This window comes from Anaerolineae bacterium, assembly GCA_013178015.1.
GTDB lineage: Bacteria > Chloroflexota > Anaerolineae > DRVO01 > DRVO01 > Ch71.
The window spans coordinates 1-57,671 of sequence record JABLXR010000016.1; the positions used below are offsets into that span (position 1 = coordinate 1).

Genomic DNA, 57,671 nt, shown 5'->3' on the forward strand with positions numbered 1-57,671 from the left:
GTTATCCAGGTTGCCCGCGTAGGTGAGCTTGTCGTAGGCCACAACGTGGCACCGCGGGTGCTTCCGAAGAACGTAGTGGACGAAGTTGGAGCCGATGAAACCGGCCCCCCCGGTGATTAGGATGTTCCGCACGTATATCCCCCTTGACTGATGCCGGGATTATACTCCAATCTGATTGTGGCCAACACCGCAGACTGACCAACGACTCGCCTCAATCAGCGTAGGCGCCATGTTAACCAAGAGACCGCGTCGCTCGCAAACTGCCGGAGCATCCCGCGAGCAGGAGATCAGCCGACGCCGATGGTGCCGTCCTACCCCGATCAGCGCGAACTGCCATCACATCGGCGTCAACTACGTGCCACCCCTTCTGGCTAGAGGGCCTGAGCCGCCAACCTGACCTCTTCCACGTACCGGGGCCGGGCGGCGGTCGCCAGTGCCTCGAGGTACCGCACCAGTTCCAACTCGCTCAGCCCGGCGCAGGCCGAGAGCACCAGCTTGTCGGCAGCCACCCGTCCCGCTGCCCCCTCCAGATCCATGGCGGTCAACACCACCACCGGGACGGAGACAAGGGCCTCATCGCACATGGCCTGGAGAACGGACAGTCCATCTCGCCCGGGCATGGCTAGGTCCAGTAGCACCGCCACCGGGCGGTGGAGCCGTATCAGGTTCAGGGCCTGGTCCCCATCGTGGGCCGCCAGCACCTGCAGGCCAGGACGAGAGCGAGCCAAGGCGCGCCTAATGAGGCGAGTCATGCCCTCATCGTCGTCGGCAAGGATCACAGTTCCGGTGGGGCCGACGAACTCGAGCGCGTCTAGTACCGCGTTCTGAGAAGCGGGCTTGGTGAGCACTGCCCGCACGTTGGGGAACGCGTCCAACGGACGCCGGTCCCGCACCTGGCAACCCACCACAGGCAGCCCCGGCCAGGCCACCGACCTCAGCAGTCCCTCCGCTGCGGAGTCGGCGTCGGCCCCGGTGAACGCCACCACGGCTCTGGGATGTTGCAGGGCAGTCACCTCGGCTGCCTGCTCCACATCGGCCGCGTTGTGCACCCGGAACTGAGGCAGGGCCCTCTCCAGCAGCCGGGTCATGCGCCCCTCGGGATCCACCGTGACGATGGAGTCCTGCAAGGACTGGGCCACGCCCGCTGGTCGCCAGTCGTCCCGAGAGGAGGGCACGCTCGCCCGAGTGGGCAAGGCGAAGCTGAACCGGCTCCCCTCTCCCGGCTGCGACTGCAGCCAGATCCGCCCACCATGCATCTGCACGAAGGTGCGGCAGATGGCCAGGCCCAGGCCGCTGCCTCCCTTGTGCCGGTACAGCGAGGAGCTGGCCTGGTGGAAGGGCTGGAAGACCCGTTCCTGCTCCTCCTCCGGGATGCCCGGGCCGGTGTCGCTCACCGAGATCACGACCTCCCGCCGGGGCTCGTCGTAGTGGGCCTCCACGCGGACCTCGCCCCGCTCGGTGAACCGGGCAGCGTTAGTGAGCAAGTTGATGAGCACCTGCCGGATGCGGGTGCGGTCCACGGTGCAGCGGGGCAGCTCCGAAGGCAGGTCCACCACCAGTTCCACCGGCTTGCCTCGGAAGAGGCCGGCGACGGTGGCAGTCGCCTGCTGAATGAGGGCGAGCAGGTCGGTGTCCTCCGGCACCATCGCCAGCCGGACCTGCTCGATCCGGGAGAGGTCCAGGACGTCATCCACCAGGTCCACCAGGTGGCGGGTATTGCGGTAGACCTCGCGGATGTCGCCCCGCAGCTCCGGGGGGAGGTCGGCGGAGCCGTAGGATTCGGGGGCGGTGTGCATGACCTCGGTGAAGCCCAGAATGAGGTTGAGGGGGGTGCGCAGCTCGTGGCTGATGGTGGCGGCGAACTGGTTCTTGAGCCGGCGGGCCTCTTCCGCCTCGTCGCGAGCGTCGGCCAGCTCGCGGTTGGTGCGTTCGAGGAGGGCGTAGGCGGTGCGGAGGGAATCGTTGAGGCGGCGGAGCTCCTCGCGGCGGCTGAGGAGTTCGCGCTCGAGGCGGAAGGCTCGCTCCTGGCGCGAGGCGGCCTGGCCCAGGGCAGCGCACACGTAGTCCACCGAGAGCCAGACCACGGCGGCGCTAGCCCAGAGGGCGCCGACGGCCGTGAGTCCCATTCCCGGGAAGAGAGAGACGACACCGGCGCAAAGAAGTCCCGCGCACCGGCCAGCCAAGAGCATGGCACTGGAGACCAGCACAGGACCGAGGAGCTCACGAGCCGGGCTGGGGACGTAGTACAGGGCCCACACTGCGCTCCCCAGGAGCGTCAGAGCGGCCGTCCGGGGCCGGTGTCGGAGGAGTCCCGCTCCAATCGCGCCTAGGAGCGAGAGAGACATGGGCAGAGCGCTGCGAAGGTGCATGGCCGAGCCGTAGATGGGCGCGATGGTCCAGGCGATGAAGAGTAGCACGTAGGAGACTGCGCCCAGGGCCAGTGCCAGCATCATGAGACGATGGCCGTACACCGGGGAGACGTGTTCGTCGCCGAGCTGCGACGGAAGCGGGTCGAGCCAGTGGTACGCCCTAGTCAGCAAGTCGCCCTCCCCAGGCAAGCTCAGAGGCGGTCAGGCGTGGCAGTACGATGGCAGTCCCGAGGCAGTGAGCCCATTGAACTGCGCCAGGCCCCATTATACAGTAACGGCAAGGGGAATTCGTCGCCGCGGAATCTGCTTTCTGGGGATCAGATGAGGAGGGAGAAGACATGGAACTTGTCACTCGCCGTCAGGTTCTGAAGGGGCTGCTGTCCGTCGGTGTAGGCGCTGCGGGCGCGAGCGCCCTGGGAGCGTGTGCTGCCACCCCCGGCGGGGCGCCAGCTGCGACAGTGGCCGCGCCGGCGACCGAGGCTCCGGCCGCGGAGCAGCCGGCTGCTGCTGCTGGGGAGGTGCCTGTCATTGAGTGGTGGTCATCGTGGTCTGGCGATGCCTTCCCAATGATCGAGAAGAACTTCAACGAGAGCCACGACGATGTTCAGGTAAGGTGGGTCAACGTTCCCGGCGGGGAGATCCAATCCAAGCTGTTCGCTGCCATCGCGGCCGGCAATCCGCCCGACACCTCATTCAATATCTGGTACTTCGAGTATTCCGCCCGCGGGCTCTGCCTTCCTCTCGATGACTACATCGCTGCAGACCCCGACGCTGGATACGCCGACGGTGATATTCCCGAGCCCCTATGGAAGAAGTTCGAGTGGAAAGGCAAGCAGTACGGTGTTCCAGCTGCCGATACGTCGACACGGTACGGGCTCGGCGTGAACCTCACCCTGATCAGAGAAGCAGGCCTAGATGAGAACAGCCTGCCAGCCACTTGGGATGAGGTGTTCGAGTGGCACAAGGCCCTGACCACCTACGATGAGGCTGGCAACATCAATGTTCTTGGCATGATCCCGACATCAGGCTCCGACTACTCCGCACACACGATTGACCCGTGGCTGTATCCAGAGATGTGGGGCTTCCACTACTTCAACGCGGAGAAGATGCAGTTCGAGATAGACCGTCCGGAGACGGTGGAGTTTCTCAACACTATTAACAAGTTCTGGGCGGATGTGACTCCTGAGAAAGTGAATGCTCTCAACACGTCGCTCGAGGGTCAGGCCTGGGGCGCTTTCGGCGGTGGACGCAGGGCGCTGCAGATCACGTACCCTTCCGGCCCTGGCAGTATGGTGCGGATCAACCCCGACCATGAGTATGAGTGGACCTGGGTGCCAATGCCATCTCAACGGAAGGGAACCAAGATCTGCACCGTCGGAGGCCACGCTGTCGTGATCTTCAAGGGCGGCAAGAACCCCGATGCCACTTACAGGTTCGCGCAATTTATGACACGACCGGGAGCCTGCGATCCCCTCCTGCAGGTGATTGGATGGGTGGGCCCGCGCCGGTCCTACCAGGATACCCTTGATCTCTCCCAGCGGTTCCCGGAGAGGGCTGCGGAAGATATCTGGTGGTACACCCGCACGGCACTTGAGGAGGCAGACGAAGTCTGGGTTGAGGCGGACCCAATTGGCAGTGTGACAGACGCCAAGTGGAAGCTGATGCGGGAAGCCGTCATCTACGGCGACCTCGGCCCCGAGGAAGCTGCACAGCGGATGCAGAAGGAGATGGACGAGGAGTTGGCAGCCTTCTTGGAAGAGACTGCTTAGCCCGAGGGAGCAGTAACACGACCGTGCCGGCAGTGGGCACGGTCGTGTTACTCAGTCCTTGGTCTCCGGTCCTCGGGCTAGCATTGAAGGTCAGGCACCATCGTGTTGCACTGCAGCGGTCTCTGGGCGGTGTCCGCTAGTCACACCATTGGACGAAGGATCCAGAAAGCACTCCAGCCCTTCGTCCGTGCTCGATCCTTTTGGTGGAGCTATGTCTACTGCCAGATCGATTCACTTTACTGGCGCGCTCTTCGGTTCCCGCGGAAGTGTCCGGCGTCGTGAGATCAAGCGTCAGATAACCGGGATCACCTTCATAAGCCCATGGATCGTGGGATTCGTCTGTTTCACGATCTACCCCATTGCTGCCTCTCTTTACTACGGCTTCACTAGGTATGACGTAGTTCGGCCTCCGCGCTTCATTGGGCTGGACAACTATCAAAAGATACTGCTGGACGACCGCATCTTCCGAATCGTGCTTAGCAATACGTTGTACTTCGTGGTATTCGGATTGCCCGCTGCTATCGTCACCGCCTTCCTTGTGGCCAATCTCCTCAACACCGACGTGCGCGGTCGCTCCCTGTATCGGACCATCTTCTTCATTCCTTCAATCGTTCCGGCAGTGTCTAGTGCCATGGTATGGCTTTTCATATACAACACCGAATATGGCCTGATCTCGAGTATGCTAAGCCTCATGGGCTTGCCGGCCATCCCATGGCTCAGCTCCGCTGCACTGGCGAAGCCCTCACTGATCATCATTCAGTGCTGGGCCCAGGGCTCAGCCATTGTGATCTTCCTGGCGGCGCTGCAGGATGTCCCTCGTGAGCTGTATGAAGCCGCGGTCATCGACGGCGCCAGCACTCCACAGCGATTCCGGCACATCACCATACCGATGTGTACGCCCTCCATCTTCTTCATCACGATCACTGGGCTGATAGGCACCTTCCAGTCCTTCACGATGCCGTACCTGCTCACAGGAGGGGGACCAAACAACGCGACCGAGCTCTACGCTGTCTACCTCTACCGCAATGCCTTCCAGTACTTCAAGATGGGGTATGCCTCGGCGCTGGCTTGGATTCTCTTCATCGTGGTGGTTTTCTTTAGCATAATCACTTTCAGGAGCTCAAACCGGTGGGTGTACTACGCAGGGAAGTGACTGGATCGCCCGGCGCTACAGCCACTCTTCGACGCCCGAGCGGCCGGGCACGCCGGCCCGGCCGGGGCCGCGCCAGTCTCGGTAGGGTGGCTCTGTACGCGGTTCTTACTACCCTGGCCGTCACCTACGTTCTGCCTTTCGTGTGGATGGTTTCCACGTCGCTCAAGACCGATCCACAGGTGTACCGCATTCCGTCCCCTTGGATACCTAACCCGGCACGCTGGCGCAACTACATTGAAGCAATGACCATCGTACCTTTTGGCAAGTTCTTCCTGAACACTATCAAGTACGCCATTCTGGTGACGATCGGTACGGTACTGTCGTCAACACTCGTAGCTTACGGCTTTTCGCGCGTGCAGTGGAAAGGGCGCGATGCAGTTTTCTTCCTTTGCTTAGCCACCATGATGATCCCCGGCCAGGTGAGAATGATCCCCCTATACATCGTCTTCAGCAAGATTGGTTGGGTCAACTCCTACAAGCCGCTCATCATCCCGTCGTTCTTCGCGGCTGCCTATGATGTGTTCCTCCTCAGACAGTTCTTCCTCACGATACCGCTAGAGCTATCAGACGCGGCAAGGATAGACGGAGCGTCTGAGCTGACGATTCTTGGCCGTGTAGTGATCCCTCTGGCAAAGCCGGCGATGGCGGTCGTTGCGCTGTTCACAATAATGGGTGCCTGGGACAACTACCTGGGCCCCCTAATCTATCTGACGGACAGAGAGCAGTATCCGATCGCCCTTGGTCTGCAGATGCTGAGAACCACCACACCGAGCTTCTACATGGAGTTGCAGTGGCCGCGCCTCATGGCGGCGAGTGCTGTGACCATCTTCCCGATCATATTGCTGTATTTCTTCACGCAGAGGACTTTCGTCGAGGGCATATCGATCACTGGAATCAAGGGATAGACGTAGCCTGCGTAGGTTGGCGCCGCCGCCCTGGCTGACCTGCTAGAGGCGCGGAGCCATAGTCAAGCTCGAGTCTCGGTCATAGCATGCCGCGCATTCAGCGCCTGGGGGCCACAGCGCATCAGGAGCGATAGGGAGGGGCTGAGTGAACAATATCCGCGAGTACCTGTGCAGGGAGGCTAGGCGCATCACTGATGCCTCCGTGCGCGACTTACCGGCCACCGCCGACGAATGGCACGCTCAGCGGCCCAAGCGCTGGCAGCAGTACATGGAGATGCAGGGGATTCCTGTGGCCCTCGAGAGGGAGGAACGCCCGCCACTGAACGCGAAGACAGTGCGAGTACTGGACCGTGCCGCCAGAGGCTATCGCGTCGAGGTCCTCTACTTCGAATCGTTGCCTAGGCTCTACGTCACCGCCAACCTCTACCTGCCTGCGCAAGCCACGGGTCCAGTCCCTGCGGTGGTTTACTCCAATGGCCACTCTTTCACTCAGAAACTGGCCAGCCAGTACAACTGCCAGCATCTGGCCAGGCTGGGCTTTGTGACCATAGTCCTCGACACCGTTGAGTTCTCGGAGATGTTCGGCACCCACCATGGGCCCTATGCCCACGGCCAGTATCAGTGGTACAGCCGTGGCTACACGCCCGCTGGGGTGGAGATGTGGAACTCCATGCGCGCCGTTGATCTGCTCCAGTCCCGGCCCGAGGTCGACCCAGAGGCCATCGGCGCGATGGGTTGCTCCGGTGGGGGAGCAACCACGTGGTGGCTAGGAGCAGGTGACGATCGGGTGAAGGCCGTCTGCCCCAACTCGGCCACAGGCACGATGGCGGCCCACTTGGCTGACCGTACCGTAGACGGTCACTGCGACTGCATGTTTCACATTAACACCTACCAGTGGGACCTGTCGGATGTAGGAGCTCTCATCGCCCCAAGGGCCTTGCTGATCTCCTCGCCTGACCGCGACGGCATCTACTCTATCGCTTCCATCAGAGAGTGCTATGACCGCACTCGAAAGGTCTACGAGCTGCTGGGAGTGCCGGAGCGCATCGGCCTAATCGAAACGCCTGGCCCCCACGGCTACCACGAACGTTCGCGCAGGGCGATCTTCGCGTGGTTCTTGAAGCATCTCAAGGGGGAGGACGTATCGCCTGCCGAAGTGCCCGATACAGTGCAGGACCCGCAGCTCCTGGAGAAGGACGAGGATCTGCTGGTCTTCCCGGACCGGGTGCTCCCACCTGATGAGCGATCCACCTCCGTGCACGATTTCTTCGTCCCTCTCGCGGCTCCCCCTGAGGTAACCAGCGCGGACGGCCTGCGAGAAGCTCGGGCCATGTTGGTAGCCGATCTTCGCTCCCGCACTTTCGGCCATTTCCCCCAGTCGCCCTGCGACCTGGCGATCAGCAAGGACTTCGAGTGGCAGTCTCACACACACAGTTTCACTCGGGTGGACTTCACCCCCGAAGAGGGCTGGAGGCTGTCGGCGTACTTGTCTGTACCCAGGCAGGAGCACAAGCGAGAGCGATCCCTCCTCGTGCACCTGGTGAACGCCAGAGACGCCGGGTTGCGGGCCGTAAGGCCACTGTATCAGCGGGTCCCAAAGGGCTGGGCCGATCTAGGCCCTGAGTGGGTGCGGTTGGCTGTAGCCGTTAGAGGGGTAGATGACACCGCCTGGGGGGATGATCTCGCCTGGCACGTCCGCAGGGCAAGCGCCATCATCGGTCGCACTGTGGCCTCTATGCGGGTCTATGACGCTGTGCGAGCCCTGGAGGTCGCGCGCTCCCTCGATGTTGTGGACGGCGAACGCATTGTCCTATCGGGGGCCGGAGAGATGGCGGTGGTGGCGCTCTACGCTGCACTCCTTGACGGGAACCTCAGGGCAGTAGTCCTGTCCGATCCGCCAGCCACCCACGATGCGCCCGGGGCAGCTGATGGCACTGGCGACAGCATCGAGATGCTCAACGTCCTCCGCTTCACCGACCTGCCCTACGTTGCCGGCCTCCTCTGGCCGACCAGGCTGGTGTTCCTTGAGCCCCCAGAGGACTGTCGGTCCAGCGCCTGTAGGCCCAGGGAGTACATGTGGGCCGAGAACCTCTATGCTCGGCTCGGAGCACCTGGCGCCGTTAGCCACATCAAGGACTTGGCGGCGCTTCGCCTGTAGGACCGGTCGATCTGCACAGCTGGCGCGCCTCGCGGTCAACCCACGAAGACCCGAGGATGTGTGGTGGGGAGCAGCAGACACACACGGCTACGGCCCGACATTGGAGGTCTAGAATGGTGCAGGTTGAGGTAGGCTTCGACGGGAGCTGTCCCCATGACCCAGCCGGCGTTCAGGAGCTAGCGCCCGGCATCTTCCGCATCCTTCCCTCCTGGCGACCCGAGCCCGGCCTGGGCGAGGAGTGCCTTGGCCGCACCACCAGGCTGGGCTTCCGGGCGGTCAACGACTCGGACGCTCCTACCTTAGCCGCCTTCCTCATTGACTGGCAGTACAACGATGCCCCGTCAGATGCCCCCAACACCTTCGCCAGCCTGCACCACTACATGCAGCTACGAGACTTCTGTGTGGTACGGGGGCCCGGCTCGGATCAGTGGCGCTACCTGCCGCTGAAGGTTGAGGGGTCAGTCGGTCGCCTCGAGCTAGATCTGCTGCCCGGAGTGACCGAGATCCACTGGCATCCGCCATACAGCTACGCACAAGGAGAGGAGTTTGCCTCTGCGCAGCGGGGAAAACCCACCGTGCATGCCGAGGTTGTTGGCCACAGCCAGGAAGGGCGTAACATTTGGCTCCTGCGCATCTCCGACGGCAACGGTGCCAAGGGGCATAGGTACTTCATCCGAGCGCGAGCCCACGGATACGAAAGCGGGGGCAGCTACATGGTAGAAGGTGCCGTGCGCTTTCTCACCGGCGAGTCCCCTTGGGCTGCCATGGCGAGAAGAGACTGCGAGTTCTTCGTCCTCCCCATGGCCAACCCCGACGGTGTGCACAACGGCCTGAGCCAGCTTACGGCGCCGAGGGGAAGCAACCTCTACTTGGTGTCTGACGAGCGCAACGACGGAGCACACGCGGCCAGCCTGGCGGCGGCCAAGAGAGCGCAGCCCCATTGGTTCATAGACTTCCACAACTGGCAGAGCAAGCACTCCGACGGCTTGCTGGGGCTGCCGCCGGAGCAGCAGGAGCGCTTCCTGTACTACATGGACCCCATCGCTCCGGCCGGCAAGACCTGGATCCGCCGCGGGCCCAGGCCCTGGCCAGAGGGGCGCACTCCCGAGAGCTTGTCCCGCTTCTGCCAGCGCGAGTACGGCACCAGGCAGGTGGCTGTGGAGCTCAGCTGGTTCGGCCGGTCGCCGGAGGAAGCTCGGCAGTTTGGGGAGAGGGCCATGTGGGCCTTCCTGATGATGGAGTACGAGAAGCTTCCTCCCACCGAGCGCCAGAGCTGATCCCCGGGCAGCAGAAAGCAGCTCACGCCTGCAGGCAGCCGGAGGAATGCCATGGTACGAATCGAGGTGGGTTTTGACGGCGGTTGCCCCCATGACCTCGCCGGTGTGCAAGATCATGGAGATGGCACTTTCCGCATCCTCCCCTCGTGGCGAGCTGAGCCCGGCCTGGGCGAGGAGTGCCTCGGGCGCACTACCAGGCTAGGCTTCCGGGTGGTCAACGCAGGTGCGGTAGCCACTCTGGCGACCTTCCTCGTGGACTGGCAGTACAATGAGGCGCCTCCCGACGCGCCCAAGAGGTTTGCCAGCCTGGAAGACTACATGCAGCACCGGGACTTCTGCGTGGTTCGGGAGCCCGGGTCCAACCGGTGGCGCTACGTGCCTGCCCTGGTCGAAGGCTCGGTGACCCGGCTGGACCTGGAGCTCGCCCCTGGCACTACAGAGGTCCACTGGCACCCACCCTACAGCTACGGGCAGGGCGAGCAGTTTGTGGCCGATCTGCGCCAGAAACCATGGGCCGAGGTGGAGCGCGTCGGCCACAGCCGTGAGGGCCGCAACATCTGGCTGGCGCGCATCACCGACACCAGTCCCGTGCCTAAGCGTCGCTTCCTCATCCGAGCCCGCTCCCACGCGTACGAGAGCGGCGGCAGCTACATGATGGAAGGAGCCGTGCGCTTCCTCACCGGCGATAGCCCTTGGGCCGCCATGTTTCGCCGCGACTACGAGTTCTACGTCCTCCCCATGGCCAACCCCGACGGCGTGTACAACGGCATGGGACAGCTCACCGCGCCGCGCGGCAGCAACCTCGACTACGCCACCGATGAAACCGGTGACCCCGCCTTGGCGGCCAACCTGGCTGCGCTCGACACATCCCGTCCGCACCTGTACCTGGACCTCCACAACTTCCAACACAAGTACTGGGACGGGATTCTCGGCCTTACGCCGGAACAGCAGGAGCGTTTTCTCTACTACATGAAGCCCATCGCTCCCGCGGGCAAGAGCTGGTTCAGGCGTGGCCCGCGGGCGTGGCCAGAGGACCACATCCCTGAGAGCCTGGCCGGCTTCGCCCGGCGCCAGTATGGCAGCCAATGGATGGCCCTCGAGCTTGGCTGGTTCGGCCGTAGCCCCGAGGAAGCGAGGGCATTTGGAGAGAGCGCCGTTTGGGCCCTGCTGATGATCGACTGGGATAGGCCACCGGCGTCCGACCGCCTGGCCTGAGTGCGAGGCCCTGAGCGATCGCAGGTATCTGGCCACTCTGGAGTGAACGGCATGGCAGCGAGCGCGAGACTGACGAGCGCCTACCAGACTGAGGAGCCTAACATGCCAGACACCATCAACCAGGCCCGAGACATCGCTCTCGCCGTCCTGTCGCCCAGCAAGCGCGACATCGAGCATGGCCTCGAGCTGCACCGTCACTCAGTGGTCGTAGATGCCTACGGATTCGCCCCCCGCGCCGCTGTTGACGGCGACGCCCTCCGAACGGCCGTCAAGGCCGGTGCATCTGAGCCGGAGATTCGCGACATGGTCGAGAACATGACCATGACCCGCGAGGTCTCCGACCCCGCTGAGCGCGACGAGTTCATTCGTGCCTGGACCGAATCGGGAGTCACCTGCATCGTCCAGAACGCCGGGGAGGAGAGCCAAGCTATCAAGACCCTTATCAAGCGCCTGGCCCGCTTCATCTACGTGACTGATGCCATACCCGACTTCGTGGTCAAGGCCACTGGCCCGGCAGACATCATCGCGGCCAAGGAGCAGGGCAAGCAGTGCTTCTACCTCAGCCTGAACGGTGTCCCGCTGGCAGAGGAATGGCGCTCTATGGATGAGGAGCTCCGCTACATCGAGACCTTCTTCCAGTTCGGCTGCCGTATCATGCACCTGACCTATAACCGCCGGAACATGATCGGTGATGGCTGCATGGAGCCAGCAAACGCCGGCCTGAGCGACTTCGGACGAGCTGTGGTGAGAGAGATGAACCGAGTGGGCGTGATCGTGGATGTGGCCCATTCCGGGTGGCGGACCAGCCTGGAGGCCGCCCAGACCTCGCAGGCCCCCATGGTCGCCAGTCACTCCAGCGCCGTGGCCCTGAACGCGCACCCTCGGGGCAAACCTGACGAGGTGATTCGCGCCATCGCCGACACCGGCGGCTACGTGGGCGTGTGCTGCGTGCCCCACTTCCTCGGCCGAACCCGGGACATCGCCGCGCTGCTCGACCACATCGAGTACATGGCCTGCCAGTTCGGCTCCGACCACGTGGCCATCGGCACCGACACCGCCCACACCTCGGCGAACTACGAGGCCCAGATGGCGAAGGTCCCCGAGCGCCGTACCGGCCGCCCCACCTGGGAGCAGTTCTGGCCCGACGGTACCCGCGACGATGCGAGCCCGGAGGAGCGATGGCGCCAGCGGCTCAGCCTGGCGTGGACCAACTGGCCCCTCTTCACCGTCGGCCTCGTCCAGCGCGGCTTCTCCGACGACGACATCCAGAAGATCATCGGCGGCAACGTCCTCCGGGTCGCAGATGCCGTCCTGAAGGCAAGCGAGAACCGCCCCGTGTAGAGCCTGGCGCACACCCAAGGTCGAGGGCCTTGTCCCCAGAGGCCGTCGACCCTTCGCTGCCACTCACCTCCACTGGACATCTCCCCGTACGTGTGGGACGATTGCCGCTCCTACATCGCCTTCGCAAGTGCAGCCAAGACCGGCCCAAGTCCGCCCGGAATGGAGCACGCCATGACCCGACCCCACATCGTCAACTTCCACGAGCACCCCTCCCCCGCCGTCGAGCAGCGCTGCCAGGACCTGGGTATTGACTTCGCCGTCCTCCTCCCCGTCGGCCCCGACGCGGCCCTGCGAGCCCGCCAGATGGTCCACGAGCACCCCACCCGCTACGCCGCCTTCCACTGGGTGGACATGGCCCGCGATCCGGACGAGGAGGCGCGCCGCCTCCGCCGGGCGGTGGCGCGCTGGGGCGTGAAGGGCGTCAAGTTCCAGCCCATGGACCAACACCTTTACGCCAACGATCGCCGCCTCTACCCCATCTACGAGGTCTGCGAGGAGCTCGACCTCGTCGTCACCTGGCACATGGGCGTGGTCTACCTGGGCCCGTACATGTACGAGCTGGGCGTGCCCATGCTCGCCCGGTACTGCGATCCCATTTACCTGGACGAGGTGGCCTTCGACTTCCCCGACCTCAAGCTATGCATCGCCCACCTGGGCGGCAACCATATGTACACCGCGCTCATCTTGTGTGAGAAGCACGCCAACGTGTACCTAGACACGGCCTTCCTCGGCCACTTCGGCCCTCGCTTCTTCCCCCCAACGACGCCCACAGCCCTCATCGAGCACGCCGTCCGCGTGGTCGGAGCAGACAAGGTGCTATACGGGTCCGAAGGGGTCACGCCGGAGGAGGTGCTGGATTCCGCCCTGAGTGACGAAGACAAGGCCAAGGTTCTCGGCCTCAATGCTGTCCGGCTGCTGGGGCTGGATCCGGATCGAACCCCACGCCGCTGATGCATGGCCACCGGCCCTCTGGTCCTGCGGCTCGACCGCGCACCTCCCCTGGAGCGCCGGAGCGCCGGGGTGACTGAGCCCCCCGGCACTCCGGCACAACCATGGAACCACACGACGCCTAGTTCAGGTGACCTGCTCTCCTGAGCCGATAGCCTGCTGCCCGTCGCGAGGCCCGGCTAGCTCTCACCATATTGTCTCTACACCGGGCACCTTGATCCTGCGGTCTCGGCTGATCAGCGGCGCCCCGAGGTGGAGAGCCGTGGCGGCGATGATACGGTCGGGCATGTCCGGCACCTGGGTCCTAGGGACCTGCCGAACTGCGAGCGCGATCTCATACCCGATGGGTATCACTCTGAGAGCTGCCCCCTCCTGAGCGAGGTTCTCCTGCAGCATCGAAAGCGCCAGGGCGGGGATGCGCCCTTTCTCCTCCAGGTAGACCATCTCGACGATGCTGACGCTGGGCACACCTATCGCCCCCGCTATGGTTGCCAGGCCCCGAAGGCTGCCCAAGGCCGTGGCAGACAGGCGCGGAGCACCAAGCAAGTACCAGATCAGAGCGTGCGTGTCCGCCACGACCCGGACCATCAGATGTCCTCACGAGGGAAGTTGCGCCACATCTCCCGTCGGGCCTCAGCGATGTCCTCCTCCGTGACGTCAAACCCCAAGTCCTTCCACAGGCCCTCTGGCGACTTCGCCGGCCGCGGGCGCTCGGGCAGTTCCTCCTCTATCTCCGGCAGCGCCTTCGCAATCACGCGCACCCGATCGCGAGGAGGCAGACGCCGCAGCAGCTCCAGCACTTGCTCGGCGGTCACTTGCTCGGTCACAGACTCCTCCATCTCCACCAGTCTCGCCACCCGATATTATCCCTCAGCCGCCTGCTTCCCTCAAACCAGGTCAGAATCCAGATGGGCCACAGGCTGGCCCTTTCGGAGCACGCCACCCCCGCATATACTGATCTTGCCGAACGCCCGACCACAGACCGAACGCTATACCACTGACACCAGCTAGACCAGTGCTGATCAGATGGAGATGCTATAGAAGGATCAGCGCTGATCTGCGCCACATCAGCGTGATCAGCGTTCCATTCCGGAGGAGACCACATGCCCAGAGAGACGATGACCCCCAAGGAGCGTTGGCTCGCAGTGCTGCAGCGCCAGAAGCCCGACCGCATCCCCATGGACTACTGGGCCACCCAGGAGGCCACCGACAAGCTCATGCGCCACCTGGGCACCTCGAGCATGCGCGAGCTCTACCGGCGCCTCCACATAGACAAGGTCATCACCGTGGGGCCCCTCCTCATCGGCGGCACCGAGGGACCCCGCTACGTGGGCCCCCGCACCGAGGAGGGCACGGACGTGTTCGGTTGCCGGACCCGCCCGGTGGACTACGGCACCGGCGTCTACGACGAGGTCGTGTACCACCCTCTGGCTCAGTACAACTCCGTGGACGAGATCGAGGCCAACTACCACTGGCCCGAGCACGACTGGTGGGACTACTCCGGCATAGCGGACCAGGTCAAGGGCTGGGAGGACTACCCCATCCAGGGCGGTGGCTCCGAACCCTTCCTCATCTACAAGAGCCTGCGCGGCATGGAACAGGCCTACATGGACCTGATCCTCCACCCCGACATCGTCCACTACTGCCTGGACAAGCTCTTCGACCTGGCCTACGTCCGCACCCAACGCGTCTACGAGCAGCTCCCGGGCAAGGTTATGTTGAGCTATGTGGCCGAGGATTTGGGTGGGCAGACGGGGCTACTCTTCTCTCTGGCTCAGATCCGGGAGTTTCTCCTCCCTCGGATGAAGCGCATGATGGACTTAGCTCATCAGGCCGGCGTCTACGTCTTCCACCACACCGACGGCGCCGCCCGCGACGTCATTCCCGACCTGATCGCGATCGGGATAGACGTGCTCAACCCGATTCAGTGGCGTTGCCCGGGCATGGAGCGCGAGGGCCTCAAGCGCGACTTCGGCGACCGGCTCGTGTTCCACGGGGCGGTGGACAACCAGTACACCCTCGCCTTCGGCAGCGTGGACGAGGTGCGGCAGGAGGTGCTGGACAACATCCGCATCCTGGGCGAGGGTGGTGGCTACATCATCGCCCCCTGCCACAACATCCAGGCCGTCAGCCCCGTGGACAACGTGGTGGCCTTGTATGAGACGGGCTACGAGCACGGCTGGACGTGATCTAAACGTGCGTCTGGCGCCATACCGCCATCGTGCCTGTGTCCGCTCGCCTGCAAGGCACCACCGCGTCAGTAGCTTGTGCCCGGACCGCAGTCCTGCTATCCTTCCGACTACTACTCCCGGTCCGATGGCACGATCTGACTGGCTTGCCTCAGTCCCTGCTTGGGGAGGCAGCTCAGGCCGGGCCTTCTGATGACTCGTCTTGGCCCTCACGATTGCGTCAGACGAGAAGCGTCCGCTTTGGTCTCGCGAGGGCGAAGTCCCTGAGACAGAGGAGAGGAGGACAGCTATGAAGCGTCTTACCCGCCGCGATATGCTGAGAGGCCTCGTTGGGGCCACCGGAGTCGGTATTCTCGCGGCCTGTGCGGGCACACCCGCTCCGGCCGCCCCGGCTGCCGGAGAAGGCACGGCGGCCGCGCCGGCCGCCGAGGCTCCCCCTCAGGCTGGCGAGAAGATCCACATGGTCCACAGTGAGTGGGGCGATCCGGAATCCGCCTGGGGCAAGTACTACGCCCACTACATCCAGAAGTTCCAGGAGCTTCATCCCAACGTCTCCATCGAGTACCAGTCGGTGCCGTGGGCCGACTACCACACCAAACTGCTCACCCAGATCGCCGGTGGTACTGCGCCCGACACCTTCGCCCACAGCAACGTCTACTACCCCAAGTTCATCGCCAAGGGCGGCGCCTTGGAAATCCAGCCGTTCATTGATGCCAACCCGGACTTCGGCATCGAGGACTTCCTACCTACCTCCCTTCGCCTGAGCACCTACAAGGGCAAGCTCTACGGCATGCCCCATATCTCCAGCGCCTGGGTGCGCATCTACAACAAGGAGAAGTTCCAGGAGCTCGGCATAACGGACCCGAATGAGCAGGACGCGAAAAGGGAATGGACCTGGGAGACCTTCCTCGACGCCGCTACCAAGGCTACCGTCCGCGACTCGTCCGGCAAGGCGGAGTCTCTGGGCTTCGGTGCCCCTGGGCTGGATTACCTCACCTGCCATCAGTGGATGTGGCAGAACAACGGTAACATGCTTTCTCAGCCCGACATGAGGGAGTTCGCGGGCAACTCCGAGGAATCGGCCGAGGCAGTCCAGTTCCAGGGAGACCTCATCAACAAGTACAGAGTCTCGCCGGCTGCAGGCGAGATCCTTGTGGACACCGTGTCGGACTTCAATAACGGCCGCATTCTTATGTTCGATAGTTGGGCGAATATGGACTACCTTGGCTTCGCCCAGTTCGACCACGGTGACATCGTCTACCCGGCCGCGGGCAAGACCCGCATTACAATTCTCCACACTAACTCCCTCGGTATCTACTCCAGAACGAAGTATCCTGACACCGCGTGGGAGTTCATCGCCCTCATGACCAGCCCTGAAGGCGACTTGGACCAGGTTAACTTCGGCGGTGGCATCGTGCTGCGTCAGTCCAACCTGCCCAAGATGACCGAGATCAACCGCACCAAGTACCACGTTGACCATCCCGAGGTGGTCGAGGAAGTGATCGCTACCGGCCGCACCTACGACATAACCGAGATGTACAGCGAGATAACCACCATCTACAACGCAGCCATGGACCAGGTCACCAACGGTGAGCGGCCGGCAAAGGACGTCTTGGAAGAGATCAAGCCTCAGATAGACGCCGAGCTAGCGAAGATCGAGGCCTAACACTCGTTTCCGTCCTGAGCGAGCCAGAGGCCCGGCTTCTACCGGGCCTCTGGCTCGCTGGAGAGCAGGAGCTCCAAATGACCGCAGCTGCTGTGCATCCCCGTGCCGTAACCAAGCGTCTGGCACGCCATGAGATGGCGGCCGCTTACACCATGTTGGCCCCGTGGATCGGCGGAATCATCCTTTTCGTCGTGGGCCCGGTCATCGCCTCCTTCGTCCTCGCGTTTACTGACTGGGACCTGCTGAACCCGCCTCAGTTTGTCGGTCTGGGCAACTTCCGGGAGATGCTCAAGAGCGACGTCTACATCCCTAAGTCGCTCGGCAACACGGCCTTCTACACCTTTCTGGGTGTGCCGCTGCAGTTGGCCACCGCCCTGGGCATGGCTGTACTTCTGAACCAGAATCTGGCGGGCATCCGATTCTACCGGACGGCCTTCTACGTACCCTCAGTTACCCCAGCCGTGGCCAACGCCATCCTCTGGATCCTCATCTACAATCCTGAGTTCGGCATCGCTAACTATGTCCTGGGCGTTTTCGGCCTAGGGCCAGTGCGCTGGCTGGCCGATTCCACCGTCGCCAAACCGGCCTTCATCATCATGAGCCTGTGGGGAGTAGGCGGCACCATGGTGATCTACCTTGCCGGGCTGCAGGGGATACCCGACTACCTCTACGAGGCAGCAGACATCGATGGAGCTGGCCCTCTCCAGCGATTCCGAAACGTCACCCTCCCTCTGCTGACACCCACCATCTTCTTCACCACTATCATGGGCATTATTGGCTCCTTCCAGGTGTTCTCCGCCGCCTACATCATGACCAACGGTGGTCCGAACAACGCCACTTTGTTCTACGTGCTCTACCTCTACCGCAACGCCTTCCAGTACCTGCGCATGGGCTATGCCTCCTCTATGGCCTGGGTGTTGTTTGTCATCATTGCCCTGTTCACTTACCTGCAGTTCGCCGCCAGCGGACGCTGGGTCTATTACGAGGGCGAGCTTCGCAGCTGATCGAGCAGACCAAGTGAGGAGAGACGACGCGTGATCACGAAGGCCCAATCGGTGGGAGCAGCCCGCATCCAGTCGCGCTCGCTCGCGCTCGGGAGGATCGCCCGGCGGGCCGCTATGTACCTGCTGCTCACCGCCCTGTCCGCGGTACTGCTACTACCGCTCATGTACATGTTCAGTACCTCACTTCAAGTGCCCGGCAAGGAGCTGAGCGTGCCCCCCAAGTGGTTTCCGGCGCCCATCATGTGGCGGAACTACCCGGACACGTTTTCGGTTCGTCCCTTTCACCTCTATCTTCGGAACACCCTGATCGTGGTGGTGGGTGCCGCCTCCGGTACCTTGCTGACGGCGAGCATGGCTGGCTATGCCTTCGCCCGCCTCCGTTTCACCGGACGAAGTGTGCTCTTCGGCATCACACTCATGACCATGATGCTTCCCTATATCGTCACAATGATCCCAACGTTCATCATCTTCCGCAGCCTGGGCTGGATCAACACGCTGTATCCTCTCTTCGTACCCGCCTGGTTCGGCGGAGGCGCGTTCAACATCTTCCTGTTCCGTCAGTTCTTCATGACTCTGCCCTACGAGCTGGACGAAGCTGCCCGCATTGACGGCGCTGGGTTCTTCCGCATATACGCCAGAGTGCTTGCCCCTATCTCCCAACCCGTCTTCGCCACCGTGGCCATCTTCTCCTTCATATCTCACTGGAACGAGTTCATGGGACCCCTCATCTACCTGAACAGCCGTCACTGGTTCACCCTCGCCCTAGGCCTACAGACCTTTCGCAGCGAGTACGAGGTGCGCTGGGCCAATATCATGGTAGCCTCTACGCTGATGACCGTACCGTGCCTGCTGGTCTTCTTCTTCTTCCAGCGCTACTTCTTGCGCGGCGTGGTCATGTCGGGCATCTCCGGCAGGTGAGGCAGGAACGCCGTGAGCACCGAGACCATGACTTCACGAGAGCGTCTGCTGGCTGCCTTCCGATCCCAGGCTGTGGATCGTGCTCCCGTCAAGGTATGGAGCGCCGCCCCTTGGATGCAAGTGTGGCATCCGGGCTTCCAGCCCATCCTTGACGCCGCCCTGGCCAAGACCGACCTGGCCGTCCAGTGGGGCATGGACACCGGTTACTACATGACCGATCGGAGCGCCGTCCCCATCACCGTCGAGGACCGGCCCAGCGCTCACGACGACTACCGAGAGCGCCACATTACCGTTAGCACACCTCGAGGGGACCTGCACACGATCCAGGCCTACTCCCCGCTCCACAAGCCCGGCTACACCAAGAAGTACACCATCCAGACCGTGGAGGATGCTCGTCGCTTCCTCTCCATCCCCTACGTGCCCATGGAACCTGACCTGAGCGAGTACTTCGAGCGCGACCGCGAAGTCGGCGACCGGGGCATCATGATCGCCCAACTGGACTTCGAGCCCATCTACGCCACCCAGATGCTGATGGGCAGCGAGACCCTGGCCATCTGGCTCCTCGAGGAGCGAGAACTCATCCGAGAGATCGTAGAGTGCCTCTCGGAGCGAATCGTGGATCGCGTCGAGTACCTCCTCTCGCGCGGTGTGGGTCCGGTCTTCGGCTACTACGGGCCGGAGCTCTGCATACCGCCCCTGGTCCGCCCCCAGGACTTCCAGGAGTTCGTGGTGGAGGTGGACAAGCGATTCACCCACCTGATCAAGGAGGCGGGCGGTCTCCTCTGGGTGCACTGCCATGGCAAAATGAGGCCAGTGCTGCAGGGGTTCATGGATATGGGCGTGGATTGCCTTAACCCTATCGAGCCTCCCCCCATCGGCGACGTGTCCATGCGTCAGGCGCGCGAGATCGTGGGCGACCGGATGTGCCTGGAGGGCAACCTCGAAGCGGACGACCTCTATCGGGCCCCGGCGAGCCGCATCAGGGAACTAGTGGCCCGCGCCATCGAGGAGGCTCGCGGCGGCGGCCTCATCCTGTGTCCTACCTCCGGGTTCATGGAATGGCCCTACCCGCTGGACCGTCTGGTCGAGAACTACCTCACCTACATAGACGCAGCCCTGGAATTCGGCAAGGACTTCCACTGAGCTACCGGGCCGGGAGGGCATCGCCTAGCCTGCCCTCTGCATGCGGATCGCCTGTCGGTCAGCGGGGTAGCGCGGGGACGACGCCCGGGGTTCGCCGTCGCTACGTCGCATTGCCCGCGCCTTCCACCAACTCGCGCCCTCCTCCACTCGGCCTCATTCAACGTAGCATCAGTGTCATCGGCCTTCCGTCCGCCGTGCCACTTGGACATCTGTTCTACTCCGGCTATAATCACCTGGTACGCCACTGCCGAGAGGTTCCTTCATGTACCAGGCGCCCCGGGGCACTCAGGACATCCTGCCCGAGGATCAACCCTATTGGGAGTTCCTCCGCTCCACCGCCACCGACGTGTGTCGCCGCTACGGCTTCGAGCGCCTCGACACCCCCATCTTCGAAGAGACATCCCTGTTCGTCCGCGGCGTGGGTGAGGGCACCGACATCGTCGAGAAGGAGATGTACTCCTTCCAGGACAAGGGCGGCAGCGACATCACCCTCCGCCCCGAGTTCACTGCCGGCGTCGTCAGAGCGTACCTCGAGCACGGCATGCACACCCGCCCTCAGCCCGTCAAGGTGTTTAGCATAGGGCCCGCCTTCCGCTACGAGCGCCCTCAGGCCGGCCGGTTTCGCCAGTTCCACCAGCTCAACGTCGAGGCCATCGGCGAGCAGGATCCCATGGTTGACGTTGAGATCGTGTCCGTCATGTGGTCCTTCTTCGAGATCCTGGGCTTCAGCGGGCTACACCTGCAGCTCAACAATATCGGCTGCCCCGCCTGCCGCCCGGCGTACTTAGAGGCGCTGCGACGCTACTACCAGGCCCACCTGGCCGAAGTCTGCCCCGATTGCCTCCGCCGGTTGGAGCGCAGCCCCCTCCGGCTGCTCGACTGCAAGGCCGAGCAGTGCCAGCCTCTGATCGCCGAGGCGCCCAAGAGCACGGACTATCTCTGCCCCGAGTGCGCCATGCACTTCGACCGCCTGCGGGGCTACCTGAAGGCACTGGACCGGCCCTATCAGCTTAACCACCGGCTGGTGCGCGGCCTGGACTACTACACCAAAACGGTGTTCGAGGTCTGGGCCGAAGGCATCGGAGCCCAGAACGCCATATGCGGCGGCGGTCGCTACGACGGGCTGGCCGAGGAGCTCGGCGGTCGTCCTACGCCGGGCATCGGCGTGGCTGCCGGCCTGGAGCGCCTGGTGGCCCTCCTAAGACAACAGCGCCTCCCCGTGCCCCTGCCGCCGCGCCCATTCGCCTACCTGATTCACGTCGGTGCGTCGAGTGACGGCCGCGAGCCGGCGCGGGTGGCCGCGGTCCGGCTGAGCGAGCAGCTCCGTGCCCGTGCCATACTGACCGAGATCGCCTTCGGCGAGCGCAGCCTGCGGTCCCAGATGAGGTCGGCCGACCGGTCCGGCGCCCGCTGGGCTGTCATTCTGGGGGAAGAAGAGCTGGGCCAGGGCGTGGCCGCTCTAAGATCCCTGGCCAATTCGGAGCAGGTGCACGTCCCCCTCGATCGTGTGGTGGACTGGCTCTCGGAGCGGGCGCAGCGCCAGTGAATCCTGACCGTACTCACCGGCTCGGCATCCTCCATCACCCCAAGCTGCCTCATTCCCTGGACCTGGCGGAGGACGTCGCCTTATTCCTGCGTGAGCGGGGCCATGCAGCGTGGATTGGCTCGTCCTGGGATCCCGAAGGTGTCACCGAGCGCCTGGCCGGCACGGACGTCATCATCACCCTGGGAGGGGACGGCACCATCCTCCGGGCCGCTCGCGTGTGCGCTGCTGCCTCCGTGCCCATCCTGGGGGTGAACCTGGGGCGTCTGGGCTACCTGGCCGAGCTCGAGCCGGGCAGCTGGCGCCGAGGGCTCGAGGAGATGTTGGCCGGTGGCCACTGGATCGAAGAGCGGATGATGCTCATCTCGGAGCACTGGCGGCGGGAGCAGGTTCTAGGGAGCTTCCCTTCGCTGAACGAAGTGGTGGTCGGCCGGGGCCGGCTGGCCCGCGTGGTCCGGATCGTCGCCAACGTGGATGGCGCCGAGGTGGCCCGCTACGTCGCCGACGGGCTTATCGCCTCCACGCCCACCGGCAGCACCGCCTACGCCTTCGCTGCCGGGGGGCCCATCATGCCTCCCACCATCCGCAACATCCTGCTGGTACCTATCGCCCCCATGTTCGGGCTGGCTCGACCGGTGGTGCTCAGCCAGGGAGCCATCGTCCGACTGACCGTCGAGACCGACCACGAGGCCATACTTACGGTGGACGGCCAGCTGGAGGTTCCCCTGGAAAGCGGCGATGAGGTTACCGTGCGTGCGGCAGATTACGTGGCCCGCTTCGTCCGCTTGCGGCCGCCTTCGTACTTCTACCAGTCCCTCTCCACCCGGCTCCGCTGCTTGTGAGTTCGGGCGCCGAGGGCTAGAAACACCACACAGAGATGCTATCGGAGCTTACAATCCGGAACTTCGCCATCATTGACGAGGTGACTGTACGCCTGGCTCCCCGCCTCAACATCCTCACCGGGGAGACGGGCGCGGGCAAGTCCATCATAGTGGATGCCCTGGCCGCCGTCCTGGGCGAGCGCACCTCGGCGGATGTAGTGCGCGGGGGCGAGAGCGCCGCTCTCATCGAAGCCTTCTTCGAGCTCGACGACAACCTGTCCGCTCGCGTGCGGCCCCTGCTGGAGGAGGAGGGACTCACTGGCGACGACCCCACCTGCCTGGTCCTCTCCCGTGAGATTCGCGCCGAGGGCCGCAGCCTGGCCCGCGTCAACGGCCGGATGACTGCCGCCGCCGTCGTTCGCCAGTTAGGCGAGATGCTGGTAGACATCCACGGCCAGACCGAGCACCTCTCCCTTCTTCGCGTCCCCGAGCACCTCAACTTCCTCGATCGTTACGCCCACCTGACTGGCTTGCGCTCGGAGATGGCGTCCCTTGCTGGCGAGGTCTCCCGTCTGCGCTCCCAGATTGCCGCCATCCGCGAGGACAGCCAGGCCAGGGAGCGGCGATTGGAGCGCCTGCGCTACGAGGTCGACGAGATCGCCGCGGCCCGGCTAGCCCCTCAGGAGGAGGCAGAACTCCGTGCCGAGCGTACCCGGCTGGCCAACGCAGAGCGCCTCAGCGAGCTGATTGGGGCGGCGTACGAGGCGGTGTACGCCGGCAGCGGGGACGCACCGGCCGCCGCTGACCTGCTGGGCCAGGCGCTGGGATGGCTTAGCGACCTGGAGCGCATTGACGCCTCCCTCAAGCCCCAACGGGAACAGCTTGAGCAGCTGGCCGAGGGCCTGGACGACTTGGCCCGCGCCCTGCGTCAGTACCGGGACTCGGTGGAGTACAACCCCGCCCGGCTGGATCAGGTCGAGGAGCGTCTGGCCCTGATCGCCAACCTCAAGCGCAAGTACGGCGCCACCATCCCCGACATCCTCTCCTACGCCCAGAGAGCCGAGGCAGAACTGGCCCAGCTCACCGGCGGCGAGGAGCGACTGGCAGACCTAGAGCGGCGACTGGAGCAGGTGATGGCCGCTGCCGCGCGAATCGCGGCAGAGCTGTCCACGCGTCGGCATGAGGCGGCCACCCAGCTGGCAGCAGCGGTGGAGGAACAACTCGCTGACCTGGCCATGGAGCACGCCCGTTTCCAAGTTGGCTTCACCTGCGAGCCGGACGAGCAGGGACTGGAGGTGAACGGCCAGAAGCTGGCCTTCGACCGTACTGGAGTGGATCGGGTCGAGTTCCTGCTGGCGCCCAACCCGGGCGAGCCCATGCGGCCCCTGGCGCGGATCGCCTCCGGCGGTGAGAACAGCCGACTGATGCTGGCCCTCAAGACGGTCCTATCTCAAGCAGACGACACTGGTACCCTCGTCTTCGACGAGATAGACGCGGGGATCGGCGGCCGTCTGGGCCACGTCTTAGGCGAGAAGCTGGCCGGTCTGGCCGCGAATCACCAGGTCCTGTGCGTGACCCACCTGCCCCAGCTGGCAGCCTTCGCCGACGCACACCTCAGAGTGGGGAAGGAAGTGATCGGCGATCGTACCCGCACTACGGTGGCCACGCTCACCCGCGAGGAGCGGCTGAAGGAGCTGGCAGCCATGCTGGGCGGCGTTACGCCCACCAACCTGCGCAGTGCCGGGGAACTGCTCGAGCGGGTAGAAGCTCCCTAGCCCGGACCTTCTCGGTTCCAGCGCTCCCCCAACGGGCGGGTGCCATCCCGCACCGTGCAGGGCTTGCCACCCAATGCCCTACAGTGCTCGATCACCTGCGCTCTCTCGTGTCCCTGGACCTCGCACCTTACCAGGCGCATGCGGGTGTAGACACGCAGGTGCCATATCACGCGGTTCAGGTAGGGCGGCTGGTGCTCCAAGTACCCCCTCCAGCAGTGGTTCACCCCGTTGTGTTGCGCTTCGGCAATGCGGTCGGCGAGTTCCTCTACGTAGCGGAAGAACCCGGCATCGGACCCGGCGCCCATGTACACGGGGGCCGGACCGTGTTTGACAGGAATGGTCATGTGTGGCACCATCAGCGCCGCCAGGGATCATTGGGCTCATTACGGAGGCACATCACATGCAGAAGCGGGAGTTAGGCAAGACTGGCGAGATGTTATCTGTGGTAGGTTTCGGGGGCATCGTAGTCATGAACGAGACCCCCGATTCGGCCGCGCAGCTAGTGTCGCGGGCCATCGAACGGGGCATCAATTACTTCGATGTCGCCCCCAGCTACGGCAACGCCGAGGAACGGCTGGGCCCTGCCCTGGAGCCCTACCGCGAGTCAGTGTTCCTCGCCTGCAAGACGGGCAAGCGCGACCGTGAAGGCGCCGCCCAGGAGCTGAGGCGCTCCCTCGAGCTACTCCGTACCGACCACTTCGACCTGTACCAGTTCCACGGCGTGACCACACTGGAGGACGTCGAGCGCATCTTCGCCCCCGGAGGAGCTATGGAGCTGTTCCAGGAAGCCCGTGAGATGGGGGTGGCCAGGCTCATCGGCTTCTCCGCCCACTCCGAAGAGGCGGCCGTGGCCATGATGGACCGGTTTGACTTCGACTCTATCCTCTTCCCCATCAACTGGGTCTGCTGGCACCAGGGCGGCTTCGGCCCCACCACTCTGCAGAGGGCGCAGGAGAAGGGAGTGGGCGTGCTGGCTCTGAAGGCCCTGGCCAAGAGGCAGTGGGAGGAGGGCGAGGGGCGCACGTGGCCCAAGTGCTGGTACGCCCCGGCGGACACACCTGAGGAGGCCGCCCTGGGATTGCGATTCACGCTCTCACGGCCCGTCACCGCCGCCGTCAGCCCTAGCCACGCCGAGCTCCTCTGGTGGGCCTGCGACGCCGCCGAGAACCTGACGCCGCTTTCCGAGGAAGAGGAGGCAGACCTGGCCCGCCGCAGCCAGGGCCTCAAGCCCATCTTCCCGCACGCCTAGACACGGTAGTCTCGACCAGGACAGGCGGGGCGCCCCGCCCTCTGAGCCCGCGAGCCCCATCCGGCAAGGCTCACAGCCGGCAGGAGCCCACGTGAGGCGACGCGGGGCAGCCTCCCGCCTCGCCGATCAGCACTTCCAGTCGATCTTGGCCGGGTCCGGCTCGCCAGCGACCGACACGGCCCGCAGTGCATTGAGCATGCGTCCGCATTCATCGGCAGCACACTGCTCGACCTGCCCCCACGGCGCGCTCGTCCCGAGAGTGTCGTACGCCACTGCCACCGCTCCATACAAGGGCAGACCGATGCAGTGCCTCGCCGAGTGAATCGTCGAAGCACTCTGGCCTGTGGCCCTGGCGGCCGCCTGCGCCACGGGGTTGCCTTCGGCTTCCCTCGCCGCCGCGTGGCACTCGCGGATAGCCGCTCTAGCTTCGGGCAGCTTGATCGTCCCCGCCAGCCACTCCCGGGCGGCGTTCAACGCCTTCTGCGGCCGCAGGTCGTCCGGGTAGTGCTTGGCCCACAGCGGCAGTATGTGTCGCTCGGCGTAGTCAATGGCCCAATGTGCCAGGGTCGCCTTGCTCTGTGTCTCGATCTGCTTCACCAGCGATTGAATGCACGGCGCGTTCCAGTCGCTGAGCATCTTGCGGGCTTTCGGCATTCATCTCCTCTCAGGCGCCTTCGGGCTGTGGCCTTGTGACTTCAGACACAACGAAAGCCACCTCAGAACGAGGTGGCTTTCGTTGTTGTCCATGCCTCTTGATAGCTCTGGCGGAGACGACGGGATTCGAACCCGCGATCTCTGGCTTGACAGGCCAGTGTGCTAGGCCGCTGCACCACGCCTCCGCAGCAACCACTAAGCCTAACATGGCGGTAGCTCGGTGTCAAAAGCATCGCCCTCACAGGTACGCAGCCGTACCTAAGCAGCGGCTGGCTGAGGTGACCACCTTCACTACCCTTTCGTGCACTCGCGCCCCTCGACCGGTCGGGCCTGGCACCTCCGCCGCCTCTGCCTACCGTCCCTCTCGCTTCCACGAAGTGACGGCTGCTGCACTGCCCACAAGCGGAAGCGCCGGCCTTGAGAGGCCGGCGCTTCCGTCGGTCTCCCGCCTACCACTTACTTGCTGTAGGCCAGGATCACCTTGCGCAGTGCCTGCCCCACCAGCCCCGCTTCCTCCTCGGAAAACGTAGGGAAGGCAAAGCAGGTGAAGGTGTGGCTCTGGTGCCACACGGCGTTGGGCACCTCCACCCGACTGTAGTCCACGCTCGCGGCGTCGGTGTACTCCTTCGAGGTGAAGGGGAAGCCAGAGTTCCCGAAAGCGTTCTTCTCGGTGAAGGCCTTCTCCGTGTGGCACTGGGGCCAGAACACCTTCCACACCGGCGCCCCCTCCGCACCGGCCGCCGCCACGAACTGCTCGATGTCGCAGGTCATGTTCTCGATGTCCAGGGAGAATGCCATCACGTACCAGCCATTGCGCCGCTCCGGCGTGTCCACCGGGGTGTAGAGCACTTGGGGCAGGTCCTTGATGGCCTCTATCACCGCCAGGGCGTTGCGCCGCCGCCGAGGCATGTTCCAGGTGTCCATGCGGGCCAGTTCGGCCAGGCCGATAGCCGACTGCATCTCGGTCATGCGGTAGTTGAACCCCACCATGTTGTGGATGTAGGGCAGCTTCTGCTCCAGCTCCAGCAGGCTTAGGCGCGCCTTGACATCGTAGCCATGGTCGCGGAAGCTCCGCGCCCTCCAGGCCAGCCCCTCATCGTCGGTGGTCACCATGCCGCCCTCGCCGCCAGTGGTGAAGGTCTTGTTCTGGCAGAACGAACAGGCGGCGATGTGGCCCAATGTCCCCGTCTTCTTGCCCTTGTACTCCCCCCCGAAGGCCTCCGCGTTATCCTCGATCACCCATATGCCGTGGCGGTCGGCAAAGGCCATGATCTCGTCCATGTCGCACACGTTGCCGTACAAATGGACCGGGATAATGGCCTTCGTGCGCTCGTTCACCAGCTTCTCTGCCGACTCCACGCTGATGCAGTGGTCCTCCAGGTTCACATCAGCAAACCGCGGTATGGCCCCCGCCTGCACCACCGAGAAGCTGGTGGCGATGAAGGTGTAGCTGGGCACGATCACCTCATCCCCTGGCCCCACCCCCAGGGCACTCAGGGCGGTGTGCAGGGCAGCGGTCCCGTTGGTCACCGCAATGGCGTACTTGCTCCCCTGCCACTGGGCATATGCCTTCTCAAACTCCATGCCCTTACGGCCGGTCCAGTAGTTCACCTTGCCCGACCGCAGCACCTCCTCTACCGCCCGGATCGCTTCCTCACTGAACTGGGGCCAGCCGGGCAGCGGGTGGGGCACTGCCTTCGGCCCTCCCTCTATGGCCAGTTTCTCCGTTACTCTCTGTGCCATCGTGTTCTCCTTCCGTCTTTGGCCGGCCCTTGATGCCAGCCCCTTACTCGTCCCAACGAGGGATCCTAACCGGGCGGCCGCCGTTCGTAGCGCTCTCGTGAGCGCACAGCCCCGTCACGGTCAGGTCCCACGCCATGCGCACGTCTATGGGCGGAGGGGTATCGTTTCGGACTGCCTCCATGAAGTCGCGGATCATGTAGTACTCGGCCGTGCCGTGCCCGCCCAGAGCCGCCTCCCGCGCTGCGCCGGGAACGTCGGTGTTCAGGGGCAGCGCCATCATGTTGTGGAGATGGGGCACCCTGTCCAAGTAGGCATTGGTCTGGAGCGCCTGCGGCGGCCTGGAAGTCTCTAACGTTCCGCGGGTGCCATAAAGAGAGTAGTAGTGAAAGGCGGGCTCGCGCATCATGCCCTGCCCCCGAAGCAGCTTTATCACCCCGTGGCTCTCCGTCTGCACGATAGCCACCTCGAAGTCGAAGAACTGGGGCAACTCCGGTTCCATCTTGTTTGCCGTGTGCAGCGCCGACACCGTCACCGGCTTCTCGCCAGTGATCTTCACGATAGGCCCCAGGCTGTGGGTGCAGTAGACGATAGGGGGGCGCACGGCGCGCCACGTGGGGCTCCCGTCCGGGTTCCGGGTGAGGGCGCGGATGTCATGCACGTACTCCGCTTCCCCGTAGATGAACTCGCCCAGGAGGCCCTGCCGCCACATCTCGGCCCAGGACATGATGTGAGCCCAATAGCAGCAATTCTCCCCCAGCATGAACTTCTGCTTCGGGTGAGCATCCACCGCCCCGAGGATATCCCGGCAGGCCTCTACGCTGTCCGCCAGTGTCACCTCCTGCAGCACGTGGCAACCCGCCTCCAGCGCGGCGACGGTCTGCTCTCGGTGCACGGGGATGGGCGTGGCCACTACCACCACGTCCAGCCCGTGGGCCAGCATGTCCGAGTACTCCCGGAACGTGGCCGCATGAGGGAACTGGCCGGAAGCCCGCTCCAGCACAGTCGGGCTGATGTCGCAGAGGGCGACGACGCTGCAGTCCGGCACGCTGTCGAAGACGCGAGCCAGAGCCAGGCCGCGCCTGAGGCCCGAAACACCCACGCGATAGCTCATGTGTGGCTCTCCTTAGGGAGAATGCGGAGCGACCTGCTAGATGGGCAGGAACCGACCCTCGCGAGCCGCCTCGTAGGCGCGCAGGGTGAGTTCCAGCGCTCGGAACCCCACCTCGCCACTCACGGGCGGGGCGAAGTCCCCCTCGATAGCCTGCACGAACGCCTCTGCCTGGGCCCGGTACATGTTGGTGCGGGGGAAATCGAGCTGAACCCCAATGTCCCGCCCCTCGCGCACCTGAGCCGCGTCGTAGCCACCCACTTCGCCTGGAGCGTAGAGGCGGACGTTGCCGCCCGCATCCTGGCCGATGGTGTGATCGGCGTAGATGGCTCCTTTTGTGCCCCGTATCTCGAGAACATTCTGGGCCGCTTCGTCTGGCACATTGAAGCTGACGTCCACGATACCCTGGGCGCCGTTCGAGAAATGCAGCAAGACGGTGGCCGAGTCCTCCACCTCGTAGTCGAAGGCGACCGTCTCCACCAGGGCCGTCAGACGGTCTATGGGCCCAATCAGCCACTCCAGCAGGTCCAGGCAGTGGGTCCCCATGTCCATAAGCGCCCCGCCTCCGCCAAGCCGCCACTCCTGACGCCAGGCTCCAGGTATGGGTGGGTACCAACACGTAAGCTGTGCCCGCCCGAAGACCACCTCGCCCAGCTCTCGGTCAGCCAGGATCCGCTTGATCTCCCGGTGTGCGCCGTGATAGCGCATCATGTACCCGCTGGCGCACTTCACTCCCGCGTGGCGGCAGGCATCCAGAATGGCTCGTCCCTCGCTCAGGCTCAGCCCAAGGGGCTTCTCCACCAGCACGTGCTTCCCGGCCTTGGCCGCGGCGATGGCCTGGTCCTTATGGGCAAACGTCGGCGTGGCCACATAGACCACGTCCACCGCCGGATTGCCGAGCACCTCCTCGAGCTGGGTGGTATACGGAACCCCGTACTTCTGCCCCACCGCCTCCGCCCGCTCTGGCGCCGTGTCCATCACCATCACCAGCCTGCATATGTCGGAAGCCATGATCCCCTCGGGAATCATGCGCCGGTCCGCAATGCCCCCAGCACCCAGTACTCCCCATCCCAGCGCCATTGCCTCTTCTCCCCCGTGTCGTCTGGCGGAGGCCGGAACAACGGGTACCCCGCCACCACCCGCCCCCCAGCTACGCCAAGGCCGACCTGGCGCCGACGGGAGCGGATACGAACAGAAGTTTAGGAACGGAACTGGGAGTTGTCAACGACGCCGGCTACCGCCAGCAGGTCACAGGGACAGGGGACAAGGCTGGAGGTGAAGCACCGGCTCCAGGTGCGGCACAGCCGATTCTGCTAGGACACCAGCCGAGCACTGCGTGTCGTGCTCAGAGGCTGCGAGGGAATCGCTATCTAGGGATCAGCCCGTGGCACTCCACTACATCTGGGCCCGTGCTGAGGCCACCACACCACTCCCTTGTGGTGCCTAACATCCCGCCTCAGTGCTGTCGCAGCTTGCCCGGTAGGCCTGCATGGAGCGTCTGCTGGCGGAGTGGAGCGTCGGGCGGCACCCGCAGAGGCCTTCTCAAATGCGCCGAAGATGCTTCACTGCTTCCGGCATGACACAGCTACGGTACCTGGCGGCACAGCGATGGCCACATGACTGGCATTCTAGTGGCAGGGCCGCTGCGCAGGAGCGGCGGACGGTAGCCGCACCAGGGGCCGGTGTCGCCACCGGCCCCTGGTTCTCCTGTGCTCACCTTGCAGGACAGCCTCACTGCCGCCCCCCGCCGGCTGCCTCCCCTCCTGCCGAGTTCGAGTGCTGCTCCTGGCCGGAGTCACCATCGGACCCGGAGTCGGAGGGCGCGCCAAGCTGAGCCTGTTGCTGGTCCTGGGACTGGCTCTGCTGCTGCTGTTGCTGTTGCTCTTGCTGGGCGGTGCCTTCTTGCTCCTGAGCCCGATACTGCTGCTGCTCCTGGGTCTGATCTTGCTGCTGGTCCTGGGACTGGCTCTGCTGCTGCTCTTGCTGTTGCTGCTGATTCCTATCCTGGTCCTGCTCTTGCTGCTGATCTCCTGCCGGCTCCTGTTGACGATCCTGTGTCCGATCCGGCTCAGTACCACCAGTGCCGCCGGCTGCTTGTTGCTCCCGCCCGGGCTCGGGAGTGGGCTGCGGCGAGGGAGCCTCTATCGAGGGCGGGGCTCCAGCGACCGGGGGAGTTGACACGCCACCGGAAGCCTCACGGTTCTGCTCCCGATTCTGCTGGCCCTGCCCGTCCTGGTGGCGCTTCTGTTCCTGGTGTTGGGCCGGCTCCGTGGCCTGGGGGCTTCGGGGACCCTCAGTGGCAACCGTGTCCAAGCCGGCGCTCTCGGACTCCTCGCTGCCCTGGCCATGGCGCTCCTGCCACCGCTCCGCCACCCGGTTCGCGTTCATGATCGCCCGTTCCAGGGCTTCGGCCGCCGCCCCTTTGTCCTCGAGGCGCTCATGTAGGCTTTCCAGGAGAGCCAGGTGCTCCTGCAGCCGCTCCTGCAGCCGCGCCCGCACCTGGTCCTCCTCTGGCGTCCCCCGAAAGCCCTCGGCCGCCTGCTGGACTTGGGCCAGATGGCGGGAGTATGCCTCCAGAGCCACTGCCAGTCCGGCGCCGTCGTCCTGACCCTCGTTGGCCCGTATGGCCTCGGCAAGCCTCTCGCCCGCTACCTCCAGCCCTAGCTCCAGTCGTGCCTGCTCGCTAGTAGCCAGCCGGAGGCGCGCCGACTCCAGAACCTGTTTGACCCGGTAGAGATCCTCCCCCGGAAGCGCATCTTGAGAGGCATACACCATCCCACTGCCACCCATCAGAGTGATGATAAGGGCCACTGCTGCAGCTATTCCTGACATGCTGTACCTCCTCGGCGGCTGCGACCAGTCTGGTGGCCGCTCTCGCCTGAGCAAACGAACGAGGCCCCGTTTCGTCACACCTGTCGGCCACTCCTCCTCGACGCCTCTCCTCACCCTAGCCCAGACCCGGCTCGCCAGCTCCTCGGAAGGTCCGACCCGCGGCGCTCGCTGCAGGTGCACGGCCGCACGCAGGAGCGGCTCCAGCTCCGCCGGCCACTCCGGATGCCCTTCCAGGCACTGCTCCGGGTCGGCACCATCGGCCACCTCGCGGAGACAGCGATCTAGCAGCAGATCCAGGCTCGGTTTCCCCTTCACTTCGCCTCACCCAGCATTCGTGCTAACGCCTTCAGGGCTCGGTGCTGGAGCATACGGCAGGCTCCCTCGCTCCTGCCTAAGGCCTCCGCCACCTCGGCGTGGCTAAGACCCTCCACGAAGCGCAGAATCAGCACCGTCTGCTGTTCCTCCGGCAGTCGACCCAGACCAGTCCACACCTGGTCGGCCTCCTCCAGCGCGCCCGCGTCAGGGCCGTCATCTCCCACCAGTCCCTTGTCCAGCGGATCGTCCAAAGAAACGTGGCTACGAGAAGTGCGATAATGGTCAATGACGGCATTGCGGGCTATACGGTACAGCCAGGCAGAGAGCCCTATCTGACGCTCTTGATACCGAGGCAGCGCCTGCCAGGCGCGCAGGAACACCAGCGCGGTGATGTCCTCCGCATCCGGCTCCGCCCGTACCCGGTAGAACACGAAGCGGTAGATGCCGGGCATGTACCGGCGGTAGAGCTCCCCGAAAGCATCGGCGTGTCCGGCCTGGGCTCTTCGCAGGAGCTCGCGCTCCGCAGTCTGACTCGCGTCCTCTGCCAGCATGCTCCCGTGCCTGGTCCTTGCCTTAGGTAACGATGTAGCAGGCTACGCGTCACGCCCAGTCGTGCCGCCAGTACCAGTTTCGAGCTGCTACCTGCCCGCAGAGGCAAGGGGGGCGCCCTCCCGGGCGCCCCCCTTCCCCACGCTGCACCGTAGCCCGCTTCGACCCGAGCCGTCAGCGAACCAGGTGGGCCTTGCTTCGGGTAAGTGCCGGCTCCACGTCGGGCCGGTCGCCCCTCAGGATGGCCTCTACGATATCCAGGTCTTCCTCCGCCTCGTAGGGGCTCATTGTGCCCATCACTACCATGTCGGTGGGCTTGCAGGACCCCAGCACGAACTGCAGCCCGGTGGGAGGCAACACCCGCCCGGCGGCGAAGGGCTTGATGCACATCACCGGCTTCGGTGTACGGTTGATGACCCGCACCACCCAGTCGGTCTCCACGCTACAGAGAAAGCCGATGGGGTTGAGCGGCTGAATGTAGGCCGCCACGTCGTAGCCAGCGGCGTCCGCCACCGTGATCGTCTCGGGACGGTGGGTGCTGAGGCCGGGGATCATGCCCAGAGACCTGATCCGGGCCAGCAAGGGCTCGATGGCCCGAATCACGCCCTCGTCCACCACCAGGTTGTTGTCGGTGTAGCTCACGTGAGGCATGCAAATCGCGCCGCCCAGTTCACGGCACCAGTCTATGGCGCCCTCGATCCCTCCCGGATGGTTCTTGCCTGGGGTGATTATGTAATGAATCGTCTGGCCGGTGCGATCCTGCGTGAGCCTTATGGCCCGGCGGATGTCCTCGTGTGGCGGAGCCATGATGGCGTTGACGCCCCGGCGGGCGTACACCTCCATTACATCGGCCATGCGCTCCGGGGTGAAATACTCCCGCAGCCACCGGTCCCGAGCCTGGCTGTAGTGCGAGTAACCGAGGAACTGATTGCTCCCGATGATCACCCGGGAGATGCTCAGTCCGCCCACATCCGTACGAGGGAACTCCTCCATACTACGCCTCCCACCTGGGCACTACTCCTACTGGGGTCATCGGCACGTGCCGAAGGCCCCGATGCCGTTGATCCAGTCGGCCCAGAGATACACGGGCCACAAGGTAAGGGTGAACACGATGCCGAAGGGAAAGAACAGCGGCGGCAACGAGAAACCGCCATAGAGGTCCCAGTGCCTCACATTGTAGCAGTACAGGCTCACTCCAGCGTAGGCGAACCCTAAGATGAGGTAGGTTGCACTCCCTATAGCTGCGACTTTCAGCACGGTGGATACCAGTCGCAGAACCGCTGTCCTCATCTTTTGCCCTCCTACCCGCCTCCCCGGACACTCACCGCCGGCCCTGCCATCGCCCAGGTGGCCGCGTGCGGCCGGATGTACATCCGCCCGACCTCGAGCATCTCCTCCGCGGTCACGGCGTTCACTATGTCCGGGTAGCGCTGCACGTAGTCCAACCCCAGCCCGAAGCTCTCGATGCTGGCCAAGGCGGTGGCCAGCCCCTCGTTAGTCTCCAGTCTCATGGGCATGCTACCGGTGAGGAACGCCTTGACATCCGCCAGTTCCTCCTGGGTGACAGGCTCCGACACGATGGCGTGCGCCTCCGAGTGGATGGCCTCTAGCGCCCGCTCCACGTTGGCAGGGTTCACTCCGGCCCGCACGCTCCAGGGCCCGGGGCCGAACCCGGCGTCCAACCGGCTGTAGACGTAGTAGGCCAGCCCCATCTGCTCCCTAATGCGTTCCCCCAGCCGACCCATCAGCCCCAGCTGGCCCCAGACCACGTCGAGAAGGTGCGCCGCGTAGTACCGAGGATTGGTGCGCTCCAGGCCCAGGAAGCCCCAGACGATGTCGGTCTGCGTCTTGTCCGGCATGGCTACAGCGTCGTGGGCAGGACCGGGGTTCCCCACCGGCGGCAGGCTCCAGGTCACCAGCTCGCCGCTCGGTCTCCAGTCCGCGAACCGTGCTACTACAGCATCGAAGGCTTGCTCGGGCTCCAGGGCCCCCACCACAATCAGGGTGAGGTTCCGCGGATCGTAGTAGCGCTGGTAGAAGGCCAGCAGGTCCTCGCGGGTCATGGCCCCGATAGTGTCCACGTAGCCCGCGGTTCGGTAGTGGTAGGGATGGTCGGCGGGGTACAGGAGCTCCCGGAACCGCTGGGAGGCGACGTAACCGGTGTCATCGTCCATCTCGCGCAGATCGGCGATGATCTCTCCCTGTAGCTTGCGAAACTCCGATTGGGGGAAGGCAGGGTGCCGCATCACGTCAGCCATCACGTCGAACAACAGCCCCGCATCCTCGGCCAGGGACTTGCCCACCATCCCCGCGGTGTGCCCGGCTGCGGCGACACGCAGCGATGCGCCCACGGCGTCAAGCTCTTCATTCACCTCCTGGAAGGTCCGGTTCTCCGTCCCCCGCTCCAACATTGACCCGGTGAATGCAGCCAAGCCGCGCTTGTCCGGCGGGTCCAGCACCGCGCCCGCCTTCACCTGGGCCAGAGCCACCACCGATGGGGCGGCTGCCTTGCGGTAGGCCAGCACCACAGCGCCGTTGTCCATCTCCCGCCGTAGAACAGTCTCCGGCCCCATCGGTGGCTGAGCCTCCTCTGGGGCACGCAGGAAAGCGACGTGCGGCCACGACCGACGGCTCTGAGTCTGAGGAGCCATGCCTACCGTCCCACAGGAGTTGGTGGGAATGAAGTGCCCTACGGTGCGGTTATCCTCGGTGAGGTACTGACGCGCCACCTCCCGCACCTGGTCCGGAGTGACCTCGCTCAGAGCTTCCTCAAACCGCTCGAACCGCTCGTAGCTCTCCAGCATCTCGAAGAATCCCAGCCAGTAGGCCTGGTTGGCCACGCTCTCCAGGCTATAGGCCAGTTGGGCCCGAGTCTGCTTTCTAGCCTTGAGCACCTCTTCGTCCGAGACTCCCAACTCAAGGAGCCGGTCCACCTCCCGCAGGAGCACCTCCTCCACCTCGTCCGCCCTGCGTTCCGGCCGCGCCGTCACCTCGAGGGCGAAGAGCCCGGGGTCCGCGGTTAGGGAAAAGGTTGAAGTGGCGGAGGTGGCCCACTCCGTCTCCACCAGGGCCCGATAGAGACGAGCGCTCCGACTGCCCCCGGAAGGTCGCATAAGGCTCATGGGCTTGGCTCCAGAGAGAACGGCGTCCAGAACGATCAGTGCCGGCGCGTCCGCATCAGTCGCGGCGGGCACGTGGTAGGCCACCTGAAGGTAGGAAGTCGGCCCTGCCTGGCGCACCTTGACCCGCCTCTCCCCTCGCTGACGGGGCTCGGGCGGAATGCGGTCGGACACTGTTTCGCCCGCCGGAATGGCGCCGAACGTCTCCTCCACTCGGCGCAGGGTCCGGTCCTCATCCAGATCGCCCACTAGCACCAGCACAGCGTTGCCCGGAGAGTAGTACCGCCGGTACAGCCCGTACAACTGGTCCCGCGTCATGCTCTCCAGGTCGGCCTTCCAGCCTATGACTTCATGGTGATAGGGATGGACCTTGAACGCGGCCGCCGTTACCTCCTCGGAAAGCAGAAACTCGGGGGTGTTCTCCAGTCCCTCTCTCTCCGAGATCACCACGGTTCGCTCCGACTCTACCTCAGAGGGCTCGAACGATGCATTCACCATCCGGTCGGATTCGATGTCGAGCGCCAGGTCCAGCCGCTCGGCAGGAAGGGTCTCGAAGTAGCAGGTGTAGTCTGTGTGAGTGAAGGCGTTGAAGGCCCCTCCGTTGCGGGCCACCAGCCGGTCCAGCTGCCCCCGCGGGTACTTGGGGGTGCCCTTGAACATCATGTGCTCCACCCAATGAGCGGCACCCGTCATACCCGAAGGTTCGTTGCGGCTGCCCACCCGATACCACAGCCACGAACTGACGATGGGCACCGCGCGCGAGGGGCGCACGATAACGGTGAGACCGTTGGGGAGCACGTGGCGGCGGGTCGTCAACACCATGTAGACCTACTCCTCTGCTTCATCTCCTGCGCATCGCCATCCAGTGGCTCGCTGCCGGTCAGGCAACGGTCCTCTCCACGAAGTACCTGAGCACGCCTAATGCGACCAGCTCCATCGCGGTGAGCATCAGCCCCCAGCTCAGCACGTACAACGCATCACGCCACTCCCGCCCTAGCTGGTCCTGCCTCAGAATCACCAGCAACAGCAGCCCGTTGACCGCCGAGAGCACCAGCAGCACCCCGAACGCCAGCGCGCCTGCCAGAGGCAAGTACATCCAGGAGGGCGCCCCCACCACGGAGATGTAGCTCAGGGCGAGCGCCAGCGGTAGCGCCGCAAGGGCCGGGCCGCTCAGGGCTCTAACCCTGGGCGCCGTCATCCAGACGGTATAGTTGAACAGGGGCACCAGGATGGCGGCTATCCCCGAACCCATCAGCATCCCGCTGAGCAGCCTCAACCGATTGTCGGGAGGATAGAGCCGGGGGAGCAGCGGCAGCGGGCCGGCGTAGGAGTTCACCCCGTCCACGACGAAAAACACGAAGCCCAAGGCATAGGCCACCAGCAGCGCGGTCGGAGGCAGCTCCGTTCCCCGGCGGCGACGCGTCGCCGCCACGCAAGCCAGGGTGGCCAGCGCCCCCAGGTACGTGCCTGTGTCCCTGGCACAGAGAGGCAACTGGCGGCCCCCCACGAAGTAGGAGCGTTCCGCCTCCTGGTGGCATAGGCCATATCCGATGAGCGCGGCCTTCTCCCCGATGGAATGCGGCGGCAGCGCCAGAAACACCAACAGTAGCACCGCCCCCAGGGCCAGCACCACGCTCCGGTGAGCAAGCCGGCCCGTCACTGATCGGGGAGTGTCGCCCACTACTGCATCAGATCCTGCGACAGGAACATGGCCAGAGTGAACTGCTCCGAGAACCGCCGGTCGTTGGTAAGTTCGATGTACTCCGCTGTGCGGGCGATCTCGACCGCTCGGGCCCGGGCATGCCGTGACAGCAGGGCCATCCGCGCGCCGGCGCCAGCCGCGTTGCCCACCTGCTCGAACCGCTCCAGAGGCAAGCGGGGGAACATGGCGATGTCCATGGCGCTCTGGACGTCTATGAACGTGCCGAAGGCGCCCGCTACGATGAAACGCTGCACATCCTCAGGGCGAATACCCGCCTCGTCCAGCAGAACGTTCACACCAGCGCGCATGGCCGCCTTGGCCAGCTGAATCTCGCCCACATCGGCCCGAGTGATGGTGATATCCTGGCCGATGGCGGTCTCCGCCGCCGGCACGAGCACGAACTCGCGGCCCGTCGGGGTACTCCGCACCCGGGCATGGCCCTCCTGCATGCCCCCCTTCACGTCCAGGATCTGGTTACGATACAGCTGAGCCACCGCGTCCAGTATGCCCGAGCCGCAGATGCCCACCGGGGGCCGATCGTTGATGGTCTGGTATCTGACTCTGCTGTCCACGATCTGCACCCGCTCGACCGCTCCCTCCGCGGCCCGCATCCCGCACGAGATGTGGGCTCCCTCGAAGGCTGGGCCGGAGGCCGTGGAGCAGGTGATGAGACGGCCACCGTGGTAGAGGGCAATCTCGGTGTTGGTGCCGATGTCCAAGGCGATGGTGGTTTCCTGCGCCCGATACATGCCAGTAGCCAGGATCATGGCCACGTGGTCCGCCCCCACGAAGCCGGCGATGTTGGGCAGAAGGTGCACGTAGGCCCCGGCGGCCAAGGGCAACCCGAGGTCCCGAGCTTTGATGTCGAGCGGGTCGCTGGTGGCAGCTAAGTAGGGGGCGTTCCCCAGCTGCCTCACCGGGAGTCCCAAGAACAGGTGGTGCATGGCCGTGTTGCCTACAACCACCGCTTCCACGATGTCCGTGCTCTTCACCTCGGCCCGCTCGCTCAGCTCCCGGACCAGGTCGCCGATGCCCGACACTATGACCCGCTGCAGTAGATCGGCCTTGTCCGGGCCTTCCAGGGCATAGGCCACCCGCGCCATGACATCCTCGCCATAGGAGATCTGCGGGTTCATGATGCCCTCGGCAGCCAAGGTAGCCCCCGTGGTGAGATCCACCAGATAGCCGGCCACCTTGGTAGTGCCCAAGTCTACCGCAAGGCCCAGCGGAGCACGGTCGGCATGCAGAAGAGACACGACCTCGCGTCCGCGGAGGACCACGCGAACCTGCCAATCGGCCGCCCGCAGCTGATCCGACATATTGCGCAGGACGGCGTAGTCGAAGACGGCTTCCAGCTCCTCAGTGCCGCGGAGGTAGTCCCTGACCCGAGCCGCGTCCGCCCTAAGGTCGGTCAGCGCGGGCTCGGCCAGCTCTACAGGTACCGCCCGAACCGGTGGATCCAGTTCATACTCGACTGCCTCGCCCTCAACCTGGGTGCGCTGCTTGGCCGTGAGTGACGTGGGGGGGATGTAGACCTTGACGTTTCCGCGGACCGAGGTCTGGCAGGCAAGTCGCATCCCCTCGTCCGCCGCCCGGCCGAGCACTCGGCGCTCGGCCTCAGTGAGGGGAGAGACGTCCCCTTCCAGCACCTGCACCCGACAACGCCCGCACGTGCCACGTCCGCCGCACAAGGCGGCGATGCTGATGCCTGCCTCCCGAGCGATGGTGAGCAGATCGGTCTGGCGGCGGCAAGCGGCGCGCCGCCCAACGGGCTCGAAATCAACGAAACAGGTGTGACCGGTACTCTCCACCCCAGGCTCCTATGCTCGGGCCTGCCGCTCGCGGTAAGCCGTTATGTAGCGCATGGCCCACTCGTCCTTCCCCAGGAGTACGTCGGCAGCTAGTACGTACGGCCGCGACTTCGCCGCGTCCACGATGGGAGCGTTCAGTCCGGCGCGGATCGCCAAGCCGAGAAACACGCCATTCAACAACTCGCGATCGGGGAGGCCGAACGAGACGTTACTGGCGCCCAAGGTGAGGTTGAGCCCCAATTCCTGGCGCACCATGCTCATGGCATCCAGAGTCACCTGCGCTGCGTTAGCGTCCGAGCTCACCGTCAGCGCCAGGCAGTCCACCAACAGGTCCTCAGGTCCAATGCCCAGGGCTTCCGCCCTCTCAGCGATCTTGCGGGCCACCCCCAGCCGTCCCTCCGCGCTGGATGGTATGCCAGAGTCGTCCATGCACAGCGCCACGACCGGCACCCTGTACTCAGCCGCAAGCGGCAGAATCTCGGCTAGCGACCGTTCCTCTCCGTTGACCGAGTTCAGCAGCGGCCTCCCGGGAGCTACCTTTAGGGCTGCTTCCAGTGCCGCCGGTCTGGTCGAGTCCACGGCGACAGGCACCCCGACTTCCTCAGCAACCGCCTGCACCGCCTCGGCCAGGAAGGTGTCCTCGTTCACTCCGGCGGCGCCTACGTTCACGTCTATCACGTCCGCTCCGGCCTCGACCTGCTCTCGAGCATAGCGCTGAATCAGCGCCAGGTCTCCGGCCGCCATGGCAGCAGCCAGCCGCTTCTTCCCCGTCGGGTTGATGCGCTCACCGATCAAGACCGTTGGCCTCTCCGGTGCGATGATGACTTCCGCCGTTCTGCCAACCAGCCTGGTCTCCATTGGGGCGGCTCCTTTTCGCACAGCCAAACTAAGCCAAATCCAAGGATGGCGGGCGCAGTAGCCCAGTGGAGCACCACGCACTTCCCCGCTTGGATTTGGCCTCCATCCTGGGCGATGTTAGCACACGGCGCCACCCCATGCCAAAAGCACCGCCGGAAGTGAGGTTTCCTTTTCCACCTCCACACGCTTCCGTCCTTGGTCCGTGTGAAGACGGCGCCCGGTGAGTTTGAGCGCACCTTGAGCTGAGGCTATAATGCGGCCCAGCGGCCTCCGGCCGCTCCCGGGATGCGGCTTCGCCATGATTGCAGCCATATTCGACTTCGACGGTACCCTGGTCAGCGCGCCTGTCTGGCAGCAGCTTATTGCGCGTATGCTTCGGCAACGCCGCAACGTGCTCCCCGTCCTCGCCCATCTGGCCTATCACTACCCACGGTACCCGCTGGTGAAGCTCGGCCTGGGCAACCCGGATCGGCTGCGACAGGAGTGGGCTGAACATATGCCCTGGGTGCTGAGGCACGTGCCGGTAAAAGAAGCTAGGGACTTGATGCAGGAAGTGGCCCGTGAGGACCTCCAACCGACGGTTCGACCCGAGATGTTGGAAAGAGTTGACCACCATCGTCGCCAGGGACACGCCGTCATCCTTCTCTCCGGAGCCCTGCAGCCTCTACTGGAGGCCTTCGCCCAGTTGGTGGACATCCCGGTAGCGCTGGGCACCCAGCTGGAGGTTCAGGACGGCGTCTATACCGGGCGGCTGGTGCCGCCCGCCTCGTACGGCCCGGGCAAGGTGGAGCGGTTGCGAGGATACCTGGAGACCTCACTGCCGCAGGTGGACCTGGCCCGGTCCTTCGCCTACGCTGACAGCCTCTCCGACCATCCCGTCCTGAGCCTGGTCGGCAATCCGGTGGCGGTGGCGCCCGAGGACCGGCTCAGGCGACTGGCGGTGCAGTCCGGCTGGAGCATCATCGAGTGATCTGTCCCGCTCGTAGGGCGCAGGCTGAGAGCAGGTAATGGACACCGAGCAGTTCGCCTGGCGCGAGATCATAGCCCGGGTGTTCGAGGGATTGGAGATCCAGCGTGATCCCTCACCGCCCTGGCTGATCAACCCGGATACCAGGCGCCCCCTCAAGCTCAACTACCTTCTACCCGAAGTGGGGCTGGCCATCCGCACCGAGGGTCTCCGCGGGCGGCAGCAGCGGCGCGGGCCGGACGAACAGGAACGCCAGCAGCAGGAGGAGCGAGAGGCCATCCGTGAGCGCCTGTGCGAGGAGCGCGGCATCCGGCTCCTCCGGTTCGATGTGTACGACGAGCCGGCGGACGTCTTCCGGGCCCTCAATTCGGCGCTGGCCTGGGCTGCGCGAAGAGCAGCTACCTCAGACCTGGAACCGGAGCGCAAGCTGGCCCTCATGGAAAAGCTGCGCCAAGCCCGGCAGCGGAGCGACGAGATCCGTGCCACCGTCCGCACTCCTCGGGACCTCCAGACCTGGGCCGACCTCTGGGTAGATCGGGCCTACCGCGAGGCTCGCAGCGCTCCGGTGCCCAGCGCTCCCTCCGAGCCCATTCCTCGCTACGCTCTCCACATGCGGGTGAAGCACCCCGACTTCGGCCCGGGACGGGTGACCGCCCTCAGCGACGAGAACGGGGACCAGATCGTGACGGTTCGCTTCGACAACGGCGAGGAGCGGCAGTTCCTAGCTCAACTGGTGGTGGACAAGCTCCGCCCCTGCTGAAAGCATCTCACCGCCGAGATCGCAGAGGGCGCAGAGAAAGGAATGGGCTGTAGGCCTGAGGGGTAGGGGTGTGTCCAGGGCAATCCTTGTCCCATACAGCCCATGACCGATTTCGTGTCTTCTCTGCGCTCCCGGCGATCTCGGCGGTGAAATCCCCCTACCGGAGGACGGCCGGCTTCATGGTCCAGGCCTGCAGACGGGTCAGGTCCAAGAGGTCGGGGGCGCTGAAGCCCTCCGGGAAGATGCTCCATTCCCAGACGCTATCCTCATCCCGAGCTACGTTGTCCTCCAGACACAGCCGAGCGGCCGGGAAAGCCACCAGCTCCTCGGGGCCGGCCCCGGAAGCGAGGGATCGCGCCGTTGCCACCGCCGCAGCAAAGAGAGCCGCTGGACCCAGCCGCCGATCGGCCAGGGACACGCTGGCCGGCAGGTGCCCGTGGGCGCGTGTCGAATCCAGCGCCAAGCGGGCCGCCTCGGCTACCTCAGCCACTCTGGCCCGTCCCCCTTCGCTGCTTCCTCCCCTCTCAACTGGTCCCAGTGGCGACATAACTCTCACCGCGTCCGGCAGCACGCCGAACTCGCTCCACTGGGCCAAGGCCTCCAGCAGCCCGGTCAGCATTTCCGCGGGGGAGAGCGTGCCCACAGAAGAGCGGGCGTAGGTTATCTGCCCACCCATGTACCGGCGAGACCGATCAGTTCACCCATTGGCACGGGCCCTGCCGGCTCTCGCCCTCCGTATAGCCCCAGCAGCTGGCCGGCGTCCACCACCTCCACGTTAGGATGCTCTAGCGCCAGGTCGAGGAAGTCCGCGAACAAGCTCAGCCGGGCTTCTGCTTCCTCTCGGCTCAGGAGAGGAGCCCCCCGCCACTGGGGGCGAGGCGTGTTCCTTCCCCGCCCGAAGTTGACCCCATCCCAGAACTGGCTAGTCGCGAACTCACAGGGATGATAGTAGATGCTAATCAGGCCGCCTGTCGGCGCCAACCGGTCAGCGACTCGGCTGAGGGCGGCGCGAGCGTGCTCGAGGGCCCTTCCCTTGTCCGCCTGCCAGATGTCAGCTCGGATGCAGTTGTCCTGCAAGTTGAAGGCGGTCAGCAGGTTCTGGAACCAGAATGGTTGCCGGTCGAGCCCCACGTTCCGCCCCTCGTCCAGGTACATGGGTATGCCCCAGCGGGAAAGCACGGGAAAGGCCTGGGGAGCCCAGGATCCGCCCGGCTGGCCATAGCAGGAGATGCTGCCAAATCCCCGCCGCAACTCCTCGAAGCCCGGTCGTTCCCGGCAGTCGAACTCCTCCACTCCCGCCCGCCACCCCAGCCCCGTCGCGTACTCAGAGATGGTTGGGTGCTGGCTGTGATTGTCGGTGTGATAGCCAATGTCCTGGCGATGAAGCAGATCCAGGATGTCGGACCGACCTCGGCGGCAGAGCGTCCGGTATTTCTCTCCCACGATCTTCCAGGTACCGGGCGCCCCCCGTTGCACGAACAACCGCAGGAGAGCCTTGAGGGCGTCATCGCTCTCCGGGGTTATGTAGTCCTCGACATCGAACCAGAAACAGGCATAGACTCTGGCCAAGGCTCTCTCCTCGCGTCCTGCACCATCGCCCCGGCAAGCCAGCTAGTCGGCTCTCGTCACCACAGCCACGCCGTAGGCGCCCAGGCTGAGCTCCTCCACCGGGCCGTCCCCGCCCAGGTGGTCGTATCCCCTCCAGGGGAGGCGCACCGATGCTGGCTCCCGACCCCCGTTGAGAATGACGAAGGCATCGCCTCGGCGCACGGCCCGCACCGCTGGCGGAAGGCCCGCCAGTACCGGTTCGACGCCCGCCTGCGCCCCGATCCACCCTAGCAGCCGGCTCTGTAGCCCGTCATCCATCCAGGCGCCCACGTAGTAGACCCTGCCGCGCCCGAACTGATGCGCCGTCACCGCCGCCTGGCCGTCCAGCCAGCCGTTCGAAACTCCGTAGCGGGCCAGCACCTGGGTGCCGATGCCCGGCTCCAGCCACTCGGCCCAGATGGATGCCATGCCCGAGCTCTCCTCGCCGTGCACCCCCAGACGCACCGGAACCGGATCCCTCAGGGCATAGTACTCCTCGACGTGCGCACCGGCGGCCTCCTGTAGCAGAGCCGGCTGTCGCTGCGGCTGCAGTGCATTGTCGGCGTCCTTGAAGCCGCTGCGAGGGCCCAGCACCAGGTGGCCGCCCTCGCGCACGAAGGCGAGCAACTCTGCCGCGATGGCATCGTCAACGATGTGCACCGGCGCAGCAATCACCAGGCGGTATCCATGGCCCAGCAATGGGGCGCGGGTAGAGATGATGTCGGTGGCAATGCTACGGACAGCAAAGGGACGATAGAAGTGCAGCAGGTGCTCTAGCGGATCGAAGTCGCGGTGGTGACGCTGCCCATCTATAGCCCACCGATCCTCGTAGGAGTGCAGCAGTGCCACCTCGGCGTTCACAGTGGTGCCATCCAGCAAGTCCCCCAGCCGATCAACGTCCCTGGCCAACTCCTGCACTTCGCGGTAGAAGGGGCGGGGCTGGCCATCCGGCGCCAGCAGCGTACCGTGGTATTGCTCCTGCCCGCCGAGGGCGGACCGCCACTGCCAGTACAGGACCGCGTCGGCACCATGGGCGATGCCGTTCCAGGCCATGACCCTCGCTTCCCCGCGGTCCAGAACGTTGTTGATGGGCGACCAGTTGACGCAGCCTGGCTGCGTCTCCATCACCCAGAAGTTGCGCCGCTTGAAGCCCCGGGTCAGATCGTGGGCAGCGCCGGCCCGGTCAAGATCCAGATGGCCGGTGCCGATGTAGTGATCCCACGACGCCAAGTCCAGCTCCTCACAGATGGTGTAGTGGTCGAAGCCGGGGAAGAAGCCCATGAAGTTGCTGGTGATCCAGTGTGACGGATCGGCGTGGGCGCGGATGGCCGCGATCTGTGCCCGCTGGTGCTCTAGGTACGCCTCAGTGACGAAGCGGCGGAAGCTGAGCACCAGGCCGGGGTTATGGTTCTCCTCGGCCGGCAGCGGGATCTCGGCCCAGTCTCGGTAACGCTCGCTCCAGTATGAAGTCGTCCAGGCCTGGTTCAGTCGTTCCAGTGAGGGATGGCCGCGCTCGTCGGCGTATTGCCGCTGCAGCCATAGGCGGAATCCCACCGCTGCCTGCCGGCTGAAGCTCACCCGGTTGTACTCATTGTCAATCTGCCAGCCGATGACGCCGGGGGCCCGGCCCAAAGTCCGAGCCATCTCTTCGGCGATGCGGGCACAGAAGGCGCGATAGAGAGGGCTGGTGACGTCGTAGTGGCAGCGCTTGCCGTGCTGGGCCGGCTGCCCTGTCCGATCCACCGCCAACACCTCCGGGTAGGCCCGCGTCAGCCAGGCGGGAGGGGCAGCGGTGGGCGTGCCAATCACCACTGAGAGTCCGTTGCGATGGGCCAGGTCTGTAGCCCGCACTAGCCAGGCCAGATCGAACCGGCCCTCTTCCGGCTCCAGATCCGCCCAGGCGAATTCACCAATGCGTACCACGCTCAAGCCGGCGCGGCGCATGAGGTCCAGGTCTACCTGCCAGCGCTCCTCCGGCCAATGCTCCGGGTACCACGCGACACCAAGGCGGATGGCCATTTCACCCTCACTACAGCCAAGAGTGCGCCCAGACCCGCTGGAAAGCGCTCGGTGCCGGGGCGCGGTCATGGTAATGTGGGATGGGAGGGATGTCAACGATTAGCGGGGCGGAACGAAGAGGGGAGTGAGCAGAGCGAAGCCGCTAGACGCAAACAGAGACCCCTTGGCGATGACCTACTCTCCCACCCAGTTGCCCGGGCAGTACCATCAGCGCTGGAGGGCTTAACTGCCTGGTTCGGAATGGAGCAGGGTGTTTCCCCTCCGCTATGGTCACCAAGGAGTCTCTGATTGACCACGGTTGGAACCCTAAGTACTGAACAGGATGCTTAGCAGCAAGGTGAACGGTTGGAGTTCAAGCCCTCGGCCATTAGTACGGCTTAGCTGAACGCATTGCTGCGCTTACACACGCCGCCTATCAAACTGGTAGTCTACCAGCGGCCTTACCCAGTTACCTGGTGGGGGATCTAATCTTGGAGCGAGTTTCCCACTTAGATGCTTTCAGCGGTTATCTCTGCCAGACGTAGCTACCCAGCGATGCCCCTGGCGGGACAACTGGCACACTAGAGGTCTGTCCGCTCCGGTCCTCTCGTACTAGGAGCAGCTCTCCTCAAATCCCCTACGCCCACAGCGGATAGAGACCGACCTGTCTCACGACGGTCTGAACCCAGCTCGCGTACCACTTTAATGGGCGAACAGCCCAACCCTTGGGACGTACTCCCGCCCCAGGATGTGACGAGCCGACATCGAGGTGCCGAGCGTGGCCGTCGATGTGAACTCTTGGGCCACACTAGCCTGTTATCCCCGGGGTAACTTTTATCCGGTAAGCCACGGCCTTTCCACACAGAGCCGTAGGATCACTAAGCCCGACTTTCGTCTCTGCTCGGCTTGTAGGCCTTGCAGTCAAGCTCCCTTGTGCCTTTACACTCAACGGCTGGTTTCCATTCAGCCTGAGGGAACCTTTGGGCGCCTCCGTTACCCTTTAGGAGGCGACCGCCCCAGTCAAACTGCCCGCCTGACACTGTCTCCACACCGGATAACGGTGCAGGTTAGGGCCAAGACTTGATCAGGGTGGTATTCCACTGGCGGCTCCACCGAGGCTGGCGCCCCGGCTTCATAGCCTCCCACCTATCCTCTACAGACCAAGCCCTAGCTCAATATCAAGCTGCAGTAAAGCTCCACGGGGTCTTTTTGTCCCGCTGCGGGTTTGGCGCATCTTCACGCCTACTTCAATTTCACCGGGTCCCTCGTTGAGACAGCGCCCCAGTCGTTACGCCATTCGTGCGGGTCGGAACTTACCCGACAAGGAATTTCGCTCACCTATCCCCGTCGTTTCCGATCGGAGGTGGACTATCTCTTCGTCCAGTCATACGTATCGCTGCGATTACCTCCGCCGCCGACTCCTTCTCCCCCCCGGTTCATCTCCATTGTGATGGTGACGATCCGTTCCAGCCCTTCCCGGGTCAGGTGCGCCCCCTCCTGCATCAGTCTGACGACCTGCCTGAACTTCAGGAAGTCCACCCGCTTCTTGGTCTTGAGCGGATGCTCTTCGAAGAAGCGGACGACATCAGCCAGTGCACTAAGCTTACGCACTCTCAGCTCGTAACGGTCGTCGTGGTTCCGTCTCACCACCCCGGCGCGGAAGAACCGCTTCAGGGCATAGAGGACCGCGACGTCTCGCTCGTGCTGTACCACCCGGAACTCGGGCAGAACCTGGTAGCCCAGGCTCATCTCCGGATGAGGATTGATGCCCACGTAGAAGCACCCCTCTCCGTCAACGAACCCGACCACCCAATCGGGAGAGAGATCCATCTCGTTACGTCTCCAGCTGGACGCCCGGCGTATAGTCTCTGAGGATCCCGCCCAGAGGCGGTTTCCTGCGGATTGCCCAATCCCTGACCGTTGTTACTGAGATACGAAGCTCGTTCTCGAGTAGGCAGGGCTCTAAGGGGTTTCCCGCATACAGCCGGGTATTGCCCTCGATGTTACCATCGAGGCAGGCAGCAACTCTACCTTAGGACCGTTATAGTTACGGCCGCCGTTCACCGGGGCTTCGGTTCAAAGCTTCGCCTTGCGGCTAACCTCTCCCCTTAACCTTCCGGCACTGGGCAGGCGTCAGCCCCTATACTTCAGCTTTCGCTTTAGCAGAGACCTGTGGTTTTGTTAAACAGTCGCCAGGGCCGTTTCTCTGCGACCCCGCCAGGCTCCACACGCTAGGTGCTTCACCTTACGGGGCACTCCTTCTCCCGAAGTTACGGAGTCAAGTTGCCTAGTTCCTTAACGAGGGTTCTCCCGATCGCCTTGGTATACTCTACCCGCCTACCAGTGTCGGTTTGCGGTACGGGCGCGTGGGCCTCGCTAGAGGTTTTTCTCGGCGGCAGGGCTCAACCACTTCTGGCCTTACGGCCCGCCATCACTCCTCGGGATCGGGTGGCGGATTTGCCTACCACCGTCATCTCCCTACGAGCTTGGCACCTCAATCCAATAAGAGGCTGGTCTACCCCACCGCGTCACCCCATCGCTCAAACGACCCGACGCGGTACAGGAATATTAACCTGTTGTCCATCGCCTACGACTCTCGTCCTCAGCTTAGGCCCGACTAACCCGACGCGGATTAACCTTCCGTCGGAAACCTTAGGCTTACGGCGAACACGGTTCTCACGTGTTTCACGCTACTCATGCCGGCATTCTCACTTCCGCCCGCTCCAGCAGTCCTCACGGTCTGCCTTCCACGCTGGCGGAACGCTCCCCTACTGCCCACCTTACGGCAGGCCCACGGCTTCGGCGCCAGGCTTGAGCCCCGCTACATTTTCGGCGCAGGATCACTTGACCAGTGAGCTATTACGCTTTCTTTAAAGGATGGCTGCTTCTAAGCCAACCTCCTGGCTGTCTAAGTAACCCCACATCCTTTACCACTTAGCCTGGACTTGGGGGCCTTAGCCGGTGGTCTGGGCTGTTTCCCTCTCGACCACGAAACTCATCTCACGCAGTCCAACTCCCGAGCTCTGGAGTGACGGCATTCGGAGTTTGGTTTGGTTCGGTAAGCTTGCGCCCCCTGGCCAATCCAGTGCTCTACCTCCGTCACTGAACGCTCGAGGCTAGCCCTAAAGCTATTTCGGGGAGAACCAGCTATCTCCAGGTTCGTTTGGCATTTCACCTCTACCCACAGCTCATCCCCTGACTTTGCAACGTTAGTGGGTTCGGGCCTCCACGAGACATTACTCCCGCTTCACCCTGGCCATGGGTAGCTCACCTGGTTTCGGGTCTACTCCTTGCGACTGAACGCCCTATTCAGACTCGCTTTCGCTTCGGCTCCGGCTGTAACTGCCTTAACCTTGCCACAAAGAGTAACTCGCCGGCTCATTCTCCAAAAGGCACGCCGTCAGGCCTTCCCCCGAAGGGGCATAGCCCTCCGACCGCTTGTAGGCACATGGTTTCAGGTTCTATTTCACTCCCCGCACTGGGGTTCTTTTCACCTTTCCCTCACGGTACTTGTCCACTATCGGTCACCAAGAGTATTTAGCCTTGGGAGGTGGGCCTCCCTGCTTCCCGCCGGATTAGCGTGCCCGGCGGTACTCAGGGTCAGCGACGGGAGACCGGCTCGGTGCTCTACGGGGCTGTCACCCTCTGCGGCAGGCCTTTCCAGTACCTTTCGCATCCCAGCCAGTTTTGTAACTCCCTTGGGCCCCTGCAGAGGCCCAGTCGCGCCCTACAACGCCGACACCGCAACGGCTGCAGCCTTACACGGCATCGGTTTGGGCTACTCCCCTTTCGCTCGCCACTACTCAGGGAATGATCTCTTTTCCTCAGGGTACTAAGATGTTTCAGTTCCCCTGGTTCCCCCCTCCCGGCCTATGTGTTCAGCCGGGAGGTACCCGGGCATTCCCCCGGGTGGGTTTCCCCATTCGGATATCTTCGGATCAAAGCCTGCACACGGCTCCCCGAAGCTTATCGCAGTGTGCCACGTCCTTCTTCGGCTCTTGGCGCCAAGGCATCCACCATGTGCCCTTAGTAGCTTGAACACACGTTCACCTCAGATGCGCCTTGCATCCTGTTCAGTTGTTAAGGTTCCAACCCGGCCTCTCGGCCGCCAGCTCGACTGCTGGCCCCTGCGCCCCTGCCCAGGGGCCAATCGTCGAACCGACACTAAAGGCGGCCCGCCTCTGCGGAGCCGCCTGGGACTCGCATACCTGGGCCTTTGCCTATTGTGTTCTTAGCTGCTGTCCGTCCTCGTCAAATCCCTCACCTGACCTCAGGTGGCCAGTCTACCTCACACCGCATATCCTGTCAAGTTCGGCCATCAGTGGAGATGAGCGGGCTCGAACCGCTGCCCTCCTCCGTGCAAAGGAGGCGCTCTCCCAACTGAGCTACATCCCCAAGCTGGCCTCCGCTCCCCTGAGGTGGGCCTTTCTGGACTCGAACCAGAGACCTCTCCCTTATCAGAGGAGTGCTCTAGCCAACTGAGCTAAAGGCCCGCACCTTAGCAACCGAAGAGTGGTAGGAACCTGTCGGGCAGACACCCAGTTGTTTGGCTGGGCGACCGACCTAGGAGTGGACCTCGGCCCGTGGGCCATGGTCATGCTCCCTAGAAAGGAGGTGATCCAGCCGCACCTTCCGGTACGGCTACCTTGTTATGACTTACTCCCAGTCACCAGTCCCGCCTTCGGCGGCTGCCCCCTCGCGGTTGGCTCACCGACTTCAGGCGTTACCGGCTCCCATGAGCTGACAGGCGGTGTGTACAAGGCCCGGGAACGTATTCACCGCAGTAAGGCTGACCTGCGGTTACTAGCAACTCCGCCTTCATGCAGTCGGGTTGCAGACTGCAATCTGAACTGAGACCGGCTTTTTAGGATTGGCTCCGCCTCGCGGCTTGGCTACCCATTGTACCGGCCATTGTAGCGTGTGTGTAGCCCAGGACATAAAGGCCATGCTGACTTGACGTCGTCCCCACCTTCCTCCGGTTTGGTACCGGCAGTCCCACTAGAGAAGTACAACTAGTGGCAAGGGTTGCGCTCGTTGCGGGACTTAACCCAACACCTCACGGCACGAGCTGACGACAGCCATGCAGCACCTGTGTACGCTCCCCCGAAGGGGTCGTTCAGCTTTCGCATCCCTACCACGTACATGTCAAGCCCTGGTAAGGTTCTTCGCGTTGCATCGAATTAAACCACACGCTCCGCTGCTTGTGCGGGCCCCCGTCAATTCCTTTGAGTTTTAGCCTTGCGGCCGTAGTCCTCAGGCGGGATGCTTAACGCGTTAGCTACGGCGCTGATGGGGTCGATACCACCAACACCCAGCATCCATCGTTTACAGCGTGGACTACCGGGGTATCTAATCCCGATCGCTCCCCACGCTTTCGCGCCTCAGCGTCAGGTGCAGACCAGGGAGCCGCCTTCGCCACTGGTGTTCCTCCCGATATCTACGCATTTCACCGCTACACCGGGAATTCCGCTCCCCTCTTCTGACCTCGAGCCACGAAGTATCGCACGACCTCTCCCAGTTGAGCCGGGAGCTTTCACGCACGACTTTCGCGGCCGCCTGCGCGCCCTTTACGCCCAGTGAATCCGGATAACGCTTGCCTCCTACGTATTACCGCGGCTGCTGGCACGTAGTTAGCCGAGGCTTATTCCCGAGGTACCGTCCCTTCTCTTCCCTCGGAAAAGGGCTTTACAACCCGAAGGCCTTCATCGCCCACGCGGCGTCGCTGCGTCTGGCTTTCGCCCATTGCGCAAGATTCCTTCCTGCTGCCTCCCGTAGGAGTCTGGCCCGTGTCTCAGTGCCAGTGTGGGGGGCCACGCTCTCACGCCCCCTACGGATCATCGCCTTGGTAGGCCATTACCCTACCAACTAGCTAATCCGCCGCAGGCCCCTCCCCGAGCGGCCGAAGCCTTTCCTCCGACAACCGAATGCCGGAGCTCATGCGGGATTAGCTACCCTTTCGAGTAGTTATCCCCCACTCAGGGGTAGGTCACCAACGTGTTACTCACCCGTTCGCCACTAACCTGCTATCCGAAGAAGGCAGGTCCGTTCGACTTGCATGGATCAGGCGCGCCGCTAGCGTTCATCCTGAGCCAGGATCAAACTCTCCATAAGAAGAGTTTCCTTAGCTTTTGTGGAACTCAAATTGGAGCCCAACTTAGTTCCTACCACTCTTCAGTTGTTAAGGTGCCCACTCGCACGCGTCCCTATGCTAACCCATCGGGCTGCTGTCACTACGGTGAGGAACTGCGAGCCGAGGGAGACCTTCCCTCTCAGCACCCTGATATCCTATCAGATCGCTTCACCCCTGTCAAATCTGACTCTCGGGGCTTCGCGCCTGACTACCGGGTCACTCTACCTCAAGAGGGAGACCCACTACCCCGGGTTCCCCGCGCCGCTAGAGCGCCGCGCTCATCGGATACCCCAGGCTTCGTCCCGGCAGGCAACTCCCTGGCCGAGAGGGGCTTCGCAGTGCCGTACTCCACGACCCCGCGCCCCAATCGCGGCTCCCCCGTCAGGGCTGACAACCCGCCTCACAAGAGTATAGGATACCACATACCTAGGGGCTGGTCAAATCCCGGAGAGCGAGGTCTCCGCCTAACGTGAAGCCAACTCCCGTGACTCTCCAACAGCCTCACCGTGGTGAGGAGCAGACACTTGGTTGTCAAGGTACGCGCTAGCAATACGCACTGAAGATACACCGGGAGCGCCACCGTGTCAAGTCCGCCACAAGGTGAGTTTGCCAGCCAGGAGGGCTTCACCTTCTGCCTGCGCCAAAACGTTGACTCGCACTCAGTCGCTCGAAGACGTCCTCGGCCGTGCCAACGGAGTGTCCCCTCGCTCTCTCACTTCCGGCCTGACGACACGGACCCAGCTGCCGGCGCCGCCCTCTTCCCCTCTTAACTGCCCCTCATGCTGGCGCAGGACGTTGTGCGTCTCATCGCAACTGAGCTAAGATGTCCACGGTCGGCGCCAGACGCGCCGCTACATCAGCCGGTGGGAGCTGTCTAGTGACCGAGGCAACCATCAGAGCCGGAGCCTGCGGTTTCGCCACGCGCGTTCGCGCACAGCTGGAACCCGACGGCGAGGTCGTCCTCTCCGTCACGAGCGACTGCCCCTCCGTCCGTCGCCTGGCCCAGTCGCTGATCCGCCTCGACCCTCTCCGGGAAATCTCCTACCGGGGTCAGATCCCGGCTGTCCTCGACGCCGCTCGTAGCCTGCTCCCGCACCCGGCTTGCGTGGTCCCTTCCGGAATCCTCAAGGCGGTCGAGGTCGCTGCCGGGCTGGCCTTGCCCACTGACGCCGGCATCACCTTCGACGGGGCCGACGGAGCTATCCCTCAGGAGGCAGGCAATGGTCCTGGATGATAGACAGCTGCAGCTGGTCAGTCAGCGGCTAAGAGGCCTGGAGCGTCCCGTGCGCCTGGTTATGTTCACCCAGGAAGTGGAGTGCGAGTACTGCCTGGACACGCGGCGCCTGGTGACGCAGGTGGCTGGAACATCCGCGGCGGTGGAGGCGGAAGTCCACGATTTCATCGAGGAACGCGATCTGGCCCAGTCCTACGGTATCGACAAGATCCCTGCCATCGCCGTCATCGGCCAGAAGGACTACGGCATTCGGTTCTACGGCATTCCCGCAGGCTACGAGTTCGGCGCTCTACTCGATGCCATCGTCGACGTCTCTCGCGGCGACTCCGGCCTGCTGGATTCCACCCGCGTCGCCCTGGCACGGCTGGATCAGGACGTGCACCTGCAGGTCTTCACCACTCCCACCTGACCCTACTGCCCCCAGGCCGTGCGCCTGGCCCACAGGCTGGCCCTGGAGAGCGATAGGGTACGGGCCGACTGCATCGAGGCTATGGAATTCCCCCACCTGGTGATGCGCTACGAGGTGCGAGGCGTCCCTCGAACGGTCATCAATGACTCCGCCTACGCCGACGGCGCCTTGCCGGAGCAGGCCTTCGTCCGAGCGCTAGAGGACGCCCTGCGCCGGAGCGAAAGCGCGTGACCCAATCCCCTAGTACCGTTACCCTCGCCGGTCTGGTCCTCCCCAATGTGAAGTGGGACGTGCAGGGCAACGTCGGCCGCCTGGAGCGGCTGGCCCGGGAAGCAGCCCATCGTGGCGCCGACCTCATCGTCGCCCCGGAGGCCTGCCTGGACGGTTACTGCCTCACCGACCTCCGCGGATCAGTGCCGGGCGAGGAGCAGCTCGACCGCTACCGCACTGTGGCCCAAACCTGGCCCGACGCCCCGCCCCTGAGGCACCTGGCCGGCCTGGCCGTCGAGTTGGGCGTGTACCTCCTGTTCGGCGGCATCGAGCAGCTCTCGGGATGCCTCTACAACACCGCCTTCATCATGGGCCCTGACGGCCCGGTGGGTCGGTACCACAAGACGCATATCGGCTGGGAGCGGATAGCTCACACCCCAGGGGAAAGCCTGCCTGTGTTCAAGGCCCCCTGGGGAGTCTACGGGGTTCTCATCTGCTTCGATCGCCAGTTTCCCGAGGCCGCTCGCACCCTGGCGCTCCAGGGGGCGCAGCTGATCCTGGTTCCCTCCAACGGCATGTATCGCGGCATCAACGACCCGATGATGTGTGTGCGGGCATACGAGAACGCTGCCTACCTGGCCTTCGTTCATCCCCTTGACTGCCTCATCATCTCCCCCCGTGGCCGTGTCCTGGCGGCGAACGAGGACTCGGGCTGCGAGGAGATAGTCATACACAGGCTGGATCTCAGCCGGTCTACGGACCTTCGCCAGCGGCCCGAGTCTCTCATGTCGGAGCGACGACCTCACCTGTACCGCTCCTCGGCCACCTGAGGCTCGGCCCCTACCAGCGGAGACCTTTCCGACCCCTGCGCGGCCTGAGCCGGAGCCCTCTGCTTGAGCCGGTCAGGGTACAACCGACAGCCCGCTTCTCCCGAGCCGGGTAGGGCTTTCTCAAAGTCGAGCCAACGTTGGGCGAGCTGCCATCTGGCGCGGGCCAGCAACCACCACCGGCCAGCGAGCAGGCAGGGAACAGAGGCGATGTAAGCGTCCGATAGCGCCCAGCCTGGCTCCGGTAGTCACCTCTGGTGGCCTGCCCCAGCACCTCGGCAACGCCCTAGCCTTGGGGCGAAGCTTGTGTTCCCCCGCAGTGCTCTCCGACAGCCATCTCTGGTGGCCTGCCATAGAACTTTGAGAAAGCCCTACGAGCCGGGTCGAGGTGTCTGGTCTAGCGCCGGAGGCAGATGATAGAATCGCTTCCGTCGAGCGTGCACTGCTGCTGCCCAGAAGGGAGAGGCCCATTGCCCAGCCGCCCAGAACTACTGCCCGCCGGCAAGCTGCCCAATCACCTACTGGCCACCTTGCTGGACCGCTATGCCACCCCTGCCGAGCGAATCGTCCTCGGGCCCGGGGTCGGGCGAGACGCTGCCGTGATAGACATGGGCGACCGCTACCTGGTGGCCAAGACCGACCCCATCACCTTCGCCACTGACGAGATCGGCTGGTACCTCGTCAACGTCAACGCCAACGACATCGCCACTACTGGAGGGACTCCCCGCTGGCTGCTGGTCACGGCTCTGTTCCCCGTCGGCGCCACCGACCTGGCCGTCGTGGAGCGGGTGTTCGCCCAGCTCAGCCATGCCTGCCGTCACCTGGGGATAGCCCTGTGCGGCGGCCACACCGAGATCACCTCCGGCCTCGACCACGTGGTCCTCGTCGGGCAGATGCTAGGAGAGGTGGCCCCGGAAGACCTGGTGACTCCGGAAGGCCTGCGCCCGGGGGACGCCATCGTGCTCACCAAAGGGATCGCCATCGAGGGCACGGCCATTCTTGCCCGCGAGATGGGCTCCGAGCTAGAGGGCCTGATTCCGCCTGCCGTATTGGAGCGAGCCGCTGGCTACCTCCACGACCCGGGCATCAGCGTGGTCGCCGATGCCCGGGCGGCCACGGGGGCGGCTCGCCTGCACGCCATGCACGACCCCACCGAAGGTGGGCTGGCCACGGCGCTGTCCGAGCTGGCCACCGCAGCCGGCGTGGGTCTGCGCATCCGAGCCGACCGGGTCCGCGTCTTCCCGGAGACGGAGCTCCTCTGCCGGCACTTCGGCATCAGCCCCTGGGGCACCATCGCCTCCGGTGCCCTGCTCATCGGCTGCGCTGCCTCTGACGCTCCCGCTGTGATCCAGGCGGTCCGAGCGGAGCGAATTTGGGCCGATGTCATCGGGGAGGCGGTCGCGGGGAGTAGCGTCGTGGTGACCGACGGCGAAGGCAACGAGGAGCCCCTGCCTACCTTCGCTCGGGACGAGGTGGCGCGGCTTCTCGAGGAGGCGTAGCAGCCCAGGCTACGCACCAGACCGCAGAGGGGACTCGTGCTCGGAGCCCCCTCTCATCCTCTACTGGAGCTCCCTCACCATCTGCCCCACCATCTTGACCCGCTCGATGTCCCCATCCGGCGGGATCTCGTCGGAGATGCCCAGCACCAGCCGGGGGTGGAACAACTCCACCACTCGTTCCACGCACTGGACCAGTAGCTCCACAGGATACGAGGGCAAGAAGTAGATGGCGGGAATGCCATCCAAGAGCACTAAGTCCCCCAGCGCCTGCTTGATCTCCTCCAGAGTGACGTCACCCTGGGGCTCCGGCGTGGCCGCCTCGATCCCGTCCCAGGCGCAATCCTGCATGTGAGGGAGAAGCGGTCTCATGGCCCCGTCCACGTGAATATGGGTGTACTTGCCCGCCCGGCGGAGTTGCTCCGTCCGCAGCCGATACCAGGGCAGCAGGTGCTCCTTCCAGATGGGAGGCGGGTCCAGGTGAGCGTCAATGTTCTCGCCCAGGTTGAATATGGGCACGGGACAGCTGCATATCACTTCATACATGGCGTCATCGGCCCTGCCGGCGACCTCCACGTACCGGTCTATGCGCTCCCGGTGGTCCTGCAGGGCATAGATGGTCGCCTCGAAGCCCATGTGCTCAATGAAGAGGCCTTGCACGGGCGTGCGCCGGGGGTAGAACTGGGGCGCGCCCCTCTCCCCTACCCGGGCCAGGTCCTCCTGGTACTCCTCTTCGTCCCAGTACCACTCCTCATCCTGTAGTACGTACTCCAGGATGCGCAGATCCTCCACCGTCTTCACTCTGTATTCCGAACGGGCCCCGCTGAGCCTCAAAGCGTCGAAGCTCCGCACCTCGCGCAGTGTCCCGATGGGAGTCTCTAGATAGTGCGCCTGGTGCGTCTCATCCAGCCATTCGGTTCGCTGACTCACGCTGTGGTAGCGCACCTTAAGCGGCTTGGTAAAGTAGCGCACCGAAGCCTGGCAATCGTCGTAGACGTCCAGCAAGCTTGCTCCGCGGTACTGAGGTGGAAGCGTCCCCCGCGCCTCATTCACCCGGTACCAGAACTCCAGGCGTGGCTGCCAGAGCACGCCGCCCGGGTCATCGCCCCGAAACACTGCCAGGTTCATGTCCCTGAAGCTTGGCTTGCCCTCGCCGGATCCGATCATCGGGCCCCCTCGTAGCGCCAGTTGTCGCGCACCGCCTGGTACATCGCCTCGATGTTCTCCGGCGGTGTGCCCGCCTGGATGTTGTGGATCTGGCAGAAGACGAAACCACCGCCCGGCTTGAGGATCTCCAGGCGCTCCTTCACATGCTCGTACACCTGCTCTGGCGTGCCGAAGGGGAGCACTGACTGAGTGTCGCAGCCTCCGCCCCAGAATGTGATTCGATCGCCGAACTCCGCCTTCAGCTCCGCCGCGTCCATCCCCCGGGCTGAGGTCTGCACCGGGTTGAGCACGTCGCACCCGGCATCAATGATCCCATCAATCAGATCCCGGATGGAGCCACAGGAATGGAGGAACACCTTGCAGTCGGACAGCCTGTGGATTTCGCTCCAGAAAGCCTTCTGTCGCGGCTGGATAAGCTCGTAGTACCACTCAGGTCGGATCTGAGGCCCAGCCTGCGTACCCAAGTCGCCACCGACCTGAATGAGATCTATGTAGGACCCCACTGAGTCCAAGTAGCGACGAACGTTGTGCAGGTTGCGCTCCAGTATGCGATCCAGAATGGCCACCGCCAGGGGTCTGTCTACAGCCAGGTCCACCAAGAACTGATCCCAGCCCCTCAGCCCCTGGCCACCCTCAAGAAACGCCCCGCCAAACGCACCCATGATGGCGTACTCGGTCTCCGACCGTAGCCGCCGGGCCTCCGCCTCCAGTAGGCGCAAGTCTTCGTCCGGCATCTCAGCAAGCTCGTAGCC

At 64.2% G+C, this 57,671-nt stretch carries 45 protein-coding genes, 3 tRNA genes and 3 rRNA genes (1 of these 51 running past the window's edge); 23 read left to right on the plus strand and 28 right to left on the minus strand.

All coding sequences use genetic code 11. The features are described 5' to 3' along the window. Nucleotides 1–132 (minus strand): NAD-dependent epimerase/dehydratase family protein (locus tag HPY83_07450; protein ID NPV07784.1); only part of this gene is annotated, 132 nt, incomplete at its 3' end. A gap of 239 nt (nt 133–371) precedes the next feature. Next, nucleotides 372–2,540 carry a response regulator gene (locus HPY83_07455; GenBank protein ID NPV07785.1) on the minus strand — a complete coding sequence of 723 codons (2,169 nt, stop codon included), beginning with the start codon at nt 2,538–2,540 and terminating at the stop codon, nt 372–374. A gap of 167 nt (nt 2,541–2,707) precedes the next feature. On the opposite strand from HPY83_07455, the gene HPY83_07460 reads away from it, so the two are divergent. The 8 genes from HPY83_07460 (at nt 2,708) to HPY83_07495 (ending at nt 13,138) form a co-directional block, all read left to right on the plus strand. Continuing rightward, nucleotides 2,708–4,138 (plus strand): extracellular solute-binding protein, encoded by a 1,431-nt coding sequence (locus tag HPY83_07460; GenBank protein NPV07786.1) that lies wholly within the window; start codon nt 2,708–2,710, stop codon nt 4,136–4,138. Nucleotides 4,139–4,349: 211 nt separating this feature from the next. Then, nucleotides 4,350–5,291 carry a sugar ABC transporter permease gene (locus HPY83_07465; GenBank protein NPV07787.1) on the plus strand — a complete coding sequence of 314 codons (942 nt, stop codon included), beginning with the start codon at nt 4,350–4,352 and terminating at the stop codon, nt 5,289–5,291. Between the two features lie 146 nt (nt 5,292–5,437). After that, on the plus strand, nt 5,438–6,196 hold the full coding sequence (locus tag HPY83_07470; protein ID NPV07788.1) for a carbohydrate ABC transporter permease: 759 nt from the start codon (nt 5,438–5,440) through the stop codon (nt 6,194–6,196). A 145-nt stretch (nt 6,197–6,341) separates the two neighbouring features. Further along, nucleotides 6,342–8,354 (plus strand): hypothetical protein, encoded by a 2,013-nt coding sequence (locus tag HPY83_07475; protein NPV07789.1) that lies wholly within the window; start codon nt 6,342–6,344, stop codon nt 8,352–8,354. Nucleotides 8,355–8,467: 113 nt separating this feature from the next. Next, entirely contained in the window at nt 8,468–9,631 is a 1,164-nt protein-coding gene (locus HPY83_07480; GenBank protein ID NPV07790.1) for a hypothetical protein, read from the plus strand. Nucleotides 9,632–9,682: 51 nt separating this feature from the next. Beyond that, entirely contained in the window at nt 9,683–10,846 is a 1,164-nt protein-coding gene (locus HPY83_07485) for a hypothetical protein (GenBank protein ID NPV07791.1), read from the plus strand. Between the two features lie 102 nt (nt 10,847–10,948). After that, nucleotides 10,949–12,187, plus strand: a complete 1,239-nt coding sequence (locus HPY83_07490) for a dipeptidase (GenBank protein NPV07792.1) — start codon at nt 10,949–10,951, stop codon at nt 12,185–12,187. 171 nt (nt 12,188–12,358) lie between these two features. Next, nucleotides 12,359–13,138, plus strand: coding sequence for an amidohydrolase (locus tag HPY83_07495; protein ID NPV07793.1), 780 nt, complete (start codon nt 12,359–12,361; stop codon nt 13,136–13,138). 183 nt (nt 13,139–13,321) lie between these two features. Here the strand turns inward: HPY83_07495 and HPY83_07500 are convergent, their stop codons facing one another. Then, on the minus strand, nt 13,322–13,723 hold the full coding sequence (locus tag HPY83_07500; protein NPV07794.1) for a type II toxin-antitoxin system VapC family toxin: 402 nt from the start codon (nt 13,721–13,723) through the stop codon (nt 13,322–13,324). Next, nucleotides 13,723–13,950 (minus strand): hypothetical protein, encoded by a 228-nt coding sequence (locus HPY83_07505; GenBank protein NPV07795.1) that lies wholly within the window; start codon nt 13,948–13,950, stop codon nt 13,723–13,725. The genes HPY83_07500 and HPY83_07505 overlap by 1 nt, the downstream gene beginning before the upstream one ends. A 288-nt stretch (nt 13,951–14,238) precedes the next feature. Between HPY83_07505 and HPY83_07510 the strand changes: the two genes are divergently transcribed. The 8 genes from HPY83_07510 to recN all read left to right on the plus strand — a co-directional run bounded on the left by HPY83_07510 (nt 14,239) and on the right by recN (nt 24,194). Next, on the plus strand, nt 14,239–15,324 hold the full coding sequence (locus tag HPY83_07510) for a uroporphyrinogen-III decarboxylase-like protein (GenBank protein NPV07796.1): 1,086 nt from the start codon (nt 14,239–14,241) through the stop codon (nt 15,322–15,324). A gap of 289 nt (nt 15,325–15,613) precedes the next feature. Further along, nucleotides 15,614–16,990: a sugar ABC transporter substrate-binding protein gene (locus tag HPY83_07515; GenBank protein NPV07797.1), complete on the plus strand. Its 1,377-nt coding sequence runs from the start codon at nt 15,614–15,616 to the stop codon at nt 16,988–16,990. A 134-nt stretch (nt 16,991–17,124) separates the two neighbouring features. Further along, nucleotides 17,125–17,994 (plus strand): sugar ABC transporter permease, encoded by an 870-nt coding sequence (locus HPY83_07520; protein NPV07798.1) that lies wholly within the window; start codon nt 17,125–17,127, stop codon nt 17,992–17,994. Nucleotides 17,995–18,108: 114 nt separating this feature from the next. Then, the gene (locus HPY83_07525; GenBank protein ID NPV07799.1) at nt 18,109–18,912 is read left to right on the plus strand and encodes a carbohydrate ABC transporter permease; all 804 of its coding nucleotides are present in this window, start codon (nt 18,109–18,111) and stop codon (nt 18,910–18,912) included. A gap of 12 nt (nt 18,913–18,924) precedes the next feature. Further along, the gene (locus HPY83_07530; GenBank protein ID NPV07800.1) at nt 18,925–20,055 is read left to right on the plus strand and encodes a hypothetical protein; all 1,131 of its coding nucleotides are present in this window, start codon (nt 18,925–18,927) and stop codon (nt 20,053–20,055) included. A 262-nt stretch (nt 20,056–20,317) separates the two neighbouring features. Next, nucleotides 20,318–21,601, plus strand: a complete 1,284-nt coding sequence (locus HPY83_07535; GenBank protein NPV07801.1) for a histidine--tRNA ligase — start codon at nt 20,318–20,320, stop codon at nt 21,599–21,601. Continuing rightward, nucleotides 21,598–22,440: an NAD(+)/NADH kinase gene (locus tag HPY83_07540; protein NPV07802.1), complete on the plus strand. Its 843-nt coding sequence runs from the start codon at nt 21,598–21,600 to the stop codon at nt 22,438–22,440. The genes HPY83_07535 and HPY83_07540 overlap by 4 nt, the downstream gene beginning before the upstream one ends. 35 nt (nt 22,441–22,475) lie before the next feature. Then, nucleotides 22,476–24,194 (plus strand): DNA repair protein RecN, encoded by a 1,719-nt coding sequence (recN, locus tag HPY83_07545; GenBank protein ID NPV07803.1) that lies wholly within the window; start codon nt 22,476–22,478, stop codon nt 24,192–24,194. Here recN and HPY83_07550 read toward each other — a convergent pair. Then, entirely contained in the window at nt 24,191–24,538 is a 348-nt protein-coding gene (locus HPY83_07550) for a hypothetical protein (GenBank protein ID NPV07804.1), read from the minus strand. The two genes, recN and HPY83_07550, sit on opposite strands and share 4 nt — an antisense overlap. A gap of 56 nt (nt 24,539–24,594) precedes the next feature. Here HPY83_07550 and HPY83_07555 point away from each other — a divergent pair, with 56 nt between their 5' ends. After that, on the plus strand, nt 24,595–25,443 hold the full coding sequence (locus tag HPY83_07555) for an aldo/keto reductase (GenBank protein ID NPV07805.1): 849 nt from the start codon (nt 24,595–24,597) through the stop codon (nt 25,441–25,443). 126 nt (nt 25,444–25,569) lie between these two features. On the opposite strand, the gene HPY83_07560 is transcribed toward HPY83_07555, so the two are convergent. The 13 genes from HPY83_07560 to HPY83_07620 form a co-directional block, all read right to left on the minus strand. After that, complete coding sequence (locus HPY83_07560) at nt 25,570–26,097, minus strand: hypothetical protein (protein ID NPV07806.1); 528 nt, start codon at nt 26,095–26,097, stop codon at nt 25,570–25,572. Nucleotides 26,098–26,205: 108 nt separating this feature from the next. Next, nucleotides 26,206–26,282 (minus strand) — tRNA-Asp (locus HPY83_07565). 271 nt (nt 26,283–26,553) lie between these two features. After that, nucleotides 26,554–27,840 (minus strand): DegT/DnrJ/EryC1/StrS family aminotransferase, encoded by a 1,287-nt coding sequence (locus HPY83_07570; protein NPV07807.1) that lies wholly within the window; start codon nt 27,838–27,840, stop codon nt 26,554–26,556. Nucleotides 27,841–27,883: 43 nt separating this feature from the next. Continuing rightward, on the minus strand, nt 27,884–28,951 hold the full coding sequence (locus tag HPY83_07575; GenBank protein NPV07808.1) for a Gfo/Idh/MocA family oxidoreductase: 1,068 nt from the start codon (nt 28,949–28,951) through the stop codon (nt 27,884–27,886). A 36-nt stretch (nt 28,952–28,987) separates the two neighbouring features. Continuing rightward, nucleotides 28,988–30,028 (minus strand): Gfo/Idh/MocA family oxidoreductase, encoded by a 1,041-nt coding sequence (locus HPY83_07580; GenBank protein NPV07809.1) that lies wholly within the window; start codon nt 30,026–30,028, stop codon nt 28,988–28,990. A 651-nt stretch (nt 30,029–30,679) separates the two neighbouring features. Next, nucleotides 30,680–31,780 (minus strand): hypothetical protein, encoded by a 1,101-nt coding sequence (locus HPY83_07585; GenBank protein NPV07810.1) that lies wholly within the window; start codon nt 31,778–31,780, stop codon nt 30,680–30,682. Between the two features lie 311 nt (nt 31,781–32,091). Continuing rightward, nucleotides 32,092–32,646, minus strand: coding sequence for a sigma-70 family RNA polymerase sigma factor (locus HPY83_07590; GenBank protein NPV07811.1), 555 nt, complete (start codon nt 32,644–32,646; stop codon nt 32,092–32,094). Nucleotides 32,647–32,818: 172 nt separating this feature from the next. Further along, nucleotides 32,819–33,637 carry a hypothetical protein gene (locus tag HPY83_07595; GenBank protein ID NPV07812.1) on the minus strand — a complete coding sequence of 273 codons (819 nt, stop codon included), beginning with the start codon at nt 33,635–33,637 and terminating at the stop codon, nt 32,819–32,821. A gap of 36 nt (nt 33,638–33,673) precedes the next feature. Further along, a complete protein-coding gene (locus HPY83_07600; GenBank protein ID NPV07813.1) occupies nt 33,674–33,934 on the minus strand; it encodes a hypothetical protein in 261 nt (86 codons plus the stop codon). An 11-nt stretch (nt 33,935–33,945) separates the two neighbouring features. Next, entirely contained in the window at nt 33,946–36,585 is a 2,640-nt protein-coding gene (locus HPY83_07605) for an insulinase family protein (GenBank protein ID NPV07814.1), read from the minus strand. A gap of 58 nt (nt 36,586–36,643) precedes the next feature. Next, a complete protein-coding gene (locus tag HPY83_07610) occupies nt 36,644–37,444 on the minus strand; it encodes a DUF2085 domain-containing protein (protein ID NPV07815.1) in 801 nt (266 codons plus the stop codon). Further along, nucleotides 37,444–39,276 (minus strand): DUF4445 domain-containing protein, encoded by a 1,833-nt coding sequence (locus HPY83_07615; GenBank protein ID NPV07816.1) that lies wholly within the window; start codon nt 39,274–39,276, stop codon nt 37,444–37,446. The genes HPY83_07610 and HPY83_07615 overlap by 1 nt, the downstream gene beginning before the upstream one ends. A gap of 9 nt (nt 39,277–39,285) precedes the next feature. Further along, nucleotides 39,286–40,134, minus strand: coding sequence for a dihydropteroate synthase (locus HPY83_07620; protein ID NPV07817.1), 849 nt, complete (start codon nt 40,132–40,134; stop codon nt 39,286–39,288). Between the two features lie 298 nt (nt 40,135–40,432). Between HPY83_07620 and HPY83_07625 the strand changes: the two genes are divergently transcribed. Together HPY83_07625 and HPY83_07630 are read left to right on the plus strand one after the other, a co-directional pair. Then, nucleotides 40,433–41,104: an HAD family hydrolase gene (locus HPY83_07625; protein NPV07818.1), complete on the plus strand. Its 672-nt coding sequence runs from the start codon at nt 40,433–40,435 to the stop codon at nt 41,102–41,104. Nucleotides 41,105–41,141: 37 nt separating this feature from the next. Then, nucleotides 41,142–41,861, plus strand: a complete 720-nt coding sequence (locus HPY83_07630) for a hypothetical protein (protein NPV07819.1) — start codon at nt 41,142–41,144, stop codon at nt 41,859–41,861. A 157-nt stretch (nt 41,862–42,018) separates the two neighbouring features. Here the strand turns inward: HPY83_07630 and HPY83_07635 are convergent, their stop codons facing one another. The 8 genes from HPY83_07635 to HPY83_07670 form a co-directional block, all read right to left on the minus strand. Beyond that, nucleotides 42,019–42,537: a hypothetical protein gene (locus HPY83_07635; protein NPV07820.1), complete on the minus strand. Its 519-nt coding sequence runs from the start codon at nt 42,535–42,537 to the stop codon at nt 42,019–42,021. Further along, nucleotides 42,522–43,430, minus strand: coding sequence for a hypothetical protein (locus tag HPY83_07640; GenBank protein NPV07821.1), 909 nt, complete (start codon nt 43,428–43,430; stop codon nt 42,522–42,524). Before HPY83_07640 ends, HPY83_07635 begins: the two co-directional genes overlap by 16 nt. Nucleotides 43,431–43,472: 42 nt before the next feature. Next, nucleotides 43,473–45,467: a beta-galactosidase gene (locus HPY83_07645; protein NPV07822.1), complete on the minus strand. Its 1,995-nt coding sequence runs from the start codon at nt 45,465–45,467 to the stop codon at nt 43,473–43,475. A gap of 161 nt (nt 45,468–45,628) precedes the next feature. Next, nucleotides 45,629–45,745 (minus strand): 5S ribosomal RNA (gene rrf, locus HPY83_07650). Between the two features lie 69 nt (nt 45,746–45,814). Further along, nucleotides 45,815–49,488: ribosomal RNA gene (locus HPY83_07655) — 23S ribosomal RNA — on the minus strand. A gap of 280 nt (nt 49,489–49,768) precedes the next feature. Next, nucleotides 49,769–49,841 (minus strand) — tRNA-Ala (locus HPY83_07660). A 24-nt stretch (nt 49,842–49,865) separates the two neighbouring features. Then, nucleotides 49,866–49,939, minus strand: a tRNA-Ile gene (locus HPY83_07665). A 111-nt stretch (nt 49,940–50,050) separates the two neighbouring features. Beyond that, a 16S ribosomal RNA gene (locus tag HPY83_07670) occupies nt 50,051–51,556 on the minus strand. The 16S, 23S and 5S rRNA genes sit together here with 2 tRNA genes alongside, the layout of an rRNA operon. Nucleotides 51,557–52,453: 897 nt before the next feature. Here HPY83_07670 and HPY83_07675 point away from each other — a divergent pair. The 4 genes from HPY83_07675 (at nt 52,454) to HPY83_07690 (ending at nt 55,755) form a co-directional block, all read left to right on the plus strand. Next, on the plus strand, nt 52,454–52,810 hold the full coding sequence (locus HPY83_07675; GenBank protein ID NPV07823.1) for a hypothetical protein: 357 nt from the start codon (nt 52,454–52,456) through the stop codon (nt 52,808–52,810). Next, complete coding sequence (locus HPY83_07680; protein ID NPV07824.1) at nt 52,797–53,450, plus strand: glutaredoxin; 654 nt, start codon at nt 52,797–52,799, stop codon at nt 53,448–53,450. The genes HPY83_07675 and HPY83_07680 overlap by 14 nt, the downstream gene beginning before the upstream one ends. Next, nucleotides 53,447–54,259, plus strand: coding sequence for a carbon-nitrogen hydrolase family protein (locus tag HPY83_07685; protein ID NPV07825.1), 813 nt, complete (start codon nt 53,447–53,449; stop codon nt 54,257–54,259). Before HPY83_07680 ends, HPY83_07685 begins: the two co-directional genes overlap by 4 nt. A gap of 410 nt (nt 54,260–54,669) precedes the next feature. Next, nucleotides 54,670–55,755 (plus strand): hydrogenase expression protein, encoded by a 1,086-nt coding sequence (locus HPY83_07690; protein ID NPV07826.1) that lies wholly within the window; start codon nt 54,670–54,672, stop codon nt 55,753–55,755. Between the two features lie 60 nt (nt 55,756–55,815). Here HPY83_07690 and HPY83_07695 read toward each other — a convergent pair whose 3' ends face one another. Together HPY83_07695 and HPY83_07700 are read right to left on the minus strand one after the other, a co-directional pair. Further along, nucleotides 55,816–56,919, minus strand: a complete 1,104-nt coding sequence (locus HPY83_07695) for a hypothetical protein (protein ID NPV07827.1) — start codon at nt 56,917–56,919, stop codon at nt 55,816–55,818. Next, a protein-coding gene (locus HPY83_07700; protein ID NPV07828.1) for a methyltransferase crosses the window boundary here: on the minus strand, nt 56,916–57,671 show its 3' portion. Its footprint extends 444 nt past the window's final position; only the last 756 of its 1,200 coding nucleotides appear in the window; its start codon lies off the right edge, out of view; its stop codon occupies nt 56,916–56,918. The genes HPY83_07695 and HPY83_07700 overlap by 4 nt, the downstream gene beginning before the upstream one ends.

Bases quoted from the DNA above. Each gene is read 5' to 3' on its own strand.
- HPY83_07460 (NPV07786.1), top strand. From the start codon at position 2,708: ATGGAACTTGTCACTCGCCGTCAGGTTCTGAAGGGGCTGCTGTCCGTC.
- HPY83_07465 (NPV07787.1), top strand. From the start codon at position 4,350: ATGTCTACTGCCAGATCGATTCACTTTACTGGCGCGCTCTTCGGTTCC.
- HPY83_07470 (NPV07788.1), top strand. From the start codon at position 5,438: ATGGTTTCCACGTCGCTCAAGACCGATCCACAGGTGTACCGCATTCCG.
- HPY83_07480 (NPV07790.1), top strand. From the start codon at position 8,468: ATGGTGCAGGTTGAGGTAGGCTTCGACGGGAGCTGTCCCCATGACCCA.
- HPY83_07485 (NPV07791.1), top strand. From the start codon at position 9,683: ATGGTACGAATCGAGGTGGGTTTTGACGGCGGTTGCCCCCATGACCTC.
- HPY83_07490 (NPV07792.1), top strand. From the start codon at position 10,949: ATGCCAGACACCATCAACCAGGCCCGAGACATCGCTCTCGCCGTCCTG.
- HPY83_07495 (NPV07793.1), top strand. From the start codon at position 12,359: ATGACCCGACCCCACATCGTCAACTTCCACGAGCACCCCTCCCCCGCC.
- HPY83_07500 (NPV07794.1), bottom strand. From the start codon at position 13,723: ATGGTCCGGGTCGTGGCGGACACGCACGCTCTGATCTGGTACTTGCTT.
- HPY83_07510 (NPV07796.1), top strand. From the start codon at position 14,239: ATGCCCAGAGAGACGATGACCCCCAAGGAGCGTTGGCTCGCAGTGCTG.
- HPY83_07515 (NPV07797.1), top strand. From the start codon at position 15,614: ATGAAGCGTCTTACCCGCCGCGATATGCTGAGAGGCCTCGTTGGGGCC.
- HPY83_07520 (NPV07798.1), top strand. From the start codon at position 17,125: ATGGCGGCCGCTTACACCATGTTGGCCCCGTGGATCGGCGGAATCATC.
- HPY83_07525 (NPV07799.1), top strand. From the start codon at position 18,109: ATGTACCTGCTGCTCACCGCCCTGTCCGCGGTACTGCTACTACCGCTC.
- HPY83_07535 (NPV07801.1), top strand. From the start codon at position 20,318: ATGTACCAGGCGCCCCGGGGCACTCAGGACATCCTGCCCGAGGATCAA.
- recN (NPV07803.1), top strand. From the start codon at position 22,476: ATGCTATCGGAGCTTACAATCCGGAACTTCGCCATCATTGACGAGGTG.
- HPY83_07550 (NPV07804.1), bottom strand. From the start codon at position 24,538: ATGACCATTCCTGTCAAACACGGTCCGGCCCCCGTGTACATGGGCGCC.
- HPY83_07555 (NPV07805.1), top strand. From the start codon at position 24,595: ATGCAGAAGCGGGAGTTAGGCAAGACTGGCGAGATGTTATCTGTGGTA.
- HPY83_07560 (NPV07806.1), bottom strand. From the start codon at position 26,097: ATGCCGAAAGCCCGCAAGATGCTCAGCGACTGGAACGCGCCGTGCATT.
- HPY83_07570 (NPV07807.1), bottom strand. From the start codon at position 27,840: ATGGCACAGAGAGTAACGGAGAAACTGGCCATAGAGGGAGGGCCGAAG.
- HPY83_07575 (NPV07808.1), bottom strand. From the start codon at position 28,951: ATGAGCTATCGCGTGGGTGTTTCGGGCCTCAGGCGCGGCCTGGCTCTG.
- HPY83_07580 (NPV07809.1), bottom strand. From the start codon at position 30,028: ATGGCGCTGGGATGGGGAGTACTGGGTGCTGGGGGCATTGCGGACCGG.
- HPY83_07585 (NPV07810.1), bottom strand. From the start codon at position 31,780: ATGTCAGGAATAGCTGCAGCAGTGGCCCTTATCATCACTCTGATGGGT.
- HPY83_07590 (NPV07811.1), bottom strand. From the start codon at position 32,646: ATGCTGGCAGAGGACGCGAGTCAGACTGCGGAGCGCGAGCTCCTGCGA.
- HPY83_07595 (NPV07812.1), bottom strand. From the start codon at position 33,637: ATGGAGGAGTTCCCTCGTACGGATGTGGGCGGACTGAGCATCTCCCGG.
- HPY83_07600 (NPV07813.1), bottom strand. From the start codon at position 33,934: ATGAGGACAGCGGTTCTGCGACTGGTATCCACCGTGCTGAAAGTCGCA.
- HPY83_07605 (NPV07814.1), bottom strand. From the start codon at position 36,585: ATGGTGTTGACGACCCGCCGCCACGTGCTCCCCAACGGTCTCACCGTT.
- HPY83_07620 (NPV07817.1), bottom strand. From the start codon at position 40,134: ATGGAGACCAGGCTGGTTGGCAGAACGGCGGAAGTCATCATCGCACCG.
- HPY83_07625 (NPV07818.1), top strand. From the start codon at position 40,433: ATGATTGCAGCCATATTCGACTTCGACGGTACCCTGGTCAGCGCGCCT.
- HPY83_07630 (NPV07819.1), top strand. From the start codon at position 41,142: ATGGACACCGAGCAGTTCGCCTGGCGCGAGATCATAGCCCGGGTGTTC.
- HPY83_07635 (NPV07820.1), bottom strand. From the start codon at position 42,537: ATGGGTGGGCAGATAACCTACGCCCGCTCTTCTGTGGGCACGCTCTCC.
- HPY83_07645 (NPV07822.1), bottom strand. From the start codon at position 45,467: ATGGCCATCCGCCTTGGTGTCGCGTGGTACCCGGAGCATTGGCCGGAG.
- HPY83_07690 (NPV07826.1), top strand. From the start codon at position 54,670: ATGATAGAATCGCTTCCGTCGAGCGTGCACTGCTGCTGCCCAGAAGGG.
- HPY83_07695 (NPV07827.1), bottom strand. From the start codon at position 56,919: ATGATCGGATCCGGCGAGGGCAAGCCAAGCTTCAGGGACATGAACCTG.